Annotated in this window: 58 protein-coding genes; 23 read left to right on the top strand and 35 right to left on the bottom strand. The window is 72.6% G+C overall.

Annotated features, from left to right (window positions below; translation table 11 throughout):
* Positions 1–24 precede the first annotated feature (24 nt).
* Genes JWR81_RS11295 through JWR81_RS11280 form a run of 4 tightly spaced genes read right to left on the bottom strand, consistent with a single transcriptional unit; the run spans position 25 to position 3269 of the window.
* Positions 25–375, bottom strand: coding sequence for a DUF1636 family protein (locus tag JWR81_RS11295; protein WP_297650284.1), 351 nt, complete (start codon positions 373–375; stop codon positions 25–27).
* Positions 372–1607, bottom strand: a complete 1236-nt coding sequence (locus JWR81_RS11290) for an amidohydrolase family protein (protein WP_297650282.1) — start codon at positions 1605–1607, stop codon at positions 372–374. The genes JWR81_RS11295 and JWR81_RS11290 overlap by 4 nt, the downstream gene beginning before the upstream one ends.
* Before the next feature lie 25 nt (positions 1608–1632).
* Positions 1633–2394, bottom strand: coding sequence for an alpha/beta hydrolase (locus JWR81_RS11285; RefSeq protein WP_297650280.1), 762 nt, complete (start codon positions 2392–2394; stop codon positions 1633–1635).
* Entirely contained in the window at positions 2394–3269 is an 876-nt protein-coding gene (locus JWR81_RS11280; RefSeq protein WP_297650278.1) for a fumarylacetoacetate hydrolase family protein, read from the bottom strand. Before JWR81_RS11280 ends, JWR81_RS11285 begins: the two co-directional genes overlap by 1 nt.
* Positions 3270–3391: 122 nt before the next feature.
* On the opposite strand from JWR81_RS11280, the gene JWR81_RS11275 reads away from it, so the two are divergent.
* A complete protein-coding gene (locus JWR81_RS11275) occupies positions 3392–4039 on the top strand; it encodes a FadR/GntR family transcriptional regulator (protein ID WP_297650276.1) in 648 nt (215 codons plus the stop codon).
* Here the strand turns inward: JWR81_RS11275 and JWR81_RS11270 are convergent.
* The 3 genes from JWR81_RS11270 to JWR81_RS11260 all read right to left on the bottom strand — a co-directional run bounded on the left by JWR81_RS11270 (position 4033) and on the right by JWR81_RS11260 (position 6395).
* The gene (locus JWR81_RS11270) at positions 4033–4320 is read right to left on the bottom strand and encodes a hypothetical protein (RefSeq protein ID WP_297650274.1); all 288 of its coding nucleotides are present in this window, start codon (positions 4318–4320) and stop codon (positions 4033–4035) included. The two genes, JWR81_RS11275 and JWR81_RS11270, sit on opposite strands and share 7 nt — an antisense overlap.
* Positions 4321–4485: 165 nt before the next feature.
* Positions 4486–5244 (bottom strand): SDR family NAD(P)-dependent oxidoreductase, encoded by a 759-nt coding sequence (locus JWR81_RS11265; RefSeq protein WP_297650273.1) that lies wholly within the window; start codon positions 5242–5244, stop codon positions 4486–4488.
* An 11-nt stretch (positions 5245–5255) separates the two neighbouring features.
* On the bottom strand, positions 5256–6395 hold the full coding sequence (locus tag JWR81_RS11260; RefSeq protein WP_297650271.1) for an acyl-CoA dehydrogenase family protein: 1140 nt from the start codon (positions 6393–6395) through the stop codon (positions 5256–5258).
* 58 nt (positions 6396–6453) lie between these two features.
* On the opposite strand from JWR81_RS11260, the gene JWR81_RS11255 reads away from it, so the two are divergent.
* The gene (locus tag JWR81_RS11255; RefSeq protein WP_297650269.1) at positions 6454–7011 is read left to right on the top strand and encodes a TetR/AcrR family transcriptional regulator; all 558 of its coding nucleotides are present in this window, start codon (positions 6454–6456) and stop codon (positions 7009–7011) included.
* On the opposite strand, the gene JWR81_RS11250 is transcribed toward JWR81_RS11255, so the two are convergent.
* The 3 genes from JWR81_RS11250 to JWR81_RS11240 are packed head-to-tail and all read right to left on the bottom strand — an operon-like array spanning position 7001 to position 8498.
* Positions 7001–7501, bottom strand: coding sequence for an OsmC family protein (locus JWR81_RS11250; protein WP_297650267.1), 501 nt, complete (start codon positions 7499–7501; stop codon positions 7001–7003). The genes JWR81_RS11255 and JWR81_RS11250 overlap by 11 nt on opposite strands.
* A gap of 56 nt (positions 7502–7557) precedes the next feature.
* Complete coding sequence (locus JWR81_RS11245; protein WP_297650265.1) at positions 7558–8256, bottom strand: alpha/beta fold hydrolase; 699 nt, start codon at positions 8254–8256, stop codon at positions 7558–7560.
* Entirely contained in the window at positions 8256–8498 is a 243-nt protein-coding gene (locus JWR81_RS11240) for a hypothetical protein (RefSeq protein WP_297650263.1), read from the bottom strand. Before JWR81_RS11240 ends, JWR81_RS11245 begins: the two co-directional genes overlap by 1 nt.
* Positions 8499–8676: 178 nt before the next feature.
* On the opposite strand from JWR81_RS11240, the gene JWR81_RS11235 reads away from it, so the two are divergent.
* From JWR81_RS11235 to JWR81_RS11215, 5 genes are all read left to right on the top strand, one after another.
* Positions 8677–9615 carry a glutamate ABC transporter substrate-binding protein gene (locus JWR81_RS11235; protein WP_297650256.1) on the top strand — a complete coding sequence of 313 codons (939 nt, stop codon included), beginning with the start codon at positions 8677–8679 and terminating at the stop codon, positions 9613–9615.
* 10 nt (positions 9616–9625) lie between these two features.
* The gene (locus JWR81_RS11230) at positions 9626–10273 is read left to right on the top strand and encodes an amino acid ABC transporter permease (RefSeq protein WP_297650254.1); all 648 of its coding nucleotides are present in this window, start codon (positions 9626–9628) and stop codon (positions 10271–10273) included.
* A 64-nt stretch (positions 10274–10337) separates the two neighbouring features.
* Positions 10338–11222 (top strand): amino acid ABC transporter permease, encoded by an 885-nt coding sequence (locus JWR81_RS11225; protein WP_297650252.1) that lies wholly within the window; start codon positions 10338–10340, stop codon positions 11220–11222.
* A 50-nt stretch (positions 11223–11272) separates the two neighbouring features.
* Positions 11273–11692, top strand: a complete 420-nt coding sequence (locus JWR81_RS11220) for a hypothetical protein (protein ID WP_297650250.1) — start codon at positions 11273–11275, stop codon at positions 11690–11692.
* Between the two features lie 120 nt (positions 11693–11812).
* Positions 11813–12625, top strand: coding sequence for a Bax inhibitor-1/YccA family protein (locus tag JWR81_RS11215; RefSeq protein ID WP_297650248.1), 813 nt, complete (start codon positions 11813–11815; stop codon positions 12623–12625).
* 71 nt (positions 12626–12696) lie between these two features.
* Here the strand turns inward: JWR81_RS11215 and JWR81_RS11210 are convergent, their stop codons facing one another.
* Entirely contained in the window at positions 12697–13917 is a 1221-nt protein-coding gene (locus JWR81_RS11210; protein ID WP_297650246.1) for an acetyl-CoA C-acetyltransferase, read from the bottom strand.
* A gap of 211 nt (positions 13918–14128) precedes the next feature.
* Here JWR81_RS11210 and JWR81_RS11205 point away from each other — a divergent pair, with 211 nt between their 5' ends.
* Positions 14129–14584, top strand: a complete 456-nt coding sequence (locus JWR81_RS11205) for a pyridoxamine 5'-phosphate oxidase family protein (protein ID WP_297650244.1) — start codon at positions 14129–14131, stop codon at positions 14582–14584.
* Between the two features lie 6 nt (positions 14585–14590).
* Here the strand turns inward: JWR81_RS11205 and shbA are convergent, their stop codons facing one another.
* Entirely contained in the window at positions 14591–15325 is a 735-nt protein-coding gene (gene shbA / locus JWR81_RS11200; protein ID WP_297650242.1) for an RNA polymerase sigma factor ShbA, read from the bottom strand.
* Between the two features lie 258 nt (positions 15326–15583).
* Positions 15584–15982, bottom strand: coding sequence for a PGPGW domain-containing protein (locus tag JWR81_RS11195; protein ID WP_297650240.1), 399 nt, complete (start codon positions 15980–15982; stop codon positions 15584–15586).
* A 132-nt stretch (positions 15983–16114) separates the two neighbouring features.
* Here JWR81_RS11195 and JWR81_RS11190 point away from each other — a divergent pair, with 132 nt between their 5' ends.
* Together JWR81_RS11190 and JWR81_RS11185 are read left to right on the top strand one after the other, a co-directional pair.
* On the top strand, positions 16115–17479 hold the full coding sequence (locus tag JWR81_RS11190) for a cystathionine beta-synthase (RefSeq protein WP_297650238.1): 1365 nt from the start codon (positions 16115–16117) through the stop codon (positions 17477–17479).
* Between the two features lie 48 nt (positions 17480–17527).
* A complete protein-coding gene (locus tag JWR81_RS11185; RefSeq protein ID WP_297650236.1) occupies positions 17528–18679 on the top strand; it encodes a cystathionine gamma-synthase in 1152 nt (383 codons plus the stop codon).
* A gap of 33 nt (positions 18680–18712) precedes the next feature.
* Here JWR81_RS11185 and JWR81_RS11180 read toward each other — a convergent pair whose 3' ends face one another.
* Positions 18713–18937, bottom strand: a complete 225-nt coding sequence (locus JWR81_RS11180) for a hypothetical protein (RefSeq protein WP_297650234.1) — start codon at positions 18935–18937, stop codon at positions 18713–18715.
* Between the two features lie 124 nt (positions 18938–19061).
* On the opposite strand from JWR81_RS11180, the gene ilvA reads away from it, so the two are divergent.
* The gene (gene ilvA / locus JWR81_RS11175) at positions 19062–20300 is read left to right on the top strand and encodes a threonine ammonia-lyase (RefSeq protein WP_297650228.1); all 1239 of its coding nucleotides are present in this window, start codon (positions 19062–19064) and stop codon (positions 20298–20300) included.
* 5 nt (positions 20301–20305) lie between these two features.
* On the opposite strand, the gene greA is transcribed toward ilvA, so the two are convergent.
* The gene (greA, locus tag JWR81_RS11170; protein WP_297650226.1) at positions 20306–20800 is read right to left on the bottom strand and encodes a transcription elongation factor GreA; all 495 of its coding nucleotides are present in this window, start codon (positions 20798–20800) and stop codon (positions 20306–20308) included.
* A 507-nt stretch (positions 20801–21307) separates the two neighbouring features.
* On the opposite strand from greA, the gene mca reads away from it, so the two are divergent.
* From mca to JWR81_RS11150, 4 genes are all read left to right on the top strand, one after another.
* A complete protein-coding gene (gene mca, locus JWR81_RS11165) occupies positions 21308–22216 on the top strand; it encodes a mycothiol conjugate amidase Mca (RefSeq protein ID WP_297650224.1) in 909 nt (302 codons plus the stop codon).
* A 19-nt stretch (positions 22217–22235) separates the two neighbouring features.
* Positions 22236–22499, top strand: a complete 264-nt coding sequence (locus JWR81_RS11160) for a hypothetical protein (protein WP_297650222.1) — start codon at positions 22236–22238, stop codon at positions 22497–22499.
* A gap of 13 nt (positions 22500–22512) precedes the next feature.
* On the top strand, positions 22513–24561 hold the full coding sequence (locus JWR81_RS11155; RefSeq protein ID WP_297650220.1) for a thioredoxin domain-containing protein: 2049 nt from the start codon (positions 22513–22515) through the stop codon (positions 24559–24561).
* Positions 24562–24729: 168 nt separating this feature from the next.
* The gene (locus tag JWR81_RS11150) at positions 24730–25335 is read left to right on the top strand and encodes a hypothetical protein (protein WP_297650323.1); all 606 of its coding nucleotides are present in this window, start codon (positions 24730–24732) and stop codon (positions 25333–25335) included.
* A gap of 31 nt (positions 25336–25366) precedes the next feature.
* Here JWR81_RS11150 and JWR81_RS11145 read toward each other — a convergent pair whose 3' ends face one another.
* On the bottom strand, positions 25367–25990 hold the full coding sequence (locus JWR81_RS11145; RefSeq protein ID WP_297650322.1) for a hemolysin III family protein: 624 nt from the start codon (positions 25988–25990) through the stop codon (positions 25367–25369).
* A 179-nt stretch (positions 25991–26169) separates the two neighbouring features.
* Between JWR81_RS11145 and JWR81_RS11140 the strand changes: the two genes are divergently transcribed.
* Positions 26170–26934, top strand: a complete 765-nt coding sequence (locus tag JWR81_RS11140) for an isoprenyl transferase (RefSeq protein ID WP_297650320.1) — start codon at positions 26170–26172, stop codon at positions 26932–26934.
* A gap of 89 nt (positions 26935–27023) precedes the next feature.
* Here the strand turns inward: JWR81_RS11140 and JWR81_RS11135 are convergent, their stop codons facing one another.
* Positions 27024–27398: a hypothetical protein gene (locus tag JWR81_RS11135; protein ID WP_297650218.1), complete on the bottom strand. Its 375-nt coding sequence runs from the start codon at positions 27396–27398 to the stop codon at positions 27024–27026.
* 390 nt (positions 27399–27788) lie between these two features.
* Positions 27789–28163, bottom strand: a complete 375-nt coding sequence (locus tag JWR81_RS11130) for a hypothetical protein (protein WP_297650216.1) — start codon at positions 28161–28163, stop codon at positions 27789–27791.
* 321 nt (positions 28164–28484) lie between these two features.
* On the opposite strand from JWR81_RS11130, the gene JWR81_RS11125 reads away from it, so the two are divergent.
* Positions 28485–29663: a DUF885 domain-containing protein gene (locus tag JWR81_RS11125; protein ID WP_297650214.1), complete on the top strand. Its 1179-nt coding sequence runs from the start codon at positions 28485–28487 to the stop codon at positions 29661–29663.
* A 348-nt stretch (positions 29664–30011) separates the two neighbouring features.
* Positions 30012–31355: a PhoH family protein gene (locus JWR81_RS11120; RefSeq protein WP_297650212.1), complete on the top strand. Its 1344-nt coding sequence runs from the start codon at positions 30012–30014 to the stop codon at positions 31353–31355.
* Positions 31356–31419: 64 nt separating this feature from the next.
* Here JWR81_RS11120 and JWR81_RS11115 read toward each other — a convergent pair whose 3' ends face one another.
* Positions 31420–32859: a GuaB1 family IMP dehydrogenase-related protein gene (locus JWR81_RS11115; protein WP_297650210.1), complete on the bottom strand. Its 1440-nt coding sequence runs from the start codon at positions 32857–32859 to the stop codon at positions 31420–31422.
* A 394-nt stretch (positions 32860–33253) separates the two neighbouring features.
* On the opposite strand from JWR81_RS11115, the gene JWR81_RS11110 reads away from it, so the two are divergent.
* Together JWR81_RS11110 and JWR81_RS11105 are read left to right on the top strand one after the other, a co-directional pair.
* Complete coding sequence (locus tag JWR81_RS11110) at positions 33254–33847, top strand: hypothetical protein (RefSeq protein ID WP_297650208.1); 594 nt, start codon at positions 33254–33256, stop codon at positions 33845–33847.
* Complete coding sequence (locus JWR81_RS11105) at positions 33844–36957, top strand: DUF87 domain-containing protein (protein WP_297650206.1); 3114 nt, start codon at positions 33844–33846, stop codon at positions 36955–36957. The genes JWR81_RS11110 and JWR81_RS11105 overlap by 4 nt, the downstream gene beginning before the upstream one ends.
* A 44-nt stretch (positions 36958–37001) precedes the next feature.
* Here JWR81_RS11105 and JWR81_RS11100 read toward each other — a convergent pair whose 3' ends face one another.
* Both JWR81_RS11100 and JWR81_RS11095 read right to left on the bottom strand, forming a co-directional pair.
* Complete coding sequence (locus tag JWR81_RS11100) at positions 37002–38540, bottom strand: ATP-dependent DNA ligase (RefSeq protein ID WP_297650204.1); 1539 nt, start codon at positions 38538–38540, stop codon at positions 37002–37004.
* A 76-nt stretch (positions 38541–38616) separates the two neighbouring features.
* Positions 38617–39117, bottom strand: a complete 501-nt coding sequence (locus tag JWR81_RS11095) for a DinB family protein (RefSeq protein ID WP_297650202.1) — start codon at positions 39115–39117, stop codon at positions 38617–38619.
* Between the two features lie 61 nt (positions 39118–39178).
* Between JWR81_RS11095 and JWR81_RS11090 the strand changes: the two genes are divergently transcribed.
* Complete coding sequence (locus JWR81_RS11090) at positions 39179–40150, top strand: YafY family protein (protein WP_297650200.1); 972 nt, start codon at positions 39179–39181, stop codon at positions 40148–40150.
* A 20-nt stretch (positions 40151–40170) separates the two neighbouring features.
* Here the strand turns inward: JWR81_RS11090 and JWR81_RS11085 are convergent, their stop codons facing one another.
* The 7 genes from JWR81_RS11085 to glpX form a co-directional block, all read right to left on the bottom strand.
* Positions 40171–41181 carry an ABC transporter ATP-binding protein gene (locus JWR81_RS11085; RefSeq protein WP_297650198.1) on the bottom strand — a complete coding sequence of 337 codons (1011 nt, stop codon included), beginning with the start codon at positions 41179–41181 and terminating at the stop codon, positions 40171–40173.
* A 72-nt stretch (positions 41182–41253) separates the two neighbouring features.
* Positions 41254–42039 (bottom strand): ABC transporter permease, encoded by a 786-nt coding sequence (locus JWR81_RS11080; RefSeq protein WP_297650196.1) that lies wholly within the window; start codon positions 42037–42039, stop codon positions 41254–41256.
* Positions 42036–42944 (bottom strand): ABC transporter permease, encoded by a 909-nt coding sequence (locus JWR81_RS11075; protein ID WP_297650194.1) that lies wholly within the window; start codon positions 42942–42944, stop codon positions 42036–42038. The genes JWR81_RS11080 and JWR81_RS11075 overlap by 4 nt, the downstream gene beginning before the upstream one ends.
* Before the next feature lie 7 nt (positions 42945–42951).
* Positions 42952–44091, bottom strand: a complete 1140-nt coding sequence (locus tag JWR81_RS11070) for an ABC transporter substrate-binding protein (RefSeq protein WP_297650192.1) — start codon at positions 44089–44091, stop codon at positions 42952–42954.
* Between the two features lie 167 nt (positions 44092–44258).
* Positions 44259–45449, bottom strand: a complete 1191-nt coding sequence (locus tag JWR81_RS11065) for an EAL domain-containing protein (protein ID WP_297650190.1) — start codon at positions 45447–45449, stop codon at positions 44259–44261.
* An 85-nt stretch (positions 45450–45534) separates the two neighbouring features.
* On the bottom strand, positions 45535–46950 hold the full coding sequence (locus JWR81_RS11060) for a class II fumarate hydratase (RefSeq protein WP_297650188.1): 1416 nt from the start codon (positions 46948–46950) through the stop codon (positions 45535–45537).
* A 327-nt stretch (positions 46951–47277) separates the two neighbouring features.
* A complete protein-coding gene (gene glpX / locus JWR81_RS11055; protein ID WP_297650186.1) occupies positions 47278–48354 on the bottom strand; it encodes a class II fructose-bisphosphatase in 1077 nt (358 codons plus the stop codon).
* A 209-nt stretch (positions 48355–48563) separates the two neighbouring features.
* On the opposite strand from glpX, the gene JWR81_RS11050 reads away from it, so the two are divergent.
* Positions 48564–49148, top strand: coding sequence for a DUF4245 domain-containing protein (locus JWR81_RS11050; RefSeq protein ID WP_297650184.1), 585 nt, complete (start codon positions 48564–48566; stop codon positions 49146–49148).
* Here the strand turns inward: JWR81_RS11050 and JWR81_RS11045 are convergent.
* From JWR81_RS11045 to JWR81_RS11035, 3 genes are read right to left on the bottom strand one after another with little or no spacing between them, the layout of a single operon-like run.
* A complete protein-coding gene (locus JWR81_RS11045; protein ID WP_297650182.1) occupies positions 49141–49383 on the bottom strand; it encodes an exodeoxyribonuclease VII small subunit in 243 nt (80 codons plus the stop codon). The genes JWR81_RS11050 and JWR81_RS11045 overlap by 8 nt on opposite strands.
* Positions 49380–50672: an exodeoxyribonuclease VII large subunit gene (gene xseA / locus JWR81_RS11040; protein WP_297650180.1), complete on the bottom strand. Its 1293-nt coding sequence runs from the start codon at positions 50670–50672 to the stop codon at positions 49380–49382. The genes JWR81_RS11045 and xseA overlap by 4 nt, the downstream gene beginning before the upstream one ends.
* On the bottom strand, positions 50669–51457 hold the full coding sequence (locus JWR81_RS11035) for a lipid droplet-associated protein (protein ID WP_297650178.1): 789 nt from the start codon (positions 51455–51457) through the stop codon (positions 50669–50671). The genes xseA and JWR81_RS11035 overlap by 4 nt, the downstream gene beginning before the upstream one ends.
* 117 nt (positions 51458–51574) lie before the next feature.
* On the opposite strand from JWR81_RS11035, the gene JWR81_RS11030 reads away from it, so the two are divergent.
* Positions 51575–52558 (top strand): 4-hydroxy-3-methylbut-2-enyl diphosphate reductase, encoded by a 984-nt coding sequence (locus JWR81_RS11030; RefSeq protein ID WP_297650176.1) that lies wholly within the window; start codon positions 51575–51577, stop codon positions 52556–52558.
* On the opposite strand, the gene JWR81_RS11025 is transcribed toward JWR81_RS11030, so the two are convergent.
* From JWR81_RS11025 to JWR81_RS11010, 4 genes are all read right to left on the bottom strand, one after another.
* Positions 52464–53135 carry a DUF6542 domain-containing protein gene (locus JWR81_RS11025; protein ID WP_297650174.1) on the bottom strand — a complete coding sequence of 224 codons (672 nt, stop codon included), beginning with the start codon at positions 53133–53135 and terminating at the stop codon, positions 52464–52466. The genes JWR81_RS11030 and JWR81_RS11025 overlap by 95 nt on opposite strands.
* Positions 53132–54655: a DNA recombination protein RmuC gene (gene rmuC, locus JWR81_RS11020; protein ID WP_297650172.1), complete on the bottom strand. Its 1524-nt coding sequence runs from the start codon at positions 54653–54655 to the stop codon at positions 53132–53134. The genes JWR81_RS11025 and rmuC overlap by 4 nt, the downstream gene beginning before the upstream one ends.
* A 107-nt stretch (positions 54656–54762) precedes the next feature.
* Positions 54763–55257, bottom strand: coding sequence for a methylated-DNA--[protein]-cysteine S-methyltransferase (locus tag JWR81_RS11015; RefSeq protein WP_297650170.1), 495 nt, complete (start codon positions 55255–55257; stop codon positions 54763–54765).
* On the bottom strand, positions 55254–55812 hold a 559-nt coding region (locus tag JWR81_RS11010; protein ID WP_367278773.1), incomplete at its 5' end, for a DNA-3-methyladenine glycosylase. The genes JWR81_RS11015 and JWR81_RS11010, both read right to left, overlap by 4 nt.

Here is a 55812-nt window from a genome sequence, read left to right as displayed (position 1 = left end):
CGGTGGTGGGGTCCGTGGCGGTGGTCAGGCGACCGGGCCGCGCGCGGCGGTGACGGTGCCGATCCGCCCTGCGAGCTCCGAGGGGACCGCCCACTCGGCAGGGACGCCGGTGGCGCTGGCCCCGTGCGCGATCGCCGCCCGGACAACCGCCTCGGCGTCGGCCTCGGTGACGCGGGTGAAGCGGACGCGGGCCTTGCCCGGGCCGTCGACCGCCACGACCCCGTCCTCGGGGCAGCCCCCGAGACAGGCGACACCGCGCACCTGTACGTCCGTCGCTCCTGGCTCCCGCTCCAGCGCGGCTCGCAGCGCTCGGCCGAACTCGCCGGTGACTCTGCGGTCGTAGCGCGGGCAGGTCCGGCAGACCAGCAGCGTCACGCGGCGGGCTCCTGGTGACCCGGATCCTTGTGGAAGTGACCGTCCTTCATGATCGCGTTCAGCTTGTCCTGGTCCTGCAGGACGGTGATGTCCGCGATCGGGTCGCCGTCCACGAGGATGAGGTCGGCCAGGTAGCCGGGCTGGACCTTGCCCAGGTCGTCGGGGCGCAGCATGATCTCGCCGCCCAGCGCCGTGGCCGAGAGGATCGCCTCCATCGGCGTGAACCCGAGCAGCTCGACGAAGTGCTCGAGGTCGCGCGCGTAGGTGCCGTGAGGCGTCCAGGCGAAGCCGTAGTCGCCGCCGGGCAGGATCTTGACGCCGCGCGCGTGCATCTCGCGCAGCCCCTTGATCGCCTGCTCCAGCTCCTTCTTGTAGCCGACGGCCTCGGCGGCCGCCTGCGGGAAGCCGAACGACTCCGCCTCGTAGAGGGTGGCGACGAGCCAGTTGATGCCGGGTGCGACGAACACCCAGTCCTTCGCCTCCTCGAGCATGTCCAGGCCCTCGGCGTCGGTGAAGCTCGCGTGGTAGATGATGTCGAGCCCGTTGCGCAGGCACATCTTCACGCTCTCGGCGCTGCGCGCGTGGGCGCAGACGCGCTTGCCGCGGCGGTGCGCCTCGTTCACCGCGGCGGCCACCTCCTCGTCGGAGAAGTAGGTGTCCTCCGCGCGCTGGGTACCGGTGATCTCCTCGCCCGTCATCGACAGCTTCACCTGGTCGACGCCCAGCGCGATCAGCTCGCGCACGGCCTTGCGCATGCCCTCGGGACCGTCGGCGAACTTCGTGATCGACGAGATCAGCGCGCCGCCGGTGACCGCGATCTCCGGCCCGTTGGCCAGGTAACGGGGGCCGGGGATCCGGCCGGCGTTGATGGCTTCGCGACAGACGACGTCGAGGCGGTCCTTCGCGGACGCGGCGCCGACGCACATGGTGTAGCCGGAGTCGATGTAGGTCTTCGCCGACTCCACGCACGCCAGGATGTGCTCCTCGACGGGCATGGTGCCCAGGCCGTCCAGGTCGGCGCTGTTGATCCAGGAGAAGTGCGTGTGGGCGTCGCACAGGCCGGACATCAGGGTGCGGCCGCGCCCCTCGACCACGCGGGCGCCCTCGGCGCGGGCGGCGTCGACGGTGCCGACGGCGGCGATGCGGTCGTCCTCGACGAGGACGTCGCCGGGATAGGGGTCGGCTCCGGTGGAGTCGAGGATGCTGACGTTGCGGAACAGGACGGTGCTCATCCGGGGGTCTCCTCGGCGGTGAGGGTTACAGGAATTTGAGCAGGAGTTCGGTGACGGGACGGGCCGCCTCGAGCGCGGTCCAGTGCCCGATGCCTTGCACGATCTCGACGCTCGCGTCCCCGTGGGCGGCGGCGAGCTCGTGGCTGGCCTCGGGCGGTCCGACCTTGTCGTCGGTGCCGGTGACCAGCAGCAACGGCAGCGTGGGGGCGATCGGGCCGGGGTCGGTGGCGGTCGCGAGTGCCTCGCAGTTGCGCGCGTAGCCCTCGGCGTCCTGACGCATGACGAGCTCGCGCACGAACGCGGCGACCTCCGGCTTGTCCCGCCGCGTGGTCTCCGACAACGCGTTGGCCACGACGCCTGGTGCGACCGCGGCGGTGCCCTTCTCGCGGAGCACGGCGGCACGGTCGCGTTGCGCCTGGCGTCCGGCCTCGGCGGGCTCACGGACCGCCCCGAGCAGGGCCATCGCGGAGACCTTGCCCGGGTAGCGGGTGGCCAGGTCACGGACGACGAGCGTGCCCATCGAGTGCCCGACCACCGCGGCCGACTCCACGCCGAGCGCGTCCAGCACGGCGGCGAGGTCGTCGGCGTGGCTCGTGATCGAGATGCCGTCGGCGACGGGGGAGCGGCCCGCTCCCGCGGAGTCGACGCGGATCACCCGGAACCGCTCGGCCAGCGCGTCGGCCTGGACCTGGTAGAAGTTCGACGTCCCGCCGAGCCCGTGCACGAGCAGGACCGCGGGGCCCTCCCCGTCCACCTCGACGGCCAGTTCCTTCCCGTTGACGTCCATCAGGCCACCTGGTTCCGCTGCGCGCCGAGCCCGGTGATCGACACCTCGACGACGTCGCCGCTGGCCATGAACCTCGGCGGGTCGAACCCGATGCCGACGCCCGCCGGCGTGCCCGTGGCGATGATGTCGCCGGGCAGCAGCGTGATGCCCGCGGACAGCCTGGCGATCAGCTCGGGGATGTCGAAGATCAGGTCCTTCACCGGCGCCGACTGACGGGGCTCCCCGTTGACGCGGCTCTCCACCATCAACGCCGTGACGTCGTCGATCTCGTCGGCGGTGACGGCGTAGGGGCCCATCGGGCAGTGCGTGTCGAGAGACTTCCCGATCAGCCACTGCTTGTGGGTGCGCTGCAGGTCGCGCGCGGTGAAATCGTTGATGATCGTGTAGCCCCACACGTGGGCGTGGGCGTCGTCGCGGGTGATGCCGCGCCCGCCCGTGCCGATGATGACGCCCAGCTCGGCCTCGTAGTCCAGCTCGCTCGTGACGTCGTGGTGGGGGTCGATGTCGTCGAACGGCCCGTTGACCGACGTGGTGGCCTTGGAGAACACCACCGGGTGCTCGGGCATGGCCTCGGAGCGGTCGGGGCTGTCGTAGCCGCTGCGGCCGAACTCGACGACGTGGTCACGGTAGTTCTTGCCGACGCAGAAGATGTTGCGCCGCGGCCGCGGGATCGGGGCGAGCAGTCGCACGTCGGCGAGGGCGAGCTCGGGCGCATCCCCGTTCAGCGCCGGGGCGAGCTCGGCCCACTCCTCGACGAGGCCGAGCAGCCCGGCGCCGGCCGGGAGCAGCCCGGTCACGTCGCGCACCACCTCCCGCTCGACGTCGACGACGCCCACGCGTTCGTCGGATCCGGTGGAGAACGAGACAAGCTTCATTGCTGCACCAATCTGAACCAATTGTTACCAATGTTGGCCAGCGCGGAACCGTACCTCCCGATTCCACAGGTGTCGAGGGGTCAGATATTGGTATCGATTGGTTCAGCGGCTACGCTGCAGCGGTGTCGACCGTGGAACAGTCCCTGCGCGCGCTGCTCGACGACGGCTCGTTCACGCCCGGCGCCAAGCTGCCCACCGAGCGCGCGCTGGTCGAGCGCCTCGCCGCCCCGCGCAGCGCGATCCGCCGGGCCCTGGACGTGCTGGAGGAGGACGGGCTCGTCGTCCGGCACGTGGGGCGCGGCACGTTCCTCACCGACGCCTCACAGCGCAGCGGTACCGCGCCCGCCGACACCAGTCCGGCCGAGATCATGCAGGTCCGGCTCGTGATGGAGCCGCCGGTGGCCGCGCTCGCCGCCCGCGTCGCCACCCAGGCCGACCTCGACCGCATCACCCGCTGCCTGCAGCGCGGAGGGGACGCCGACGGGTTCGAGGGCTTCGAGTCCTGGGACGCCAGGCTGCACCAGGCCATCGCCCAGGCGGCCCACAACGGGCTGCTCATGAGCATGTTCGACGTCATGAACGCCGCCCGCGCGCTACCGGTGTGGGGCAGCCTCAAGCGACGCACGTCCACGCCGGAGCGGCGGGCCTGCTACCGCGCCGAGCACAACGCGGTGGTCGACGCGCTGCGCGACCGCGACTCCTCCGGCGCCCACGACGCCATGCGCGCCCACCTGGAGAACGTGGCCGACAACCTGCTCGGCCGTCACTGACGCCGGCTGAGGGCCACGAGCCGCAGCTCGCCGGTCCCGGGGTTGTTCAGCGCCACCAGGCCCAGCCCGTCGAGGAAGAGCACCGCTCCCGTGGTGAACCGGCGCCGGGCGCCCCGGGAGCAGCAGAGGTCGACCGCCCCCTGCTCGACGACGACGAGCGCGCCGCGCCACTCCTCGTCGACGAAGGGCAGGGTCGCCCCGGCGGACAGGGTCACCGCGTGCCGGCGGAACCGCTGCCCGGGCCGCAGGGGAATGGGCAGCGCGTCGTCCGGGTCGTCCACGCCGCAACCTCCCCGGCCGCCGGCGGCGGCTCGTGAAGGGCAGACCTGCGGCCTGCTCGTAACTCATCGCCCGGAGCCCGGGGGAGGGTGGGCTCCGGGACGGGGTGACGGGCGGTTCGCGTCGCTCCACGACCCCCGCGGCCCGTGGGGGTTACCGCGTCGAGGTCATCGGGGCGCCATCCGCAGCGCGCCGTCCATGCGGATGGTCTCGCCGTTGAGGTAGTCGTGCTCCGCGATCATCGTGACGAGCTTCGCGAACTCCTCCGGCTGCGCCAGCCGCTGCGGGAACGGCACGCCCGCGCTGAGGGTGGCGCGGAACTCCTCGCTGACGGTGGCGAGCATCGGGGTATCGACGATGCCGGGGGCGATGGTCATGACCCGGATGCCGAACTGGGCGAGGTCGCGGGCCGCGGTGATCGTCATGCCGGCGACACCGGACTTCGACGCCGCGTAGGCGATCTGGCCGATCTGGCCCTCGAACGCCGCCACCGACGCGGTGTTGACCACGACGCCGCGCTGGCCGTTCTCGTCGGCCTCGAGGGTGGACATGGCCTCGGCGCCCAGCCGCATGACGTTGAACGTGCCGAGCAGGTTGACCTTGAGCACGGTGTGGAACAGCTCGAGGTCGTGCGGGCCCTTGCGGCTCAGGACCCGGGCCGAGGGGCCGATGCCCGCGCAGTTGACGACGGTGCGCAGCTCGGCGCCGTCGTCGGCGATGCGGGCCAGCGCCTCGCGGACCGGCGCCTCCTCGGTGACGTCGGCGGCGAGCAGCGTGACGCCGTCCGGGGGCGTGCCGTTGGCGACGGCCTTCTCCAGGTCCAGGCCGTACACGGTGGCACCCTGAGCGGCGAGGGCGGCGGCGGTGGCCGCGCCCAGGCCGGACGCGGCGCCCGTCACGAGTGCGGCGGTTCCGGTGATCTGCATGGCGTTGTCTCCTACTTCGCGAGCTGGCGGCTGATCACCAGGCGCTGGATCTGGTTGGTCCCCTCGAAGATCTGGGTGATCTTCGCTTCGCGCATGTAGCGCTCGACGGGGAAGTCGCGGGTGTAGCCGTAGCCGCCGAACACCTGCACGGCGTCGGTGGTGACCTTCATGGCCGCGTCGGTGGCGATCAGCTTCGCGACGCTGGCCTGGCGGGAGTAGTCGCGTCCGGCGTCGCGGCGGCGGGCGGCGTCGAGGTAGGTGGCGCGCGACGAGTCGACGGCGGCGGCCATGTCGGCGAGCAGGAAACCCAGGCCCTGGTGGTCGATGATCTTCTTGCCGAACGCGCTGCGCTCGTGGGCGTAGTCGACGGCGGCGTCGAGCGCGGCCTGCGCGAGCCCGGTGGCGACGGCGGCGATGCCCAGGCGACCCGAGTCCAGGGCGCTGAGCGCGATGGGCAGCCCCTGGCCCTCGGCGCCGATGAGCCGGTCGGCGTCGATCACGGCGCCGTCCCAGTGGGCGGTGACCGTCGGGATGGCGTGCAGGCCCATCTTCTCCTCGGGCCTGCCGAACGACAGGCCGTCGGCGGAACCGGGAGCGAGGAAGCAGGAGACACCGCGCGAGCCCTCGCCGGTGCGGGCGAACAGCGAGTAGAAGTCGACGATGCCGCCGTGGGTGATCCACGCCTTGGTGCCGGTGATCTTGTACCCGGCGTCGACCTTCTCCGCCTTGCAGGTGAGCGCCGCGGCATCGGACCCGGCCTGCGGCTCCGACAGCGAGTAGCCGCCGATCATCTCGCCGGCGAGCATCTTCGGCAGCCACTTCTCCTGCTGCGCAGGCGTGCCGAACGCCGCGAGCGGGTGGCACGACAGCCCGTGCACGCTGACGGCCACGGCCACCGCGGCCCAGCGCATCGCGAACTCCTCGAGCACCTGCAGGTAGACCTCGTAGGGCTGCCCGCCGCCGCCGTGCTCCTCGGGGTAGGGCAGGCCCAGCAGGCCGGCCTCGCCCAGCGTCGCGAAGAGTCCCCCGGGGTAGGTCTCGGCCTTCTCGTGCTCGTCGACACGGGTGGCGAGCTCCTTGTCGGAGATGTCGCGGACGAGATCGAGCAGGTCCTCGGCCTCCTGGGTGGGCAGCATCCGGTCGACGGGCACGACGGTCTCCAAACAGTACGATTGAGGGTACGATCGTACTGTGCAGAGTACAGCTCGGGTGACTCGGCGTCAGGCGGAACTCTTCGACCAGCTCGTCACACTCTTCCTCGCCGAGGGCTTCCGCGACTTCACCATCGACGCCCTCGCCGCCCGCCTGCGCTGCTCCAAGACCACGCTCTACGCGCTGGCCGGCACCCGTGAGGCCCTGGTGCGGGCCGTGGTCGTGCACTTCTTCCGCGGCGCCACCGAGCGGGTCGAGGCCGGGCTCGCCGCGGCGGCGGACCCGCGCGACCGGATCGTCGCCTACCTGCACGGGGTGGCCGCCCAGCTGGAGCCCGCGTCGCCCGCGTTCTTCGACGACGTCGCGGCCGCTCCGGTGGTACGTGAGGTCTACGAGCAGAACACCCGTGCCGCCGCCCGCCGCGTCGAGCAGCTCGTGGCCGAGGGCGTGGCGAGCGGCGCGTTCCGGCCGGTGCACGTGCGGTTCGTGGCCGACGTCCTGAGCGCCACGATGGTGCGCATCCAGCAGCGCGAGGTGGCCGAGGCCACCGGACTGGGCGACGCCGACGCCTACACCGAGCTCGCGGCGCTGGTGGTGCGCGGCCTCACGCCGTGAACGTCGCCTGATCCACGAACGTCACGGTGGGCTCGATCCGCACGGGCGTCGCGAGGCTGTTGGCGATGAAGCACTCCCTGTGCGCCACCTCGACGAGGTGTCGCACGCGGTCCTCGGACGGCGCTCCGGTCCTCGGATCCGGGGCCAGCACGATGCGCGGGCGCAGCACGATCTCGTCGAGCCGCATCGGCTGCGCGGCCCCGGACTCCGCCATGGTCGCCGTGGCGTCGTCGCGGTAGTCGCGGACGTCGAGCCGCGCCCGCGCCGCGACGGCGAGGAACGACAGCAGCTGGCACGACGACGCGGCCATCACCACGAGCTGCTCCGGGTTGAGCCGCGCAGGGTCGCCGAGGAACGCCGGATCGGACGACAGCGTGAGCGACTCCGGGCCGGCCGCCATCCTGTGCGACCGGTCGTAGTCGCGGTAGCCCACCGCTGTGGAGCCCGACCATGAGCAGGTCGCGGAGTACCGGTGCACGGTCGACGACACGACCGGAGCTTAGTGCGGTGGCCACGAGCGACCCGGCGACGTCCGTGGCCACCGCACTAGGTCGCGAGGGCCAGCAGGAGTGAGGCCAGTTCGGCGGGGCGGTTCTCCGGCACCATGTGCGTGGTCGCGATCTCGTGGTAGCGCCAGGCGTCCGATGCCCGGGCCCGCGCGGCCGAGGCCTCGAACGTCGCACCGTTCGGGTCCTGCGTCGCACGGATGTAGGTGCGGCCGAACGGCCGCTCCTCCAACGGAGTGCGCAGCCGCACCGGCTCGGTGAGCGTGCGCACCGGCTGGCCTGTACGGCGCGGGTTCGACCAGGCACCGACGTCCGGGTCGTCGTACTCGCGGGGACTCGCCGGCACCAGCCACGGCGCGCCGATGCCGTCGGTCGTCCCGCCGAGCGCGCCGCCCGTCATCGACGCGACGCTGTCGCCGTCGTCGGGGAGGAACGCGTCGAGCAGGACGAGCTCGCGCACGCGGTCGCCGATCTGCTCCAGCGCCCCGCTCACGACCATGCCGCCGTAGGAGAAGCCGAGCAGCACGATGTCGCGCAGATCCTCGTAGCGGACCGCGTTGACGACGTCGAGCACGTGCGTGGAGAGGTCTACCAGCGGCCCGGTCAGGTGCGAGCGCTCGCCGATGCCCGTCAGGCTCGGCGTGAGCACCTCGTGGCCCTCGGCGTGCAGCGCGCGGCGCACGTGCCGGAAACCGTACGAGCCGCCCCACGCCCCGTGGACCAGCACGTAACGGGCCATCAGCGGGTGGGTACGCCCGCGTCGCGCGAACCGGCGGGGTCGGCGGCCGTACGGCCCGCGAGCGGGCCCTTCGTGCGGCGCCGCAGGAAGCCGCTGCCCTTCTTGAGCACCTTGCTGGCGGTGTTCGGGCCCTTGCGCGACTCGATGAGGTCACCGACCTTGCCCAGCAGCCACGCCAGGATGGGAGCGCCGACCGCCAGGATCAGCCACATCCGCAGCCGCCGCGAGAAGAAAGCCCACATGTCGGTCCAACCGCCCCTTCGTGGCCGGGCGTCCGCCCGTGTGCCGAGTCTAGAACGCGACCCCCGTCGGCCGCCCGACGGAGCGTTCCCGGGCAGATCTCGAAACGGTCTCCCCCGAGTTGCCGCCACCCGATCGTGGGTGCAGGGTTCGCCCCCACACGACACCGGGGGGTCCACCGTGATCAGGTCAGCCAGGCGTCTGCATCTCCTCGCCGTCGCGGCCGCCGCCGCACTCGCGCTCGCGGCCTGCGCCGACGACGGCTCCGCACCCGCACTGCCGGGGCAGGCCGACACCAGCACCTATGACGCGGTCATCGCCGGCTCGCCGGTGGCCGACCCGTCGGCCATCGCGGCGGGATCATGGGCCGACAAGATCAAGCAGCGCGGCACGCTCAACGTCGGCGGCACCGACGCCGGACCGCTGTTCTCCCTGAAGGACCCCGCCACGGGCAAGGTCACCGGCTTCGACGCCGGCCTGTCGCAGATGCTCGCGCACTACATCACCGGCAAGACCGGGAACGCGACGCAGCTGACGATCACCACCGTCGACACGCGCGAGACGCTGCTGCAGAACAACACCGTCGACGCCGTGTTCGCCACGTACACGATCACGCCGCAGCGGGCGCAGAAGGTGGCGTTCGCGGGGCCGTACTACGAGTCCGGTGACGCGATCATGGTCAAGGCAGACAACACCTCGATCAGAGGAGTCGGGGACCTGGCCGGCAAGACCGTCGCCACCGAGGCCAACTCCACCGCCGTGCTCGCGCTGCAGAAGGCCGTGCCCACCGCGAAGACCCTGCTCTTCCAGGAGGACGCCCAGTGCGTCGCCGCGGTGCAGCAGGGCCGGGCCGACGCCTACGTTCTCGACCAGGGCATCCTCATCTCCGACGCGAGCACCAACCCGGCGGTCAAGGTCGTCGGCACGCCGTTCACGCAGGAGCCCTACGGCGTCGGGCTGCCGCTGAACGACCCGACGGCCAAGGCGTTCGTGAACGACTGGCTGCAGAAGATCTACGCCGACGGCAGCTGGGCGAAGCTCTGGAAGGCCACGATCGGCACAGTCGTCAAGGGTGACGCCCCCGCGCCGCCGGCGATCGGCTCCGCCGACGGGGCCTGACCACACCGCCATGGGTGTCGTCACCGAGAACCTGGGGCTCCTGCTCGGCGGGCTGCTCGTCACGCTCGAGCTGACGGCGCTGGCCTTCGTCGGCGCGCTGCTGCTGGGCACGGTGCTCGCGGTGTTCCGCGTGAGCCCGATCCCGCCGCTGCGCGCCGCCGGCGCCGTCTACGTCGAGGTGCTGCGGAACATGCCGCTGCTCTCGCTGCTCGTGTTGTTCGTGTTCGGGCTGCCCGACATCGGGCTGACGTTCCCGCTCTTCGCCTCCGCGGCGATCTGCCTCGGGGCGTTCGGTGCGGCGTTCGTCTGCGAGGCGATGCGCGGCGGCATCAACGCCGTGCCCGTGGGGCAGGCCGAGGCGGCGCGGGCGCTGGGGTTCACGTTCACCCAGTCGCTGCGTCACGTGATCCTGCCGCCCGCGTTCCGGACGATGGTGCAGCCGCTGGTGAACATCTTCATCGGCATCGCGCTCGGGTCGTCGCTGGCGGCGGCGGTCGGGGTCGACGAGCTGACGAACGTCACGCAGGTGCTCAACCTGCAGTCGGCGGAGGCCGTGGTGCTGTTCCTGGTCAGCGGCGCGATGTACCTCGCGATCGCGCTGCTCGGCGGTGCGGCCGGCGGGTTCCTGGAGCGCAGGCTCTCGTGGCGGGCGCGATGACGGCCGTGCGCGGGGAACGGCGCCAGGGTGACGCTGTCCGCGCACGAGCCCTTGCGGTGGAGTCGTGACGGCCTCGCGCGTGCTGTTCGACGAGCCCGGCCCGCGTGGGCGAGCCCGGATCCGGCTGTTCACCTTTCTGGGCCTGGTCCTGCTGGCCGCGCTGGTGGCGCTCGCGGTGTGGCAGTTCGCGAGGAGCGGGCAGCTCGGGCGCAGCCGGTGGGCTCCGTTCCTGCAGATCCCCTACATCCGCTTCCTCGGGCAGGGCCTGGTCGGCACGCTCGTCGCGACCGCGCTCGCCGCCGTCCTGTCGTTCCCGCTCGGGGTCGTGCTGGCCCTGGGACGGCTGTCGCGGACGCGGCCGGTGTGCTGGGTGTCCACGGCGTACGTCGAGTTGTTCCGTGGCGTGCCGCTGCTCCTGCTCATCTACGCGTTCCTGCTCGCGCTGCCCCGGTTCGGGATCAATCTCCCGCTGCTGTGGAAGCTCGTCGTCCCGATCGTGCTGGTCAACACGGCGGTGCTGGCCGAGATCTTCCGCGCGGGCGTCAACGCCGTCGACCGCGGGCAGTTCGAGGCGGGTGTCGCGGTGGGGATGCGCGAGGGGACGGTGATGCGGGTGGTTGTGCTGCCGCAGGCCGTCCGGCTGGTGGTACCCACGCTGGTGACGCAGCTCGTGGCGCTGCTCAAGGACTCCACGCTCGGGTACGTCGTCAGCTACCCGGAGCTGATGAAGCAGGGCAACAACCTCACCGTCTACACCCACCTGCTGGTGCAGACCTATCTGATCGTCGCCCTCATCTACGTGGTGGTGAACTTCGCGCTGTCGCGGCTGGCGTCACGGCTGGAGAGCCGGACGGGGCAGCGGACGCGACGCGCCAGAGCGGGATCCGGCGGCGCAGGCACTCCGGTGCCGGGGCGGCCGGTGGCCGCGGCGCCGGCGACCCTGGCCTGACGTCGAGAAACCCGGGGCCGCGCGGGCCGTGGCGGCGTATCGTCACGGTGGTGACGGGTGACCGTCCGGTCCTGATGGGCCTGCTGCTCTACCTCCTGGTCGCGGCCGCGCCGACGCTCCTGTTCTGGCTGGCCCTGCGGCTGCTTCCGGCTGCCGTCGAACGGATCGACGACTGGTGGGCGCGGCGGCACGCCCCGCCCCCGCCGCGCCTCGAGTCGGCGGTGGCCAACCTGCGCCGGCTGCGTCGCGAGGTGCGCGGCGGTGCGGCGCCCACTCAGGTTCGCAGGCTCGCGCTCTACTCCGCCTACGACGCCACGCTGATCCAGGTGTGCGGGATCGTGGGCGTGGACGCCCCGCTCGGCTCGGCCAGCGAGTCCGACCGTGCGTTCGCCCGCCTGCTGACCGAGGCCGAGCTCGAGGAGGCGGGGATCGCGCTCGACCCGCCTTCCGGTGGGACGGCTGCGGCATGATGCGCACGGGGGCTGCCGTCTCCGCCGGCAGTAAAATCTTCTTTACCGTGCCGGGAACGCCCGGTGCGGTTCGCGCGTTGAAGTGGTCGAACAGCGCGATCGCATTCCGAGGAGGAACAGGTGCGCAGCAGTAGCAACCCGGCTTTCCGTAACCTGCCCAAGGGGCAGGCCGGCGGATACGCCACTTTCGACCGCCAGGGCGGCGGCGCGATGGGTGGCGCCGCCGCTTACGCCGACGCCCGGGCCTCGCAGGTCGGGTACGGGCGCGCCGAGGTCGGCGAGCGTCCGATCACCGTCGACGACATCGTCATGAAGACAGCCCTGTCGGCCGGTACCGCGCTGGTCACGGGCATCCTCACGGCCGTCACGGGCGCGTACGTCCTCGCGCTCCCGGCGTTCATCGTCGGGTTCATCGTGTCGCTGGTGCTGATCTTCAAGCCGAACCTCGCGAAGGCACCGCTGGTGCTGGTCTACTCCGCCGCGATGGGCATCGCGCTCGGGGCGATCACCGGCCTCTTCAACAACATCTACCCCGGCATCGCGCTGCAGGCCGTCGTCGGCACCGCCGGAGTGTTCATCGGCATGCTGGTGGTCTACAAGACCGGCGCCGTGCGGGTCACGCCGCGGTTCACCAAGTGGTTGATGGGCGCACTGGTCGGCGTCGTCGTGCTGATGCTGTTCAACCTGGTGATGAGCCTGTTCGGCATCAACACCGGCCTGCGTGACGGCGGCCCGCTGGCCATCGTCTTCAGCCTCGTCGTGATCGGGGTGGCGGCGTTCAGCCTGCTGCTCGACTTCGACCAGGCCGACCGGGCCATCCGCGGTGGTGCCCCGGCGAAGTTCGCGTGGTACATCGCCTTCGGCCTCATGACCACGCTGGTGTGGCTCTACCTGGAGATCCTGCGCCTGTTGAGCTACCTGCGTCAGAGCTAGCTCCTGCCGCAGACGCGAAACGACCCGGCACCCCTGTCCGACGGGGGTACCGGGTCGTTGCGTTCTACGGGTCAGCTCAGGCGCTCGAGCACCATCGCCATGCCCTGGCCGCCGCCGACGCACATCGTCTCGAGCCCGATGGTCTTGTCGTGGGTGCGCAGGCCGTTCAGCAGCGTGGTGGTGATGCGGGCGCCGGTCATGCCGAACGGGTGGCCGAGCGCGATCGCGCCGCCGTTGACGTTCAGCTTGTCCTCGTCGATGCCCAGGTCGCGGGCCGATGGGAGGACCTGCGCGGCGAACGCCTCGTTGATCTCGACGAGGTCGATGTCGTCGATCGTCATGCCGGCGAGCGCCAGCGCCTTCTTCGAGGCCTCCACGGGGCCGAGGCCCATGATCTCGGGCGAGAGGCCCGAGACGCCGGTGGAGATGACGCGCGCGAGCGGGGTGAGCCCCAGCTCGGCGGCCTTGGTGTCGGACATGATGACCAGAGCCGCGGCGCCGTCGTTGAGGGGGCACGCATTGCCCGCGGTGATCAGGCCGTCGGGCCTGAACACCGGCTTGAGCTGCGAGACACCCTCGTAGGTGGTGCCGGCGCGGGGGCCGTCGTCGGTGGAGACGACGGTGCCGTCGGGCAGCGTGACCGGGGTGATCTCATGGGCGAAGAAGCCGTCGGCGATGGCCTTCTCGGCGAGGTTCTGCGAGCGGACGCCGAAGCGGTCCATGTCCTCGCGGGTGACGCCCTTGGCGCGCGCCAGGTTCTCCGCGGTCTGCCCCATCGCGATGTAGACGTCGGGGACGTTGCCCTCGGTGCGCGGGTCGGTCCAGGTGTCGGCGCCCGACTCGGCGCTGGCCTTCGTCCGCTCGCCGGCCTCGGCGAACAGCGGGTTCTGCGTGTCGGGCAGCGAGTCCGAGTTGCCCTTGGCGAACCGCGACACGGTCTCGACACCGGCGGAGATGAACACGTCACCCTCGCCGGCCTTGATCGCGTGCAGCGCCATGCGCGTGGTCTGCAGCGACGACGAGCAGTAGCGGGTGATGGTGGTGCCGGGCACCGAGTCGTAGCCCAGCGCCACGGCCACGACGCGGGCCATGTTGTAGCCCTGCTCGCCGCCGGGGAGGCCGCAGCCGAGCATGAGGTCGTCGATGGTGGTGGGGTCGAGCTCGGGTACCTGCGCCAGCGCGGCCTGCACCATCTGCACGGTCAGGTCGTCGGGGCGGATGCTCGCCAGCGAGCCCTTGAACGCACGGCCGATCGGGGATCGGGCCGCCGCGACGATCACGGCTTCGGGCATCGTCGTTCTCCTTGGTGAGGGGGCATGCTCTCGTCGGCGAGCGTACTCATGGGTAACCGCAGGTGGCTCGCCCTGCGCGCGTGACGTGGCCCGCTCACCTCGCAGACCTTCTCCCACTTCGCAGGGCTGCAGACCCTGCGAGGATGCAGGAACGTCGGCGACGACCGCAAACCTGACAGACCTCGTCATGTTTGGCTGTCATGCTCGTCGCATGGCCACCTGGAAGGACGTCGAGGACGCCGCCCCCGAGCTCGCCGCGCGGGCCCGCCGGATCCTCGACGCGCACAAGCACAAGACCGTCGCCACGCTCCGGGCCGACGGGGCGCCCCGGATCTCCGGCATCGAGTGCACCTTCATCGACGGCGAGCTGACCTTCGGGTCGATGCCCGGTGCGCGCAAGGGCGCCGACCTGCACCGCGACGCACGGTTCGCGCTGCACAGCGCCTCGGTGGACCCGCCCGAGGGCGACGAGGCCGTGTGGCCCGGCGACGCGAAGGTGGCCGGGCGCGCCGTGTACGTGGGGCAGCTCGCCGGCCCACCCGACGGCGACCTGTTCCGTGCCGACGTCGGCGAGGTGGTGGTCACCCGGCTCACCGAGGACGCGACGGCCCTGCTGATCGAGACGTGGACGCCCGGGCGCGGGCTCCGCCGCATCGAACGCGCGTGAGCGGGGTCAGAGCCCGTCCCGGTCCGGGTTCTCCCGAATGCGCTCGGCCAGCAGCCCGCGCAGCTTCGTCAGTGCGCGGTGCTGCGTCACGCGCACCGCGCCCGGCGTGGATCCCACGATGCGGGCGGTCTCGTCGGCGCTGTACTGCAGCGCCACCCGCAGCACCAGGACCTCGCGGTGGGCCGGGGTGAGCGCCTCCAGCAGCTCGCGGAGCAGTCCGACATCGGAGCTGAAGACGGCGACGTCCTCGGGGCTCAGCGCGTCCTCCTTGGAGTCGGGCACAGCCTCGGTGGGGTCGGAGCGGTCACGTCCCGACGCTCTGAAGGCGTCCACCACCTTGTTGCGGGCGATGCCGTAGACGAACGCCATGGAGGCCGTCTCGCCCGGCCGGAAGCGTCCCAGGGCCCCGCAGACGGCCAGCAGGACGTCCTGCGCCACGTCCTCGGCGGTGAGCAGCCCGATGCCCTCGCCCATTCGCGCGCGGCAGTAACGCACCACGGGCGTCCTGATCAGCTCGAGGAACCGGTTCAGCGCCTCCGCGTCCCCCGCCGTGGCCCGCCCCGCCAGCGCGTCGAGCTCCACCTCATTCTTGTTCTTGTGCCCGGCGCTCTCGTGCCCACTGTTCTCGTGCCCTGTGTTCTCGTGGTTCTCGTGCGCAGCGTTCTTCTCCACGACGCGGTTCACCCCCTCCCGGCCCCCCTCCGGGTCGTGCCCCGCGCCGTCCTCTCCGTGCCCGGCCACTACAGGCGTGCCCCTCCTGCTGGGTGCTGCATGGTTCCGCGCCGCCGGGCGGCACACCGAAGTGCATGTGCCGTCCGAACGACATCGGGGAGCTGACGCAGAGGGCTCCGTTCACCCGGCCGATGTGCCCGTCGGCACCGGTAGAGCGCTCTGAGGTTGCGAAGAGTAGTAGGTCGGCGGTGTGGTCTGCGCCACGGAGGGGGTGGAGCGCGAGATCCGTACGAGTCCGTACAGCCGCCGACGACGCTGGTGAAGGCGCTACGCGGGCTCCGACGAGCGGGAACCCGCCCGGCGGGACCGCGCCCGCCGGTAGCTGTGGACGAGCAGCGCGAGCAGGACCACGCCGGAGAGCACGAGGCTCGATCCGGTGGCCAAGCCACCGAGCGGGAGCGCCGGGACGAGCCCCCGGATGACCCCGGCCGCGATCAGCGCCAGGCCGGCGGGCGCCGAGCCGGTGATCCGCGGCGGAGACGACACGCTCTCCTCGGCGGCCCTCATCGCGCGGTCCCGCACGGGGCCGACGTACATCTCGACGGCCGGGAACTCGGTGGCCAGGATGATCAGCCCGGCCGGCACGAGCAGCAGGCCCGGCCCGGGGAGCACGAGGAGCACCACACCGACGACCGGCACCGCCCCGCCCGCGACGGGCACGGCCATCCGTTTGGCGGCGTTGGACCTGTTCTCGTGCCCCGTGCGCAGATCCTCCCCCTCGTGCCGGTGATCAACGTACGGGCTCCGTGGCCCGTTCCCCCGGTCCAGGACCCGTGCCCCGGGTGCGACGATGGACGCATGCACTACGTCGAGCACGTCGCCGACCTGGTCGGGAACACTCCACTCGTCCGGCTCGGGGCGGTCGCCGAGGGAATCGGGGCCACGGTCCTGGCCAAGGTCGAGTACTTCAACCCCGGTGGCAGCGTGAAGGACCGCATCGCGCTCCGCATGATCGAGGCCGCCGAGGCCTCCGGTGAGCTCCGTCCCGGCGGCACGATCGTGGAGCCCACGTCGGGCAACACCGGCGTCGGGCTGGCCATGGTGGCGCAGCGCAAGGGCTACAAGTGCGTGTTCGTCTGCCCGGACAAGGTCAGCGAGGACAAGCGCAACGTCCTGCGCGCGTACGGGGCCGAGGTCGTGGTCTGCCCGACCGCCGTGGACCCGGACCACCCGGACTCCTACTACAAGACGTCGGACCGCCTCGTCGACGAGATCGACGGCGCCTGGAAGCCCAACCAGTACGCGAACGTCAACAACCCCGAGTCGCACTACCTCAGCACCGGCCCGGAGATCTGGGAGCAGACCGGCGGGCAGATCACGCACTTCGTCGCGGGCATCGGCACCGGCGGCACCATCAGCGGCACCGGGCGATACCTCAAGGAGGTGTCCGGAGGCCGCGTCCAGGTGATCGGCGCCGACCCGGAGGGCTCCGTCTACTCCGGCGGCTCGGGCCGGCCGTACCTCGTGGAGGGTGTCGGCGAGGACTTCTGGCCCACCACCTACGACAAGGACATCTGCGACCGGATCATCGCGGTCTCCGACGGCGACTCCTTCGACATGACGCGCAGGCTGGCCCGCGAGGAGGCGCTGCTCGTCGGCGGCTCGTGCGGGATGGCCACGGTCGCGGCGCTGCGGCTGGCCGCCGACCTCCCGGACGACGCGGTGGTGGTCGTCCTGCTGCCCGACGGCGGCCGCGGCTACCTGGGCAAGGTCTTCAACGACGCGTGGATGTCGGGCTACGGCTTCCTTCCGCCGTCGCAGGGCTCCACCGTGGGTGACGTGCTGCGCCGCAAGGACGGCTCGATGCCCGATCTCGTGCACGCCCACCCGAACGAGACCGTCGCCGACGCCGTGCACTACCTGCGCGAGTTCCACGTCTCGCAGATGCCCGTGGTGCGGGCCGAGCCGCCCGTGATGGCGGCCGAGGTCGCGGGCGCGGTCGTCGAGCGCGACCTGCTCGACGCGCTGTTCACCGGCCGCGCGCAGCTGTCGGACCGGCTGGAGAAGCACATGTCCGGCCCGCTGCCGACGATCGGCGCGGGGGAGGCGCTGGAGACGGCGATGGGCGCGTTCGCGAAGGCCGACGCCGCCCTGGTGCTGGTGGACGGCAAGCCCGCAGGCGTCGTCACCCGCTCGGACGTGCTGGCGTTCCTCGGCTCGTGAGGGCCACCCGGCGGTGGCGTGCCGGCGCGGCTGCGTAGCGTTCACGGCATGCACGGCTTCTCGACCAAGGCCATCCACGCCGGTCAGGCTCCCGACCCCACCACCGGCGCGGTGATCACGCCGATCCACCCGTCGTCCACCTTCGCCCAGGACGGCGTCGGCGGGCTGCGCGAGGGAGGGTACGAGTACTCCCGCAGCGCGAACCCCACGCGGACGGCTCTCCAGGAGTGCCTCGCCGCGCTCGAGGACGGCCGGCACGGCGTGGCGTTCGGCTCCGGCATGGGCGCGTCCGACGTGCTCATGCGCGTGCTGCTCAAGCCCGGGGACCACGTCGTCATCCCGCACGACGCGTACGGCGGCACGTTCCGCCTCGTCGACAAGATCCTGGTGCCGTGGGGCGTCGAGTACACGCCCGTGGACCTCGGTGACGTCGACGCGCTGCGCGCCGCACTGCGTCCCGCCACGAAGCTCGTCTGGTGCGAGACGCCCACCAACCCGCTGCTGGGCATCGCCGACATCGCCGCGCTGGCCGAGGTGGCCCACTCCGGGGGCGCGCGGCTCGTCGTCGACAACACGTTCGCCTCGCCGTACCTGCAGAATCCCCTCGCGCTGGGCGCCGACGTCGTCCTGCACTCCACGACGAAGTACGTCGGCGGCCACTCCGACGTCGTCGGCGGCGCGCTCGTCACCAGCGACGACGAGCTGGCCGAGAGGATCTTGTTCACCCAGAACTCGGTGGGTTCGGTCCCCGGCCCGTTCGACGCCTGGCTGACGCTGCGCGGGGCCAAGACCCTCGCCGTGCGCATGGAGCGCCACTGCGACAACGCCGAGCGCGTCGTCGAGCTGCTCACCGGTCACGAGGCGGTGGAGAAGGTGCTCTACCCGGGCCTGCCCGGGCATCCCGGCCACGAGATCGCTGCGAAGCAGATGCGCCGCTTCGGCGGCATGGTGTCGTTCCTCGTCGCGGGCGGGCGGGAGGCGGCGCTGAAGGTGTGCGCGGCCACGGAGCTGTTCACCCTCGCCGAGTCCCTCGGCGGCGTCGAGTCGCTCATCGAGCACCCGGCGGCCATGACCCACGCGTCGGTGGCCGGGTCGGCGCTGGAGGTCCCCGACAACCTCGTGCGGCTCTCCGTGGGCATCGAGGACGTCGAGGACCTGCTCGAGGACCTCCGCACGGCCCTCGGCGCGGCGCGCGGCTGAGGTCCGCGGTCGGGACGGCCGTACCGGGGCCGCTCAGCTCTTGGCGGGAGCGTCCGCATCGGCGACGGTGGGCGGGGCCACCGGTGCCTTCACGACGATGTCACCGGGCGCGATGCATCCTCCGACGAGGACGTAGCCATCTGCAGAGGGCACGTAGCGCCCGGGGTCGTCGCACCCGGCCCGCTGGACCATGAACACGGCGAGGCCCGCCAGCACCGCCGCCACCAGCAGTGGCGCGACGGCCCGCAGCCGTGTCATGCGTTCTCCTCACCGACGGTGGCTGTGCGTGCCCACCCCGTCCCCGTCGAGGCTACCGGTGTGGCGTGCGGGCCGCCGTCCGTGTGGCCGTCCCGCCCGATCGGGTGGGTGCGAGGATGCGGCCATGGTGCCCGTCGTTCCCCCTGTCACGCTCCGCGACGTCCTCGCCGCGCGTGACCTGCTGGCAGGCGTCGTGGCACCCACCCCGATCGCCGGGGCGCGCGCGCTGAGCGAGCTGTGCGGTGGGCCGGTGTGGCTGAAGTGCGAGAACCTGCAGCGCACCGGGTCGTTCAAGATCCGCGGGGCGTACACGCGCATCGCCGGCCTGGACGCCGCCGAGCGCGCTCGCGGGGTGGTGGCCGCGAGCGCGGGCAACCACGCGCAGGGCGTGGCGCTGGCCGCGCAGATGCTCGGCATCGAGGCCACGGTGTTCATGCCCGATGGGGCCGCGCTGCCCAAGGTCGGGGCCACCCGCGGCTACGGCGCGCAGGTGCACCTCGTCGGGGAGACCATCGAGGGCAGCATCGCCGCCGCCGTCGAGTTCTCCGAGCGCACCGGCGCGGTGTTCGTCCACCCGTTCGACCACGTGGACGTCATCGCAGGCCAGGGCACGGTGGGGCTGGAGATCCTCGAGCAGGTGCCCGACGTGCGCACGGTGCTGGTGTGCACCGGCGGGGGCGGCCTGCTCGGGGGCATCGCGGCCGCTGTCAAGGCCCTACGACCCGATGTGGCCGTGGTGGGCGTCCAGGCCGAAGGCGCGGCCACCTGGCCACCCTCGCTGGCCGCGGGAGCGCCCGCCACGCTGCCGTCGATGCGCACCATCGCCGACGGGATCGCCGTCGGCCGGCCCGGCGACGTCACGTTCCCGCAGGTGGCCACGCTCGTGGACGAGATCCTCACCGTGGACGACGACGCGCTGTCCCGCGCCCTGCTGCACTGCCTGGAACGCGCCAAGCTGCTCGTCGAACCGGCGGGCGCGGCCGCCGTGGCCGCGCTGCTGGAGCACCCCCACCGCTTCGCGACCCCCGCGGTGGCGGTGCTCTCGGGCGGCAACGTCGACCCGCTCGTGCTGGGCCACGTGCTCCGCCACGGCCTCGCCGCCGCCGAGCGGTACCTGTCGTTGCGCGTGCGCGTGGACGACCGGCCCGGGGCGCTGGCGAACCTGCTGACCCTGATCGGGAGCCACGGCGCCAACGTCATGGACGTGGCGCACACCCGGCTGTCGGGCGCGCTCCCGCTCGGCGACGTGGACGTGGACGTCACGCTCGAGACTCACGGTCCCGAGCACTGCGCGGAGCTGGTGGACGCGCTCCGCGCCGCCGGTCACGCCGTGCTGGACCGGACCGACAGGCGGAACGCGTAGGACGATCAGGCGCGGAAGGGCTCCGCGGCCACCAGCGAGACCTTCATGCTGCCGCCGTCGGGCAGCGTGTACTCGCGGGTGTCGCCGATGTGGGCGCCCAGCAGCGCCGCACCGAGCGGTGAGTTCGGCGAGATGACCTCCAGGTCCCCGCGGCTGCCCTCCTCGCGCGAGCCCAGCAGCACCGTCTCGGTGTCGTCGTCGCCGTCGTAGCGCAGCTTGAGCACCATGCCGGGAGCTGCCGTATCGGAGTTGGCGGGAGCGGTGCCGACCTTGGCCGTGCGCAGCAGCTCCTGGAGCTGGCGGATACGGGCCTCCTGCTGGCCCTGCTCCTCGCGGGCGGCGTGGTAACCGCCGTTCTCCTTGAGATCGCCCTCCTCGCGGCGGGCGTTGATCTCGGCGGCGATGACGGGGCGGTTGGCGATCAGGCTGTCCAGCTCACCCTTGAGCCGGTCGTAGGCCTCCTGGGTCAGCCAGCTCTCCTGCGTGTCCGTCACGGTCATCTCTCCTCCAGCCTGTCCCGGTCCATGTGCCCACGGACCGTCCGGCCCGCGGCACGGTGACCCGCCCGGGGCCACCCGATCCCGTGGGCGGCATAGCCCCGAGTAAGGAAAAACACGACCCGCCTGCGGGCCGTGTACAGCTCACGGTAACACGATGGCAGCCGCTCGTCGCAGCTTTTCGACGAACGGTTGGTGTGCCCGCGGAGTTCCCGATCCTGGCAAACGCGCTGGTCACAGCGCTGCCAGTGAGTGGGAACGGCGGCCTGGCGGCCGAACTGGATCCGCGTGGCGGCTCACCGTAGCGGCCTGGGGCCGCTTCCGCGAGTGCTGCCGTCGCCCGCGTCATGGAGCGCTGTCGCGGGTGCAGACGCCGCAGCATCGGCGTCACCGAGCGTGACCGGGAAGCAGGGGCGCGGCTGTGGCGTTATCCGGTCGACGCGCTCTTGTCGGTGCGCTCTGCAACGATTCGAGCAACACGCTCCCCAAGGAAGGATCGCGGTCGACCTCATGTCCTCTTCCGACACCACGGGCCCACTGCGGCTGATGACGGTGCACGCGCACCCCGACGACGAGTCCAGCAAGGGGGCCGCCACCACCGCCCGGTACGTCGCCGAGGGCCACGAGGTGATGGTCGTGACCTGCACCGGTGGCGAGGCGGGCAGCATCCTCAACCCCGCCATGAACCGCCCCGAGGTCCTCGCCGACATCCCCGCGATCCGCAGGGCCGAGATGGCGAAGGCCGCGGAGATCCTCGGTGTGCAGCACCGCTGGCTGGGCTTCGTCGACTCCGGGCTCCCCGAGGGCGACCCCAAGCCACCGCTGCCCGAGGGGTGCTTCGCGCTCGTCGACGTCGAGGAGGCCACGGAGCCCCTCGTCAAGCTCATCCGTGAGTTCCGTCCGCACGTCCTCGTCACCTACGACGAGAACGGCGGCTACCCGCACCCCGATCACATCAAGACCCACGTGATCTCGATGGCCGCGTTCGACGCCGCCGCCGACCCCGACCGCTTCCCGGGCGCCGGTGACCCGTGGCAGCCGCTGAAGCTCTACTACTCCCACGGCTTCTCGAAGTCGCGCATCATCGCGTTCGACAAGGCGCTCAAGGAGCGCGGCCTCGAGTCGCCCTACGACGAGTGGCTGGCCAACTGGCCCGACGACCGTCCGGACCCGGGCGAGCGCGTCACCACCCGCGTCGAGTGCTCGGAGTGGTTCGACGTCCGCGACAGGGCCCTGCTCGCGCACGAGACCCAGATCGACCCCACGAGCCGGTGGTTCCTGGTGCCGCTCGACATCCAGCGCGACATCTGGCCCACCGAGGACTACGAGCTCGTGCGCTCGCTCGTCGACGTCCCCGACCGGGAGGACGACCTCTTGGCGGGCGTGGACGAGCGGGTGGCCGTCCGGCGGGCCGGGTGACCTCGCGTAGCCTGGTCTGATGCTGGTCGACCTCGGGTTCCTGCCGCAGAGCACGATCACGATGGGCACGATCACGGTCGTGGCCCAGGACCCGGCGCCGCCACCCGGCGAGGGCGAGGAGTTCGGCAAGGCGTCGCCGATCGCGCTGGTCGTCGTCATCCTGATGGGGCTGGCGCTGGTGGCCCTCATCGTCTCGATGTCGAAGCGCATCCGGCGGCTGCCGGAGAGCTTCGACAAGGCCGAGGCCACCGACGCCGGGGATGCCGCGGACAAGCAGTCCTGAGAGGCTGGGCGGCATGCCGAACCGGCTCGCCGCCGCCACCAGCCCGTACCTGCTGCAGCACGCCGACAACCCCATCGACTGGTGGGAGTGGTCCGACGAGGCCTTCGCCGAGGCCGCCCGCCGTGACGTGCCCATCCTGCTGTCCGTGGGGTATGCCGCGTGCCACTGGTGCCACGTCATGGCGCACGAGTCGTTCGAGGACACAGACACCGCTGCGCAGGTCAACGCGGGCTTCGTCGCGATCAAGGTCGACCGCGAGGAACGTCCGGACATCGACGCCGTCTACATGGCGGCCACCCAGGCCATGACGGGTCAGGGCGGCTGGCCGATGACGTGCTTCCTCACGCCGATCGGCGAGCCGTTCCACTGCGGCACCTACTACCCGCCCACGTCGCGGCAGGGCATGCCCGGCTTCCGCCAGCTGCTCGATGCCGTCACCAAGGCCTGGAGGGAGGACGGCGACCGCGTCCGCGGCGCCGCGGGGGAGATCGCCGCCCGGCTGTCCGACAACGCCGCCGCGTCGCTGCCTCCCGCCCCCGTCGACACCGACGCGCTGGACCGCGCGGCCACGGCGCTCGGCGCCGGGTTCGACTCCCGCTACGGCGGCTTCGGCGGGGCACCGAAGTTCCCGCCGTCGATGGCGCTGGAGTTCCTGTTGCGCCACCACGAGCGCACCGGCTCCGACGAGTCGCTCGGGCATGCGTACGTCACCTGCGAGCGGATGGCCCGCGGCGGCCTCTACGACCAGCTCGCCGGCGGGTTCTCCCGCTACAGCGTCGACGGCCAGTGGATCGTGCCGCACTTCGAGAAGATGCTCTACGACAATGCGCTGCTCCTGCGGGTGTACGCGCACCTGGCGCGCATCGCGGCGGCCGGGAGCGCAGGCGGACCGCCCATCGACACAGCGGCGCTGCCGCGGCGCGTCGCGGAGGAGACCGCCGGGTTCCTGCTGCGGGACCTGCGCACGCCCGAGGGCGGTTTCGCCTCCGCCCTGGACGCCGACACCGACGGTGTCGAGGGCCTCACCTACGCCTGGACGCCGTCGCAGCTGCGCGAGGTGCTCGGCGACGAGGACGGCGCGTGGGCGGCCGACCTGCTCGCCGTCACGCCCCAGGGCACGTTCGAGCACGGCTCGTCCACGCTGCAGCTGCTCGCCGACCCCGACGACGCCGAGCGCTGGGAGCGGGTCCGCAGCGCCCTGCTGGGCGCGCGCGACCTCCGTCCGCAGCCCGGACGCGACGACAAGGTCGTCACGGCCTGGAACGGCATGGCGGTCCAGGCCCTGGCCGAGGCGGGCGCCACGCTCGGACATCCCGAGTGGGTGGCCGCGGCCGCGGAGACGGCCGACCTGCTGCTCACGCGGCACCTCGTCGCCGGGCGGCTGCGGCGCTCGTCGCGCGACGGGAAGGTGGGCGTCGCCGTCGGCGTCCTGGACGACCACGGCTGCCTCGCCGACGGGCTCCTCGCCCTGCACCAGGCCACGGGCGAGCCGCGCTGGCTCCAGGCCGCCACCGACCTGCTCGACGTCGCGCTCGAGCACTTCGCCGTGCCGGACGAGCCGGGCGCGTTCTTCGACACCGCCGACGACGCCGAGGCGCTGCTGCACCGGCCCCGCGAGCTCACCGACAACGCCACGCCCTGCGGCAGCTCGGCGCTGGCGTCCGCGCTGCTGACGGCGTCGGTGCTGGCCGCCGACGGGGGCCGGTACCGCGATGCGGCGGAGGCCGCCCTGCGCGGCGCCGGCACCCTCGCCGAGAAGCACCCGCGCTTCGCCGGTCACTGGCTGACCGCGGCGGAGGCGATGGTGCGGGGGCCCCTGCAGGTGGCGCTGGTCGGGGCCGGCGAGCCCGCCGGTGCGGCCCTGCTCGCCCACGCCCGCCACATCGCACCCGGTGGCACGGTCGTCGTCCCAGGGGAGCCGGACGCCCCCGGCGTCCCGCTGCTGGCCGACCGCCCCCTGGTCGGCGGCCTGCCCGCGGCCTACGTCTGCCGCGGCTTCGTGTGCGACCGCCCGGTGACCACGCCCGAGGAGCTGACGGCGAACCTGGTCCTCCGCCCGTGACCCGGGCACAACCCCGCGGGTCGACACGGGGAACCCCGCGCGCCGTTCAGTGGCGCCTCGCGTCCGCCGTGAGTGGAAACTTCTGCCAGCGCCTCTGTTGCTGTGTAATCTCGTAATCACGGGCTCGATGGCAGGGGCCGAGCAACGGAGGTCGAGATGTCGGGACGCATGCATCGGGGATGGCACGGAGCGGGTGGACGCGGAGGGCGCGGGCCCGGGCGCGGCGGGTGGCAGCAGGCCGACCTGCCCGGTGCCGAGGACGCGGCCGCCTGGCTGCAGGGGCGGTTGCCCGACGGCTGGTTCGTCGGCGCCCCGGAGGTCACGGTGGACCGTGAGGAGGTCCTCATCGTCGGCGAGCTGCCGGCTGTCGAGGGCGAGTTCGAGGACACCGAGGCCGGACGCGCGGACCGCGCGGCGGCCGAGGCGGGGCGGATCTCCCGGTTCCGGGAGAGCACCCGCGAGGAGCGCATCGAGATCGCGCGTCAGGCGGAGCACCGCTACCAGCGGAAGGTGGCGTGGGGTGCGCGGGTCGGCGATTCCGTGGAGCTGTTCACGGTGGCGTCGGTGCCGGTGATGACGCGGCTGCGTCAGCCGGAGCGCATCGTGCTGGACACGCTGGTGGACTCCGGGGTGGCACGGTCGCGATCCGACGCGCTCGCGTGGGCGGTGCGGCTCGTGGGCGAGCACGCCGACGAGTGGCTGGGCGAGCTGCGCGACGCCATGGCGAAGGTCGACGAGCTGCGGGCGAAGGGCCCCACCGGCGACGGGTCCTGAGTCCGGGCCGGGCGGCAGCCCGGCACAGGGCTCAGAACAGGATGAGCCAGATCGCGACGAGGTGGCAGATGGCCGCGAGCACCGTGGCCGCGTGGAAGAACTCGTGGTACCCGAACGTCCGCGGCCACGGGTTCGGCCACTTCGTGGCGTAGAAGACCGCGCCGACGGTGTAGAGCAGGCCGCCGGTGAGGATCAGCACCAGCGCGGCCACGCCGCCGCCGGCGAGCATGGCCGGGATGGCGAACACGGCCACCCAGCCCAGCGCGATGTAGATCGGAACACCGACCCAGGCGGGCGCGTGCGGCCATGCGGTCTTGAGCACGACCCCGGCCAGGGCGCCGGCCCAGACGGTGATGAGCACCCAGCGGGCCGTGCCGGCGTCCATCGCCAGCGCGGCGACGGGCGTGTACGTGCCCGCGATGAACAGGAAGATCATGGAGTGGTCGAGCCGCTTCATGATCGCCCGCGACCGGGCTGTGCGCCACGTGCGGCGGTGGTAGAGCGCGCTCGTGCCGAACAGCGCGAGGATCGTGGCGCTGTAGACCGACACGGCCAGCGCCGCACCACCGCCCACGAGGACGGCGGACACCGCGATCAGCGTGGCGCACGCGGCGATCGAGACAGTGAACGACCAGAAGTGCAGCCAGCCCCGCATCCGCGGCTTGACCAGCGGCGGACCGGCTGGAGACGTGTCGACGGTCGCTGCGCTCACCCCGTGGAGATTACGGCACCACGACGCACCCAGGGTGTCGCGCGCGTGAACCCCGCCACCGGAGGGCGTGACGGTCGAGGGCGACACGCAGTCGCGGCGGCGTAGGGTGACCCGCCGTGGGCGTGCGTGACCTGCTGTACTCGCTGTACGAGCGCAGGATCAGCCGACGGCTCAGCGCCGTCGAGGAGCGGCCTGCGCACGTGGCCCTGATGCTCGACGGCAACCGGCGCTGGGCGCGTGACGTCGGGTTCGCCGACGTCAACGACGGCCACCGCGTGGGCGCGGCCAAGATCGCCGATCTGCTGGGGTGGTGCGAGGAGGCGGGCGTCGAGGTCGTCACGCTCTTCCTGCTCTCCACCGACAACCTCAACCGGCCCGCCGACGAGCTCGAGCCGTTGCTGCAGATCATCGCTGATGTCGTGGACGAGCTGAGCGGCCCGACCGCACGCTGGCGACTGCGGGTCGTGGGGGCGCTGGACCTGCTCCCGGAGGATCTCGCCCACCGGCTGTCCGCCGCCGCGGAACGCACCGTCGGGCGCCCCGGCCTTGAGCTGAACGTGGCCGTCGGGTACGGCGGCCGCCAGGAGATCGCGGACGCCGTGCGCAAGCTGCTGCTGCAGCACGCCGAGTCGGGGACGTCGATCGAGGAGCTCGCCGAGGTCCTCGACGTGGACCACATCGCGGCCCACCTCTACACGTCCGGACAGCCCGATCCGGACCTCGTGATCCGGACGTCGGGGGAGCAGCGGCTGTCGGGCTTCCTGCTGTGGCAGTCGGCGCACTCGGAGTTCTGGTTCTGCGAGGCCTACTGGCCGGAGTTCCGCAAGGTCGACTTCCTGCGGGCCCTGCGGGACTACGCCGCGCGCCACCGCCGCTTCGGTTCCTGACCACCCGCGAGGGGATGTGAGCATACGAAGAGGGCGCCGGACCGGGTGGTCCGACGCCCTCTTCGTCAGTTCAGTGGATCAGGAACGACTCACTGCTTGTGCAGGTCGCCGGCCGAGCCGCTGTTGTCGCCACAGGAGCGCGAGTTGTCGGTGGCCTGGTCGACCGAGGAGTTCGCCGTGCCGAGCAGTGCCAGCGCACCGCTCGCAGCAGCGGTGATGTCCTTGACCGGGACCTGGCCCTGGGCGAAACCGCCCTGGATCGGGACGTCGTTGTTGCACGCCTGGATCGGCACGTTGATGTTGTTGTCGGCAACGTTGACGAAGCCCTGGGACTTGTCGCCGTTGACGTTCGACCACACGGTCTTGTCAGCGCCGCCGTGGGCCTCACCGGCGAAGGCGAGCGGGCTGACCGCGAGCAGGGTGGCGGCGGCCGCAGCCACGACGATTCCAGCCTTCTTGAGCACAGTTGTCTCCATGTTGAGTCGTGCGGACCGACCGAAGTCGATTCCATCCAGTGTTCACACCAGACCGGGGAGCCGTGTGAACCGCGATCAGGATATCGCTGGAGCGCCGCCGGAAGTAGCCGAGTAATTCGATCGTGTAGCCCGATTACCGTGGGCTTGGGTACGCCTTCTTTCGAGTGTTGCCAGATGGCTGAAAATCTGCTGTACGGAGCCGGCGGAGCACCCTGCGTTGCGGCGTTCATTCGGAAGCGTGGTGCGCTCGCAGCGTGGTGGTCACGATGCGTACGGCCGCCTGTCGTGAGTACGGTCGTGAGGCGAGCATACGAAAAGGGCGTCGGACCAAGTGGTCCGACGCCCTTCGCGTCAGTTCAGCTGTGAATCAGGAACGACTCACTGCTGGTGGGCGTCGCCCGCCGAGCCGCTGTTGTCGCCGCAGGAGCGCGAGTTGTCGGTGTACTGGTCGACCGAGGAGGACGCCGTGCCGAACAGGCCCAGCGCGCCACTCAGGGCGGCAGTGATGTCCTTGACCGGGACCTGACCCTGGGCGACGCCGCCCTGGATCGGGACGTCGTTGTTGCACGCCTGGAGCGGCGCGTTGACGTTGTTGTCGACAACGTTGACGAGGCCCTGCGACTTGTCGCCGTTGACGTTCGACCACGCGGTCTTGTCGGCCTCGTGGTGGCTCTCGCCGGCGAAGGCGAGGGGGCTGACCGCGAGCAGGGTGGCGGCGGCCGCAGCCACGACGATTCCAGCCTTCTTGAGCACAGTTATCTCCTGTTGAGTCATGCGGATCCGGTCGAAGCCGATTCCATTCTTGCCAGCGTATGACCGGGGAGCCCTCGCTGACCACGAAAAAGGTAGCGCCCGGCCGACGGGCCTCGCAAATCCCTTACCACCATCGAATGATCGACACACTGTGCGTGTGGATACGCCCACCATCGGATGTCCTCGGTGGAGGAGGAATCGGGCGCTGTGTGCAGAAAATGGACGCGCTGTGATCGTGGACCACCCGTCCGGAACCGTACCTTTTCGCCCGCGGACCCTGTGTGATCGCGCTCTGCGTCCGCCGCCCGGTACCGTGCGCCGGTGCGGGTGGACGAGGTGGTGCGTGAGTACCTCCGGATCGCCCGGGGCCTGGAGCGGTTGCTGCCCGGATCCCTCGACCTCTACGGCCCCGCCGCCGCGGACCCGGACGGGCCACCGATGTCCGCCCCGGACCTCGTGCGGGCCGCCGGTCGGCTGGCCCGGGCCGTGCCCGACGCCCTCGAGCCCGCCCGCGCGGACTTCCTCCGGGGCCAGCTCGTGGCGTGCGAGTGGACGGCCCGCCGCCTCGCCGGCCAGTTCGTGCCGTTCGTCCAGGAGGTCCGGGCGGCGTTCGGCGTCCGGATCGCGATGGGGTCCGAGGACGGCTACCGCGCCGCGCACCGCGAGCTCGACGACCTGCTGCCCGGCCCGGGGTCACTGGCGGACCGGGTGGCCGCGTACCGCGCCCGTGACGAGGTTCCGCGCGAGCGGCTCGGTGTCGCGGTGCGGGCGCTGTCGGAGGCCCTCCGCGAGCGCACGACGACCCGGGTGGAGCTGCCGCCGGGAGAGTCGGTGGCCTACCGCGTGGTCGACGACGCGCCGTGGAGCGCACTGCACCGGTACCACGGTGGCTTCTCCTCGACGGTCACGCTCAACGCCGGCGCCCACCTGCGGCATGCGCAGCTGGCGCAGCTCGTCGCGCACGAGGTGTACCCCGGCCATCACGCAGAGCGCTGCCGCAAGGAGGTGGTGCTCGTTGCCCGCGGGTGGGACGAGCACCGCGTGGTCCTGGCCAACACGCCGCAGAGCCTGGTGGCGGAGGGCGCCGCGGACCTGGGGCTGCACGCCGTCGTCGGGTCCGGCTGGGGGCGGTGGGCGGCCGGGGTGCTCGACGGCGTCGGGCTGCGGTTCGACGGCGACCTGGCCGAGCGGGTCGACGCCGCCACCGCCGTGCTCGCCCGCACGCGGCAGGACGCCGCGCTGCTGCTGCACGACCGGCACGCGCCGGAGCAGGACGTACTAGCCCATCTGCGGCGATGGTTGCTGGTGGGAGAGGCGCCCGCAGCCGCGGTGCTGCGGTTCCTGGGCCACCCCGTCTGGCGGGCCTACACGACCACCTACATCGAGGGCCCGCCGCTGCTGCGTCGCTGGTGGGAGGCGGGCGACCCGGACGAGCGGCTGCGCCGCATGCTGGACGAGCCGTTCACGCCGTGGGCGCTGGAGGCCGTGGAGGCACCGTGACGCTGCGCCGGATGGCCGCGAGCCGTACGGGATGAGCGTGTCCCCCACGACGACGGGCGGTGTTCGGCCGGCGATGAGTGGTAGGCCGTTCTGTTAAATCTCGGGACGTGAACACGAGATGACGCGACGTTGCTGTTGACCGCACCCGGGTGACCGCCGGTAGCGTTCAACTCGGCGAGTTCGTACCCGATGCGAACCGCTCGGGGAGGCCCTGGTCGTGGTGTTGACACCCGAGGGGGCCGGCACCCGGCCCTCACGGGCATGTGCGGCTCCGCCGCGGATGCCCGAGCCAGGGCCGGCCGGCCCACCAGAGTGTGGGCGCGGTGCCGCGCCCACGAGGGAGCACCCGTGACCGACGATCGTCGTACCGCCCCCGTCTCGGATCGCACCACCCGCTGCTACGTGCTCGACACCTCCGTCCTGCTGTCGGACCCCTGGTCGCTGACCAGGTTCGACGAGCACGAGGTCGTCCTGCCGTTGGTGGTGATCTCTGAACTCGAGGGCAAGCGGCACCACCCGGAACTGGGGTGGTTCGCCCGCACGGCGCTGCGCACGCTCGACGAGCTGCGCATCGAGCACGGCCGCCTGGACGCACCGGTGCCCATCGGCACCGCCGGCGGAACGCTGCACGTCGAGCTGAACCACACCGACCCGGAGGTGCTCCCCGCGGGCTTCCGCACGGACTCGAACGACAGCCGCATCCTCGCCTGCGCGCTGAACCTGGCGGCCGAGCGCAAGCTCGACGGCCGTGGCGAGGTCGTCCTCGTCACCAAGGACATGCCGCTGCGCGTCAAGGCGGCCGCGGTCGGGTTGCAGGCCGACGAGTACCACGCCCTCGACGTGGTGCCGTCCGGCTGGACGGGCATGACGGACCTGGAGGTCACGGCCGAGGACGTCGACACGCTGTTCCGTGACGGCGTCATCGACCACGAGGAGGCCCGGGAGCTCCCCTGCAACACGGGACTGCGCCTGACCGGCGGCGGCTCGGCGGCGCTGGGCCGGGTCACGGCCGACAAGCAGGTGCGACTCATCCGCGGCGACCGCGAGGCGTTCGGGCTCCACGGCCGCTCGGCGGAGCAGCGAGTGGCCCTCGACCTGCTGCTCGACCCCGACATCGGGATCGTCTCCCTCGGTGGCCGGGCCGGCACCGGGAAGTCGGCGCTCGCGCTGTGCGCCGGGCTCGAGGCGGTGCTGGAGCGCCAGCAGCACCGCAAGGTCGTGGTGTTCCGGCCGCTGTACGCCGTGGGCGGTCAGGAGCTCGGCTACCTGCCCGGCAGCGAGGCCGAGAAGATGGGGCCCTGGGCCCAGGCCGTCTTCGACACCCTCGGTGCGCTGGTCAGCGAGGACGTCATGACGGAGGTGATCGCGCGCGGCATGCTCGAGGTGCTCCCCCTGACGCACATCCGCGGGCGGTCGCTGCACGACAGCTTCGTGATCGTCGACGAGGCGCAGTCGCTGGAACGCAACGTGCTGCTGACCGTGCTCTCGCGGCTGGGCACGGCGAGCCGGGTCGTCCTCACGCACGACGTCGCGCAGCGCGACAACCTGCGCGTGGGCCGGCACGACGGCGTCGCCGCGGTGATCGAGAAGCTGAAGGGCCACCCGCTCTTCGCTCATGTCACCCTGACGAGAAGTGAGCGCAGCCCGATCGCCGCGCTGGTGACGGAGATGCTGGAGGGTCCGGCGGCCTAGCAACCCCCCAACGAGCGGCACTCTCGTCGGACAGGTTCCGACGAGAGTGCCGCTCGTCGGTTCGTCAGAGGCCGTGGGGCGTGCCCTCGGTGAAGCCCGCCGTCGTCTGGACGCCGACGGTCGCCCGCTCCGCGAGCTCGTCGAGGGTGCGGGCCCCGACATACGTCGCTGCACTCCTCACGCCCGAGCAGATGCCGTCCAGGAGGTCCTCGACGCCGGGACGCTGGGGGTCGAGCAGCTGCTTCGAGCTGGAGATGCCCTCCTCGAACAGCGCCTTGCGCGCGCGGTCGAAGCCGCCGTCGCCGCGGGTGCGGGCGCTCACCGCGCGCTTCGACGCCATGCCGAACGACTCCTTGTACGGCCGCCCCGCCTCGTCGCGCAGCAGGTCGCCGGGCGACTCGTAGGTGCCGGCCAGCCAGGACCCGATCATCACCGCCGACGCGCCCGCGGCCAGCGCCAGCGCGACGTCGCGCGGGTGGCGGACCCCGCCGTCGGCCCAGACGCGGACGCCCAGCTCGCGGCCCGCGGCGGCGCACTCCAGCACGGCGGAGAACTGCGGGCGCCCGACCCCGGTCATCATCCGCGTGGTGCACATGGCGCCCGGACCGACGCCGACCTTGACGATGTCGGCGCCCGCGGCGGCGAGGTCGCGCACGCCCTCGGCCGTGACGACGTTGCCCGCGGCGATCGGCACCGTCGACCCCGCGTCGGTGACGACGGCGCGGACCGCCGCCAGCGCGTCGAGCATCTTCTGCTGGTGGCCGTGCGCCGTGTCGACGACGAGCACGTCCACCCCCGCGTCGAGCAGGGCCTTCGCCTTGACGGCGACGTCGCCGTTGATGCCCACCGCGGCGGCGGTGCGCAGCCGGCCCCCGGCGTCGAGCGTGGGGGAGTAGATCTCCGCTCGCAGTGCCCCGAGCGCGGTGAGCAGCCCGGCGAGGCGGCCGTCGGCGTCCAGGCCGAGCGCCACGCCGCGCCCGCCGAGGGCCTCGAAGACCTCCTGGGGAGGGGTGCCGAGCGGGAGCGTGACCGGCGACGGGTCGAGCACGTCGGCGAGGCGGGTGAAGCGGTCCACTCCCGTGCACGCGGCCTCGTCGACGGTCCCGACCGGGCGGCCCCCGTCGTCCACCACGACGACGGTGCCGTGCGCGCGCTTGGGCAGCAGGCTCAGCGCCTCGGCCACGGCGTCGCCGGCGTGCAGCACGAGCGGGGTGTCCCAGACGGGGTGCCGCGACTTGATCCAGCTCACGATCTCCGTCACCGCCTCCGGGGCGACGTCCTGCGGCAGCACCGTCAGGGCGCCACGGCGGGCCAGCGTCTCGGCCATCCGGCGCCCGGCCACGGCCGTCATGTTGGCGGCGACGATGGGGACCGTGGCACCCGACCCGTCGGCGGTGGAGAGGTCGACGTCGAAGCGGGAGGCCACAGCGGACCGGGCCGGGACGAGGAAGACGTCGTCGTAGGTGAGGTCGTGCTGGGGGGACTGACCGTCGAGGAAGCGCACGGTAACGGGAGTGTACGCCGCAGCGAAAACACTGTGGCGAACCCGCGACGGGGGCGCCTGGAAAGGCGTGAATGCTCGACGCGATCAACCACCAGGGCAGGTTCGATAAGGCCTACGTCCGCGTGCTCGCCCCGCCGCGGGACTGGTGGTCTACAAGGACGACATCGACCACGACGGCATCGACCTCTGCATCACGCTCCCCCATCCCGTCTGCAGCTGGTCGCGCTCGATCGAGGTGAGGGCGAAGACCACGTCGTCGAGGCCCATCGCGAGGGCCGTGAGACCCGCGCAGAGGGCGCACTCACCAGCAGGAACGGCCGGGTGGAGCTGATCACCCGGCCGGGAGCGACCGAGATTCTCGACCAGGGAACACCGTGAACCCGGAGGACGAACCGTGCCCGCTGACGACCTGACGAACCGCGAGCGAGCGATCCTGCTCGCGCTGATGGCCGAGGCGCGTGAGGTGACCAACGCCGAGCTGCGTGCCGTGGCCGGTCTCGCGCTGGACGGCGCGCCGCGCCGCCGGCTGAACGACCGGAAGCTGGTCACGTCGCGGAAGGTGGGGCGCGTCTTCGCGCACGAGCTGACCGACGACGGCGCGGCGTGGTGCACGGCGGAGATGTCCGAGCCGGTTCCGCCGCGGGCCGGGTATCTGGGCGGAGCGCTCTACGCGCTGCTCGCCGGGCTGGGACGGAGCGGGCGACCGCTCCACGAGATCTTCCGGCCGGACGTCGAGAAGCAGATCCGCGGTGCCTACGCCCGGCTCGCGACGGCCGCCGGCGACTGGGTGGGCCTGGCGGCCTTGAGGGAGGAGCTGTTCGGCGTCCCCCGTACGGAGGTCGACGGGGAGCTGGAGCGGATGGCGAGCACGCCGGGCGTGCACGTCCAGGCCGAGTCCAACCAGAAGGCGCTCACCGACGCCGACCGTGCTGCCGCCATGCACTTCGGTGGCGACGACCGGCACCTGCTGATGATCGAGGCCGGATGACCGACGAGGAGCGGGCGGCGCTGGAAGCCGTCCAGTTCAACTGGGCCGTCACCCCGGACGACGTGTGGACCCCGGTCACGCACCACGTCGAGGGGCTGCACGAGAAGGTAGGGCGAGCCGTTCTGAGCTCCGTTCAGGAGGCGCGGACGAGCTCCGGCGCGAGCCCGCTCGGCATCGTGCTCCAGGGCGAGCGAGGTGTGGGCAAGACCCACATGCTGCGCTGGGTGCGCCAGCACGTGCAGCAGGAGGACGGCTACTTCTTCCTGGTCAAGCTGCTCGAGGGCGACGAGTTCTGGCGCAGCGCGGTGCACGGGGTCGTCGACGGCTTCGACGCCGGCCAGGTCGACCAGCTGACCCCGCTGCTGCGCAGGCTCGCCCAGCTCGCCGGCATGCCGGCGCTGGCGCAGCTGCGCATCGGGGGGACCATCCCGGTCTCCCGGCGTGACCTTGACGAGCTGGTCACCGGCCTGCGCAAGGTCGACCGGCAGGTCGGGATGGACTGCCAGAACACCCTGCGTGCCCTGGTGCTGTTCCGCGCGGACGACCCGGACACCCAGGAGATCGGGTACGCCTACCTCACCCTCGACGGTGATGTCGAGGAACCGGCTCGCGAGGAGTGGGGCTTCCGGCGGGGGGCCAGGTCCCGGCAGCTGGTGCTGCGGGACCTGTCGCGGCTGCTGGCGCTCACCGGTCCCACCGTGATCGCCGTCGACCAGATCGACCCGCTCATCACACAGTCGACCGTGGGCACGAGCACCGCCGTGCAGGAAAAGCAGACCGCGGTGGTCGGTGGGATCGCCGACGGGATGATGGAGCTCCGTGAGGCGACCCGTCGGACGCTGTCGATCGTGGCGTGCCTCCCGGCGTCGTGGGAGATCATCAAGAAGAACGCCGTGACCGCGGCGACCGACCGCTTCCGGACCGAGACCCTCCAGGGCGCCATGCCCGACTCCGCCATCGCCGCCGCGATCGTCGGTCAGCACCTCGGCGGCTGGTACGCCGACATCGGGTTCCGGCCGCGATACGCGACCTGGCCGGTCAGGCCGTCGGCCTTCGAGGGGGCCACGACCCTCACGCCGCGCAAGCTGCTCCAGCGCGTCGACACCCACATCCGGGGATGCCTCGACGCCGGCGAGGTGCGCGAGCTGACGGACCTTGCCGACACGTCCGACCCGGTCACGCCGCCCAACCTGCCTCCCGTCACCGTGCTGGAGGCGATGGACACCTGGTTCGCGCGGCTGCGCGAGGAAGCGGACGTCGTCACGCCCATGGACCAGGACACCGAGGACGTGCGGATGCCGGCTCTGCTCACCGCGGGCCTCAGCGCCTACATCGCCGAGCTGGGCGAGGACGGGCAGCAGCTCGCCGTCGACGCGATGCGCGGGAAGAAGCCCGCGCTGCACGCCCGACTGCGGCGGACCCTGCAGGAGAACACGGAGGACGAGACCCACTACGCGTTCCGGGCGATCGCGCACCAGCACCACCGGGCGGTCCAGAGCCGGATCAGCTCGGCGCGCACCGAGTCGGGCCTGCGGTCGGGAGCGGACAAGCGGAGGCTGGTGCTGATCCGCAACCGGGAGTGGCCGAACGGTCCCGTGACGGCCCGGGCCGTCGCCGAGCTGGAGGAGCTGGGCGGTATGGCCATCCCGATCAGCGAGGCCGACCTGCGGACGTTCGCGGCGCTGGAGGTCATGCAGCGGCCACCGCGCCCGGGTTTCCTGGAGTGGCTCGCCGTGCGCAGGCCGGCCGGCTCCACCGAGCTCTTCCGGCGGACGCTGGGCGCCCCCTCGCCCGCCGTGATCCCGCCGACGCCCGTCGTGACGCCTGTCCCGGTGCCGCCGCGGCCCAGCCCGACCCCGCGGCCCCGGCCCCAGGGGCGGCCGAGCTTGCCGGTCGGCCGCTCCGAACAAGACCAGCGCGACGTGCTCGTCGAGCTCGCATCGCTGCGCAAGCACACGGCGGTGTTCGCCGGTTCCGGATCGGGCAAGACGGTGCTGCTCCGGCGGCTCGTCGAGGAGTGCGCGCTGCAAGGTGTGTCGGCGATCGTGCTCGATCCCAACAACGACCTCGCGCGCATGGGCGACCGGTGGCCCGAGCCGCCGAGCAGCTGGAACGAGGGCGACGCGGCCAAGGCCGACGACTATCTCGCGCACACCGAGGTGGTGGTCTGGACGCCGGGCGTGTCGAAGGGGCGGCCGCTGTCGTTCCAGCCGCTACCGGAGTTCGGGCCCGTTCTCGACGACGACTACGAGTTCGGTCTCGCGATCGGATCCGCCGTCGCCAGCCTGGCTCCGCGGGCACAGCTCACCGGGAAGAAGATCGAGCAGGGCAAGGCCGTGCTGCGGGAGGCGCTGGAGTACTACGCCCGCAACGGCGGGCAGTCCCTCGGCGGGTTCGTCGAGCTGCTCGGTGAGCTGCCCGACGGGATCAGCGGCCTGCGCGGCGGTCGGAAGCTCGCCGGTGAGATGGAGGAGGCACTGCGGGCCGCGATGATCAACGATCCGCTCTTCGGTGGGTCCGGTCAGGCCGTCGACCCGTCGGCCCTGCTCACCCCGAGCTCGGGGAAGCGCGCTCGCATCTCCGTGATCAGCTTCATCGGGCTGCCGGCCGACGAGCAGCGCCAGGGATTCGTCAACCAGCTCCAGATGGCGCTGTTCTCCTGGGTCAAGGCGAACCCGGCGGGCGATTGGCCGCTCGGGGGGCTCTTCGTGATGGACGAGGCCCAGACGTTCGCGCCGTCCGGCGCGCTCACCGCGTGCACCGAGAGCACGATCTCGCTGGCGTCGCAGGCCCGGAAGTACGGACTCGGGCTGGTGTTCGCCACCCAGGCGCCGAAGGGACTGCACAATCGGATCACCGGGAATGCGGCGACGCAGTTCTTCGGCTTCCTCAACTCGGGCGCCCAGATCGCCGCGGCCACCGAGCTGGCCCGGAACAAGGGCGGCCGGGTCGACGACATCTCCCGGCTCACCTCGGGCCAGTTCTACGTCGCGGCCGGCGACGGTGTGTCGTTCGTGAAGGTGCGCGAGCCGATGTGCCTGAGCCACCACCCGGCGAGCCCGCCCACGGCGGAGGAGGTGCTGGCGCGCGCTGCGGCGCAGGACGGCTGAGGCCGGGCGGCGGCGGATCGGGCCGGGCGAGCTGAGCGGGCGGTTCACCCGTTCAGCAGGGCCCGCACCGCCTCGATCGTGTCGGCCTCGGCCGGGGTCTTGTCGGGGCGGTAGCGCAGCACGCGCGCGAACCGCAGGGCCACGCCGCCGGGGTAGCGGACGCTGCGCTGCGCGCCGTCGAGAGCGATCTCGACCACCAGCTCGGGGCGCAGCAGCACCGCGTGGCTCGCCTCCTGGATGTCACGAGCCTCGCGGGCGTAGGACGGGAACGTGGCCGTCTGCCACGCCAGCAGCTCGTCGGTCATGCCCTTGAACGTCTTGCCCACCATGATCGGCTCGCCGCCGTCGGGATCGCGGGCGCCGAGGTGGATGTTCGAGAGCGAGCCCGCGCGGCGGCCGTATCCCCACTCCGCGCCGAGGACGACGAGGTCGAGGGTGTGCACGGGCTTGACCTTCTGCCAGGCCTTGCCGCGCCGGCCCGCCGCGTAGGGGGCGTCGAGCGCCTTGACGACGACGCCCTCGTGGCCGGCCGACAGCGCGTCGTCGAGCACCTGGGCGGCCTGCTCGGGCGTGGGCGTGCGGACGCCGGGCATCCGCAGTGGCGGGTGCTCGGCGAGCAGGCCGGCCAGCGCGTCGAGGCGGACGTGCAGCGGCTCGTCGATCAGGTCGGTGCCGCCCAGGTGGAGGAGGTCGAAGAAGAACGGGCTGAGCAGTGCCTGCTCCTCCGCGACGTCGCTGCCGAAGCGGCTCATCGTGTCCTGGAACGGGCGCGGGCGGCCGTCGTCGTCGAGCGCGAGGGTCTCCCCGTCGAGCACGGCCGTGCGGCAGGGGAGGGCGCGGACCAGCTCCACCAGCTCCGGCACGCCGTCGGTGATCTCGCGCAGCGTGCGGGTCCAGACCCGCACCTCGGCACCGTCGCGGTGGACCTGGATGCGCGCGCCGTCGAGCTTGAACTCGACCGTGACGTCCTCGCCCAGCACGGCCAGCGCGGCGTCGAGCGAGTCGCCGGGGCTCGCGAGCATCGGGCGCAGCGGCGTGCCCACGTGCAGGCGCACGGCGTCGAGCGCGTCGACTCCGCCGGAAAGGGCCGTGGCCGCGGTGGCGGGCAGCCGGCCCGAGAGCATGAACGCGCGGCGGACGCTCGTGGCGGGCACGTCAGCGGCGCCCGCGATCGCGTCGAGCATGACGCCCTCGAGCGCGCCCTGTCGCAGATCACCGGTGAGCAGCCGGACGAGGAACGCCTGCTCGTCGGCGGTGGCGGCGCCGAACAGCGACTCGAGGAGCTCCCTGCGCCGCCGCGTGGAGCCCGCACCCGACGTGGCGGCCAGATCGGTGAGCGTGGCGTCGACACCGGACACGGTCAGCGAGGGCTCGGCCGCGGGATCGCCGGCCAGGCCGGACAGCGTGCGCCAGCCGGTGCCGATGCGGCCCTGCCGCGGCTCGCCCGCCAGCCACGACGTGGCGGCCTCCACCTCGTCGGGGGCCGCGGCCCGCAGCAGCGAGGCCAGGGCCGCCGACTTCTCCTTGCGCGAGCGGGTGGCGCCGACCGCGGCGGACGTTGAGACGACCTCGGTGAGCAGCACCGATCCATCCTGACAGCGACCACCGACAGTCCGCGCGCTACAGCGTCGCCAGGATCTCGTTCTTCTCGCTCACGGTTCAGCCCATCGTCTTCTGGCCGTCGATGGCCTCGCGGAGGATATCGGCGTGGCCGGCGTGCTGGGCCGTCTCGGCCACGATGTGCACGAACACGCGGCGGGCCGAACGGGTCGCGCCCGGTGTGAACCAGGGCGCCTCGGGCAGCGGCTGGGCCGCGCCGAGGTCGGGCAGGGTGCGCACGAGCTCGTCGGTGCGCTGCGCGATCTTCTCGTACTCCGCCAGCACGCCGGCCAGGGTCTCGTCGTCGCGGAGGACGAAGCCGTCGGCGTGCTCGGCGTAGCTGTCCTCGGTCATCTCCATGGACGAGGGCCCGTCGAGGATGAAGTCGGCCCACCCCTTCTCGGTCCTCGCCACGTGCTTGACCAGCCCGCCGAGGGTCAGCTCGCTGACCGTGGTGCGCTGCCGCGCCTGGTCGTCGGTCAGGCCCTGCACCGTGTGGAGGAGGAACCCCCGGTGGGCGGTGAGGCTCTCCAGCAGGTCGCCGCGTTCGTTCGTCGTCATGAGCAGGACTCTAGGGACCCCAGCGGTCACTTCCCGACCTGAATTGCCGGAGACTGGGCACGTGGCCAACACGAGCTCCCGGACGCTGCGCCTGCTGTCGCTGCTGCAGACCCACCGCCACTGGCCCGGCGAGGAGCTGGCGGGTCGGCTGGAGGTCTCGGTGCGCACGCTGCGCCGCGACATCGACCGCCTGCGCGAGCTCGGCTATCCGGTGGAGGCCAGCCGCGGCGTCGACGGCGGCTACCAGCTCGCGGCCGGGGCGGTGCTGCCCCCGCTGGTCGTCGACGACGACGAGGCCGTCGCGATCGCCGTCGGCATGCAGGCGGCGGCGCAGGGCGCGATGGCAGGCATCGGGGAGCCGGCGGTCCGCGCGCTGACCAAGGTGGTGCAGGTGATGCCGCCGCGGCTGCGCCGCCGGGTCGACGCGCTGCGCGCGGTCACCGAACCCGTCAGCTGGGGCACCTCGGCAGCGCCCGCCCTGGACCCGGCGGCGCTGATCGCCGTGGCGCAGGCCTGCCGTGACACCGAGCGGCTCGAGTTCGCCTACACCGCCCGCGGCGGCGACCGGACCGAGCGCCACGTCGAGCCGCACCGGCTCGTGCCGGTCGGACGCCGGTGGTACCTCGTGGCCTACGACCTGGGCCGCCACGACTGGCGGAGCTTCCGCGTCGACCGGCTCACCGGGCCACGCATCACCGGTGTCCGCTTCCGCCCCCGGACCCTGCCCGCCGCCGACGCGGCCGAGTTCGTCCGCGCGGGGCTCCAGTCGTCGCCCGCGTCGTCCTACACGGTTGAGGTGCGGGTGCAGGCGCCCGTCGCGGTCGTGCAGGGACGGATCGGCCGGTGGGCCACCGCCGAACCCCTCGACGCCGAGCACTGCCTGCTGCGGATGACGGCAGACTCGCTCGACTGGCCCGCGATGGCGCTCGGCTCGATCGGCGCGGAGTTCGAGGTGCTCGCCCCGCCGGAGCTGGTGGAGTACGTGCGGGAGTGGGGTGCGCGGTTCGGGCGGGCGACGGCCACCACCGCCTGAGCAGCGACCGCGGCCTGCCCTCAGCGCTCCGCGGCCACCGGCCCGACCGTGGTGGCCTCGCCGATGCGGGGCAGGTTCGGGCCGCTCACCATGTCGACGGTCAGCTCCCCGACCTCGCTGGTGAGCACGAAGCGGGTGACGGCCCCGAGGAACGTGCTGGTCAGAACCGTGGCCGTGAGGCCGTCCGCCACGCCGAGCGCCAGGCCCTCGGGCCGCACCTGCACGCTGTGGGAGCCGCCGGGCACGATGCGCCCGCCCTGGAGCGGCACCTCGTTCATCACCCCCACGAACTCGGCGACGAACGCGGTGGCGGGCCGGGTGTAGACCTCCTGCGGCACGTCGACCTGCTCGAGACGGCCCGCGTTGAGCACCGCCACCCGGTCGGCGACGCCCAGCGCCTCGGACTGGTCGTGCGTGACGAACAGCGTGGTGATGCCCTCCGCGAGCTGCAGCCTCCGGATCTCGTCGCGCAGCTGCACACGGACCCGGGCGTCGAGGGCGGAGAGCGGCTCGTCGAGCAGCAGCACCGACGGCGAGACGGCGAGCGCGCGGGCGAGCGCCACACGCTGCTGCTGGCCGCCGGACATCTCGTGCGGGTAGGAGCCACCGCGCTCGCCGAGCCCGACGAGCTCCAGCAGTTCGCCGGCGCGGCGCCTGCGCTCGGCCGCCCCGACCCGCCGCATGCGCAGCCCGAAGGCCACGTTCTCCGCGGCCGTCATCGTGGGGAACAGCGAGTAGGCCTGGAACACCATGCCGGTGTCGCGCTTGGCGGCCGGCACGCCCGTGACGTCCTTGCCGCCGATGAGGATCTGACCCTCGGTGGGCTTGTCGAAGCCCGCCAGCAGGCGCAGCGCGGTGGTCTTGCCGCAGCCCGAAGGCCCGAGCAGGGCCAGCAGCTCGCCCGGTTGCAGCGTGAGGTCGAGCCCGTCGAGCGCGAACGTGGACCCGTAGGCCCGCTGCACCCCGCGGAACTCCACGGTGGTGCCGCGCGCCGTCTCCGTGCCGGAGCCGGTGGCGATGACGTCGGTCATGATTCCGCCTCCGCAGGGACAAGTACGTCGGCGGTCATGATTCCGCTTCCGCGGGGACAAGTACGTCGGCGGTCATGAGGAACTCCTCGTACGGCGCCCACCGGCGAACGACACGATCAGCAGCAGCACCCAGGTGAGCACCAGGCTGGCCAGCGTCAGGGCCACCGAGACGCCGGCGGCGCTGCGGCCGACGTCGATGACGACAACCGGGAAGGTGTCGGTGTAGAGCAGGATCCGGGCGATCACGACCTCGCCGAGCACGAGCGCGAGCGTCAGGAAGGCCGAGCCGAGCACCGCGCTTCGGATGGCGGGCAGCACCACGCGCAGCAGCGCCGACGGCAGGCCGGCACCGAGGTTGCGGGCCGCCTCGACCAGCGTGCGCAGCGGGATGGCCGCGAGCCCGTTGTCGACGGCGCGGTAGGCGAAAGGCAGCGCGAGCACCACGTAGAACGGCGTCAGCGCGGTGGTGGACGAGGCGAACAGCGTGCGGAACACCGGCGCCTCCAGGTTGGCCTGCACGAACGCGATGCCCGCCGCCATGACGACGGGAGGCACGACGATGGGCAGGATCGTGGCCGTCTCCAGCAGCCCCGTCACCGACGGGAAGCGCAGCCGGACCCACACGGCCGTGGGGATCACCAGCACGAGCACGAGCACCGCCGTGAACACCGCGATCTGCAACGACACGAGCAGCGCCGAGAGCAGGACGGGGTCGGTGGCGATGGCCAGGTAGTTGGCGAAGCCGTAGCCGCCCTCGGGCCTGCGCAGGCTGAACTCGCCCGCGGCGATCAGCGGCACGAGGAAGTAGACGGCCGCGAGGGTGAAGACGACGACGCGCCAGCGCCTGCCGCGCGTCACTTCGGACGCCAGCGGGACGCGCGCCGTTGCAGCAGCAGGTACCCGACCATCACGACGCCGATCACGACGACCATGTCGAAGCCCAGCGCCAGGCCGACGTTCTGCTGGTTGGCCAGCACGTTGCCCGACAGGGCCGACGCGATGGAGTTGGTGACCAGGGGGATCTGCCCGCTGGTGAGGGCGAGCGCGGTGGCGTACGCGGCGAAGGAGTTGCCGAACAGCACGAGCACCGCCCCGCCGAGCGCCGGCGCGAGCACCGGGAACGCCACGAACCGCCAGTACGACCACGCCGACGCCCCGAGGTTCTCCGCGGCCTCCCGCCACTGCGGCAGCAGGCCCTCCAGCGTCGGGGTGATGAGGATGACCATCAACGGGATCTGGAAGTAGACGTACGTGAGCCCCAGGCCGGTGAGCGAGTCGATCCGGAAGCCGAGCCCGTAGAGGTCGATGCCGATGCCCTTGAGGAACAGCGTGGCCAGCCCGGTCTGGCCCAGCGCCCCGATGAAGGCGAACGCCAGCGGCACCCCGCCGAAGTAGGCGAGCACGCCGGACGCCGTGGACACGATCCGCCGCAGAGGGCTGTCGGGGCGGCTGGTGATCACCGCCTGCGCGAGGAACACCCCGGACACCGCACCGATCAGGGCGGTGACGGCCGAGATCAGCAGGCTGGAGACGAACGCCAGCCGGTACTGGGGCTGGGTGACCGACGCGATGATGTTGTCGAACGTCGGCAGCCCGTCGGGGGTGGAGAACGCGCCGCTGACGACGAAGTACAGCGGGCCGCCGAGGAAGACCAGCAGGTAGAGGGTGAACGGCAGTAGCCCCAGCGCGGCGCGCCAGGGCCGGGCCGGCCGCGCCCCGGCGGGTTCCGGGGGCGCGGCCGGTGCCTCGAGCAGTGCCGTCACGGGTGGATCACGAGGTGGCGGCGGCCCACCCCTGGGCCACCACCTTCTGCGCGGTGTCGGTCTGGGCCTGGGTGGGGTACCTCGGCGAGCCCGCCACCGGCGGCAGCACCGCGACCAGCGTCTTGTCGGCGGTGCCCGCGGTGGTCATGGCGGTGAGGCGCACCGGCCGGGCCTTGCCCGCGAGCCACAGGTTCTGGCCCTGGTCGGAGTAGAGGAACTCCTGCCACAGCCGCGCGGCCGCGGGGTGCGGGGCGTTCTTGTTGATCGCCTGTGCGTAGTACTGGGCGAACAGCCCGTCGGACGGGACGGCGACCTTCCAGTCGAACGCGGCCTTGTTCTTCTCGGCCTGGGTGACGTTGAGGTAGTCCCAGTCCAGGACGATCGGAGTCTGGCCGCTCTGGATGGTGGCGTCGTTCGGGTCGATCTTGAGCAGGTTGCCGCTCTTGGCGAGGTTGCCCCAGAACGTCAGGCCCGGGTTGATGTTGTCGAGCGTGCCGCCGTTGGCCAGCGCGCCCGCCCACACCGACGCGAACGCGGACGCGGCCTGCGTCGGGTCGCCGTTGATGGCGACCTTGCCCTTGTACTCGGGCTTGGCCAGGTCGGCGAAGGTGGTGGGGCAGGTGGGCACGAGCTTGGCGTTGCAGCCGATGGAGATGAAGCCGCCGTAGTCGTTGACCCAGGCGCCGCCGGCGTCCTTGTTGGCGTCGGGGATCGAGTCCCACGTGGCGACCTTGTACGGGGCGTACAGGTCGATGTTGCTGGTGGCGAAGGACTGGCCGACATCGAGCACGTCGGGCGCGCGGTCCTGGGTGCCGAGCTGCTTGACGGCGTTGATCTCGTCCTGGCTGGACCCGTCGGGGTTGGCCGAGTCGATCTTGATGCCGTACTTGGCCGTGAAGGCCGAGAGCATGTTGCCGTAGTTGGTCCAGTCCGGCGGTAGCGCGATGACGTTGAGCGTGCCCTCGGCCTTGGCCGCGGCGACGAGTGCGTCCGTGCCGCCACCGGCCTGTGCCGACGTGGCCGTGGCCCAGGCGTTGCCGCCCGACGCGCTGGAGCCGGAGCTGCCGGAGCTCACACACCCCGTCGTGGTCAGGGCGATGGCGGTGCCGATCGCGGCCACCACCATCCGACGTCGTGATGTGATCATCTACAGCTCCTCGGGGCGCTCAGGGCCGGGTGGGCGAGCACTGTGGACTACTTCCGCAGCGCGACGATCACTCGTCCGTGGAATGTAGCGGTGTGATCCGACGGATGGCGAGACTCGAAACGGTCACGGTGTCCGGCCCGATCGTGGAGATCGTCGCGGCGGTGACGTCATGCCGCGGAGGTCACACCGGTGGCCTCCTGGAGCAGGTCGGCCACGTGGACGACGCCCGTGCAGGCCCCGGTGGCGTCGATCAGGACGAGGTCGTCGTAGCTGCGGGTGCGGTCGCCGGACAGGCACCGGGCGAGCGCGGACCGGACGTCGGTGTCCGGCGTGGTGGTGCGCGGCGGCTCGGCGAGGGCGTGCGCGGGCCGGTTCGCGTAGAGGGCCCGGCCGAAGGGACCGGAGATGGTGAGCATGAAGCGGTTGCGGTCGAGGAACCCCTCCGGGCGGCCCGCCGCCCCGAGCAGGATCACGCTGCCGGCCTGCGGGTGGTCGGCGAGCGCCTGGCGCACGTGCTCGGCGGTGGCGTCCTCGGGCAGGCTGACGGCGTTGCGCGCCAGCTCGCCCAGTACAGGCAGCGGCGGCGCCGCGGCGGGCGCGTTGCGGGGCACCGGCGACGGCAGGGTCGCGTGGATCCGCGGCATCAGGTCCACCGGCAGCAGGATGCCGTCGGTGGCCGGCCGTCTGCGCGGGGCGGCGAGCAGCGGCCCCTGGGCCCACGGGATCCCGTGGTCGCGCACGGCGGCGAGCGCGTCGAGGTCCGCGACGCCGACGGCCGCCACCCGCACGCCCACCGCCCGGCATACGTCGCACAGCGCGCGCACGACCGTGCGCGCCCGGGGGTCGCGGGGCAGCCGGGAGACGAGCTGTGCGTCGATCTTGACGAGGTCGGGTTCGAGCTCGGCGATCATGTCCAGCCCGAAGCCGCGGCCCACGGCGTCGAAGCCGATGCCGAAGCCTCCGGCACGCAGCTCGGCGAGGCCGTCCGCGAGCGCGTCCGGTGGGGCGGCCGACAGTGCCGGGTTGATCTCGAGCAGCACCGGCGGCACGGACCCGCCGCCCTCCCTGTTGCTCAACGCCGTCCGCAGCTGGGTGACGCGGCGGCGCGCGGCCACCACCGTGTCGGCGAGGACGTCGACGTGCAGCGGCACCGTGGCGTCGTAGCCGGTTCCGTGCAGCACCGACGCGATCGCGATGCCGGAGTCGAACTCCGCGAGCTGCCGGGTGCCCCAGACGGCGTTGCGCGCGACTGTCGCGGTCTGGTCGCGGGCCTGGCAACGCTGCACCTCCACGCCGACGGGCCTGCCGTTGACGAGGTTGAGCAGCGGCTCGAACGCGAACCGCCCGTGGTCACTCATGGTCGCTCCTCCACCCTGGCATTCGAGTGAAGGAAACCATCCGGATGTGAACGCAGGGTGTCGAACGGCTACCCCGTTCGGGGTATCAGCGCTTGCCACCTCGGGCCATCGCGAGCACGTCGAGAGCGGCGTCGAGCTGTTCCTCGGTGAGCGTGCCCTTCTCGAGGTGACCGCGCTCCACCACGACGTCCCGGATCGTCCTGCGCTCCTTGAGCGCCTGCTTCGCGATCGAGGCCGCCTCCTCGTAGCCGAGGTAGCGGTTGAGCGGCGTGACGATCGAGGGCGAGGACTCGGCGTACTCGCGCGTGCGCTCGACGTCGGCCTCGGCCCCGTCCACGACCTTGTCGGCCAGCAGCCGGGACACGTTCGCGAGCAGCCGCGCCGACTCCAGCACGTTGCGCGCCATCACCGGCATCATCACGTTGAGCTGCAGGTTGCCCTGCGTCCCGGAGAACGCGACGGTGGCGTCGTTGCCGATCACCTGCGCGGCCACCATCATCGTGGCCTCGCAGATCACCGGGTTGACCTTGCCCGGCATGATCGAGCTGCCCGGCTGCAGGTCGGGCAGGTGCAGCTCGGCCAGGCCGGTGCGCGGGCCGGAGCTCAGCCAGCGGATGTCGTTGGCGATCTTGTAGAGCGACACGGCAACGGTGCGCAGCGCCGCGGAGGCCTCCACCAGCCCGTCGCGGGCGCCCTGGGCCTCGATGTGGTCGGCGGCCTCGGTGAGGGCGTCCAGCCCGGTGGCCGTCCGCAGCTCCTCGACGACGCCCGCGCCGAAGCCCTCCGGCGCGTTGAGGCCGGTGCCCACCGCGGTGCCCCCGATCGGCAGCTGGCCGAGCCGGGGGAGCGCGTCGCGCAGGCGGGCGGCGCCGTACTCGGTCTGCGTGGCCCAGGCGCCCGCCTCCTGGCCGAGCGTGATCGGCACGGCGTCCATGAGGTGGGTGCGCCCGGCCGTGACGACGTCGGCCCAGTCGGCCTCGCGTCGGCGCAGCGCGGCGGCCAGGTGCTCCAGCGCCGGGACGACGTCGGTGGCGAGCGCCTCCGTGGCGGCCAGGTGGATCGTGGTCGGGAAGACGTCGTTCGACGACTGCGACGCGTTGACGTGGTCGTTCGGGTGCACCTCCACGCCGGCCTTCGCGGCCAGCGTGGCGATCACCTCGTTGGCGTTCATGTTCGAGCTGGTGCCCGAGCCGGTCTGGAAGACGTCCACGGGGAAGTTGTCGTCGTGCAGCCCCGCGGCCACCTCGTCGGCCGCGGCGGCGATGGCCTCGGCCAGCTCCGGCTTCAGCACGCCGATGCGCGCGTTGACGCGGGCGGCCGCGCCCTTGACCAGCCCGAGCGCCCGGATCTGCGCGCGCTCCAGGCCGCGCCCGGAGATGGGGAAGTTCTCCACCGCGCGCTGCGTCTGCGCTCGCCACAGGGCGTCGACGGGCACCCGTACCTCGCCCATCGTGTCGTGCTCGATCCGGAACCCGCCGTCTGTGACGTCGCTCTCGACCATGGTCCCAGTGTGCTCGCCGCAAGGGTTCGCCGCAGGTGGGACCACTGCGTCCCCGCTCACGTCCCCGGCGGTCCGGTCCGCGGGCCTCGGGTCCGTGGCGGCGGCCGGGAGCGCGGCCGCCACGACCGCGTGTTGCCTGGGCACCAGGCCCGCCGCCGGATCCGTCGCGGCGGCGGCCGCCACCAGGAGCAGTACCAGAGCCACGGTGCCCGCATGCGCCCCCGCCGTGGCCCACCGGCTGCTCGGGGGCGCGGATCGGTCCAGCGTCCGGGATCCGGGACGAGGGGCGAGCACGATCGGCGCGTCGCGCTCACGATCCGGCCACACTCAGGGCAGGGGCGGTGCCGAGTGCAGGTCGGCGGCGAGCTCCTCGTCGGAGAGGTCGAAGTCCACCGAGGAGTACTCGCGCAGCTTCGTCAGCCGGTGGTAGCCCTCGATCATCCGCACGGTGCCCGACTTCGAGCGCATCACGATCGACTGGGTGGTGCAGCCGCCCGGGCTGTAGTGGACGCCGCGCAGCAGGTCGCCGTCGGTGATGCCGGTGGCGCAGAAGAACACGTTGTCGCTGCGGACGAGCTCGTCGGCGGTGAGGACGCGGTCGAGGTCGTGGCCTGCGGCGACGGCGCGGGCGCGCTCGGCGTCGTTGGTGGGCCACAGCCGGCCCTGCATCGCGCCGCCCATGCACTTCATGGCGGCGGCGGTGATGATCCCCTCGGGAGTGCCGCCGATGCCGTAGAGCATGTCGACACCGGTGTTCGGCCGGGCCGCGGAGATGGCCCCCGCGACGTCGCCGTCGGAGAGGAAGTGGATGCGCGCGCCGGTGCGGCGGATCTCCTTGACCATGTCGGCGTGGCGCGGACGGTCGAGCACGCACACGGTGACGTCCGTGACGTGCAGATGCTTGGCCTGCGCGACCCGGCGGATGTTCTCCGCGACGGGGGCGGTCAGGTCGATGACGTCGGCCGCCTCGGGCCCGACGGCCAGCTTCTCCATGTAGAACACGGCCGAGGGGTCGAACATCGCCCCGCGCTCGGCCACCGCGAGCACCGCCACGGAGTTGGGCATGCCCTTCGCCATCAGCGTGGTGCCGTCGATCGGGTCGACCGCCACGTCGCACCACGGGCCGTCGCCGTTGCCCACCTCCTCGCCGTTGTAGAGCATGGGCGCCTCGTCCTTCTCGCCCTCGCCGATCACCACGACGCCGCGCATCGAGACGCTGCCGATGAGCTGGCGCATCGCGTCGACGGCGGCACCGTCACCGCCGTTCTTGTCGCCGCGGCCCACCCACCGCCCGGCGGCCATCGCGGCGGCCTCGGTGACGCGGACGAGCTCCATGGCGAGGTTGCGGTCGGGCGCCTCGCGGCGCCGGGCCCCGCTCCCGCTCCCGTTCGTGGGCGTGGTCATCTCGGCCTCCTTTGCTAGAGAACATGTCGACGAGCGCGGCGCGCGGCCGGCGGAGAATGAGGTGATCCTCGCAGATCACCCCGGCTCGCGGTGCGGACCGAGCCTGAGACGATGGCCATGTGAGTCCCGATACGCCCGACAACGAGCCCCGGCCCGACGCCGGCGGCGCCGCGCCCGAGCCCGTGCGTCCCCCGGCAGGTCCCCCGCCGATGACGAAGCCGGCGCGCGGGGCGTTGACGGTGCGGGACATGGCCGTCGCGATCGGCGTGCTGGTCGCGGTGGTGCTGGTGATCGGGGGCCTGTCGCGCGGGTTCAGCTTCACCCCCACCGGTCCGACGGTCGACCAGAACGCGGTGCCCGTCGTCGATGCGCCGGCCGCTCTGCGGTCGCTGGCGTCGTCGGTGCCGTTCGCGCTGCGGGTCCCGGCGGTGCCTGCGGGATGGCGGTCCAACTCCGTGGCGGAGGACCCGGTCGCGGGCACCACGACCACGGACGTGCGCGTCGGCTACATCACGGGCGAGAGCAACTACCTGCAGCTCCTGCAGAGCGGCGCCACCGAGGAGGCCCTGCTCGCGGCCCAGCTGGGCACACGGCACCTGGCCGCCCAGGGTCCGCAGGAGGTCGGCGGGCAGGAGTGGGTGGTGTACGGCATCCGGCCCGACGAGCCGATCTGGATCGCCGACGTCGCCGCGCCCGGCGGGGGATCGGTGCGGCTGGTGATCAGCGGCAGCGGCACCGACGACGAGTACCGCGCGCTGGCCGGTGCTGCCGTGGCGGGCGAGCTGCTCAGGTAGCCGCTCCGCGGCCCTGTTCCGCGGTGTCGAGCACCTCCTGGACGCGCTCGCGGGCCCCGGCCAGCTGCTCCTCGCAGCGGCGGGCCAGCGCCTCGCCGCGCTCCCACAGCGCCACCGACTCGTCGAGGCTCAGACCGCCGCTCTCCAGCGTGCGCACCACCTCGGCGAGCTCGTCGCGGGCCTGCTCGTAGCCCAGGTCCGTCACCGGGCGCTGCTGTGCGGGCTGCTCGGTCATGGGGTGCTCGCCTTCTTCCTGCGGGCCGCGGGCTTGCGCGGCTTCTCGTCCTCGCCGACGGTCGCGGTGACAGCTCCGTCCGACAGGCGGATCCGCAGGTGCGTGCCGGGCCCGGCGTCGGCGGCCGAGCGGAGCACCGGCGGCACCGCGTCCGGGGCGGCGTCGGGCACCACCCGCTGCACGACCGCGTAGCCGCGGGCCAGGGTCGCGGCGGGGCCGAGCGTGGTCAGCCGGGCGCGGACGTGCTCGAGGTCGGTGGCGCGCCGGTCCAGGCCCCGCAGCACCGACGTCCGCGCCGTCTCCCGCAACCGCTCCACCTGGTCGGCGTGCCCGTCGAGCGTCCGCAACGGGTCGGCCAGCACCGGACGGCCGCGCAGGGACTCCAGCAGCCGCTGCTCGCGGTCCACCCAGCCCGACAGCGCCCGCCGAGCCCGGTCGCGCAGGCCGGAGATGCGGGCGGTCTCCTCGGCGAGGTCGGGCACCAGGCGGCGGCCGGCCTCCGTCGGCGTGGAGCAGCGGACGTCGGCGACGTGGTCGACGAGCGGGGTGTCGGGCTCGTGCCCGATCGCCGACACCACCGGCGTGCGGCATGCCGCCACCGCGCGGCACAGCGTCTCGTCGGAGAAGGGGAGCAGATCCTCGACGCTGCCGCCGCCGCGGGCGAGCACGATCACGTCGACCTCGCGGTCGCGCTCGAGCACGCGCAGCGCGTCGACGATCTGGGGGACGGCCAGCGCGCCCTGCGTGGCGACGTGCTCGATGCGGAACCGCACGGACGGCCAGCGCGCCGTCGCGTTGGACACGACGTCGTGCTCCGCCGCCGACGCGCGCCCGGTGATCAGCCCGATGCGGCCGGGCAGGAACGGCGGCCGCCGCTTGAGCGCGGGGTCGAACAACCCCTCGGCGGCGAGCAGCTTGCGCAGCCGCTCGATGCGGGCGAGGAGCTCGCCGATGCCCACGGCGCGGATCTCGTCGACGCGCAGGCTCAGCGTGCCCCGGCCGAGGAAGAACGACGGCTTGCCGTGCACCACCACGCGGTTGCCCTCGACGACGGCGGGCCCGCCGTCACGGACGAGCCCGACGGGCGCGGTGAGCTGCAGCGACACGTCGGCGGCGGGGTCACGCAGCACCAGGAATGCCGTGCCTGTGCCCGGGCGGGCCGTGACCTGGGCGAGCTGGCCCTCCACCCACACCGCGCCGAGCCGGTCGACCCACTCGGCGATCTTCCGCGCGACGGTGCGGACCGGCCACGGCTGCTCGGGCGTGGTGCTCGGGGCGGGCCTGGTCAATTCTCCGTGACCGTGGAGATCCGGTTCGTCAGCATCGTGACGTAGGGGGCGCGGTCACCGTGGTCGCTCTCCCAGGCCAGCAGCGCCTCGAGGTCGGCGAGGCTGAGGAAGCGCAGCTTGCCGCGCAGCTGGGGGATGGTCATGTTCTGGTAGCCGGTCAGGGCGCTCGGGCCGTCGTTCCCGGCCGCGGCGGCCGGGGTGTCCGTCGCCGGCGCCTCGGTGGAGGGGACGTCGGTGGAGGGGGCCTTCGGCGTGGAGGTCGTGGCGGTGGTGGGCGACGTGGGCGGCTCGGGGGCCGGCTTCGACGGCGGGGCCTCCGACGTGGCGGGCTTCGCGGGCGTCGACGTGGTCGTCTTCGACGTGGCGGGCTTCGACGGTGACGGTGACGGTGCGGTCGTGGCCGGGGAGGAGGTGGCCGGCCTCGGCGGCGCGGCCGGGGGCCGGGCGACCTGGGTCCGGGACGCGGGCGGCTGGGCCACCGGCGTCCGGGCGCTCGACGGGCGCAGCGCGGTGATGGTGCTCGCCCCGTTGCGCCGCGGCGGCTCCTCGTCGTCGAACGTGGCCCAGCTCGGCTTCTCCTCCACGGGGCGCAGCACACCCAGCGCACGGTCGCCCTTGATGGCGAGCTCGGTGACCTTCTGCTGCACCCGCATCGAGGCCTGCAGCGCCTGGCTCACGGCGGTGACGGGGAACTCGACGACGAGACGGGGCAGATCCCGGGCCTGATCGACGGCGGTGGCGACGAGGCCGGCGGCAATCCGTACCGGCAGCGGCAGCGGCTTCATGCATCCATCCTGCCCTGCCTGCGGATTCGCGGCAGGTCGGGGGCGTGAGCAACCGGACGGAGGGGGTGCGTCACGTCGCCCGGGCCCCCTCGGCCGCCCGGCCGTACATTGGGGGGCATGTCCGGATCGAGCAGCAAGCGTGTCCTGCTGGCCAAGCCCCGCGGCTACTGCGCCGGTGTCGACCGGGCCGTGGAGGCCGTCGAGCAGGCGCTGGAGCAGCACGGGGCACCGGTCTACGTGCGCAAGCAGATCGTCCACAACATCCACGTGGTGGAGACGCTCACCGAGCGCGGCGCGGTCTTCGTCGACGAGACCGACGAGGTGCCCCAGGGCGCGCTCGTCGTGTTCTCCGCCCACGGCGTCTCGCCCGCGGTGCGTGAGCAGGCCAAGGAGCGCGAGCTCCGCACGATCGACGCCACCTGCCCGCTGGTCACGAAGGTGCACCAGGAGGCGAAGCGGTTCGCCCGCGAGGACTACGACATCCTGCTCGTCGGCCACCACGGCCACGAGGAGGTCGAGGGCACGGCCGGTGAGGCGCCCTCGCACATCCAGCTCGTCGAGAACGCCGAGGACGTCGCCGGTGTGACCGTGCGCGATCCCGAGAAGGTCGTCTGGCTCTCGCAGACCACCCTGAGCGTCGACGAGACGATGCAGACCGTCCGCGCGCTGCGCGAGCGGTTCCCCTCGCTGCAGAACCCGCCGAGCGACGACATCTGCTACGCCACCCAGAACCGCCAGGTCGCGGTCAAGGCGATGGCCCCGCAGTGCGACCTCGTGCTGGTCGTGGGCTCGAAGAACTCGTCCAACTCGGTGCGGCTGGTCGAGGTGGCCCTGCAGTCCGGCGCGGGCGCGTCGCACCTGATCGACTATGCCAAGCAGATCGACGACACGTGGCTCGACGGCGTCGGGACCGTCGGTGTCACGAGCGGTGCCTCGGTGCCCGAGGTGCTGGTGCGCGGCGTGGTGGACCACCTCGCCGAGCGCGGGTGGGACACGCTGCAGGAGGTCACGACCGCCGAGGAGACCTTGACGTTCGCGCTGCCCCGCGAGCTGCGTCCCGCTCGCTCGGGCGGGGGCCGCGAGCAGGCGCCGGTCGGCTGACCGCCGCCCGCTCGGCGGCGCGCGCACGGGCGGCATCGGCCTTCGACACCCGCGGTGCGGGCTCGCCGTCGAGCGGGCGCTGGACCACGAGCCGGAACGCCCCGATCGCCACGACGATGCCGGTGACCCACGCCATCGTCGGGAAGCTGTTGACCAGCGGGGCACCGATCACGAGCAGTCGCTCGGCCACGCCCGCGCCGGGCTTCTGCGAGCCGGCCACCAGCACCACCACGGGCACCGCGACCGCCAGCAGCAGCGGCGGCTGCACCATCGGCCCGAACAGCCCCGAGCGGCGTACCCAGACCACCGCGAGCACGCAGCCCACGACGTAGCAGATGGTGAAGACGACGCCGAGCGTGCCGGCACGGGCTAGGTCGAACAGCACCCCGGCCGCGGTGAGCACGGCCGCGATGCCAATGGCGGCGAGCGGCGGAACGCCGAGCACGGTGGCGATGAGCGAGCGGTCGGGCATCGGCCAGCGGCCGCCGGTGCCGCTGCGCACGCGGTCGCCGCCCCGGCTCCGCTCGCGCGCAGGAGTCCTGTTCGGGGACGGCGTCCGGCTCGCAGGCTGGGTCATCCGTTCACGGTAGCCCGCGAGTCCGGCGGGCCGGGCTCGGAGCCCTCGTCGCGCTCGGGCCGGCCCACCTCGTGCAGGGCGACGAGCGAGTCGGCGGCCGACGCCAGCAGCTCGGGGGCGGAGATCGTGCGGGGGGCGCGCTCGACCTGACCCGGCGTGGGCAGCTCCGCGTCGGAGACGTGCAGCTCTGTGAGCTTGCGGGCGGTGACCAGCACGCGGGCCTCCAGCGAGGAGACCGTGCGGTTGTAGCTGTCGACGGCGCCGTCGAGGCTGCGGCCGAGCTTCGCCACGTGCGTGCCCATCGTGGCCAGCCGCCCGTGCAGCTCCTTGCCGAGCTTGTGCACCTCGGCCGCGTTGCGGGCAAGTGCCTCCTGCCGCCAGCTGTAGGCGACCGTGCGCAGCAGCGCGATGAGCGTGGTGGGCGTGGCGATGACGACGTTGGTGGCGAACGCGTGCTCCATCAGCGAGGGGTCGGCCTGCAACGCGGCCTCGAGGAACGGGTCGCCCGGCACGAACAGCACCACGAACTCCGGCGAGGGCTCGAACACGGCCCAGTAGCTCTTGGCCGAGAGCTGGTCGACGTGCTGGCGCAGCTGGCGGGCGTGGGCGGCGAGGCGCTCGCGGTGCACGTCGGGGTCGTTGCTCTCGACGGCCTCCAGGTACGCCGCGAACGGCACCTTCGCGTCCACGACGACCTGCTTGCCGCCGGCGAGGTGCACGACCATGTCGGGCCGGACACCGCCGTCCTCGCCCTGGCCGACGACCTGCGTGGAGAAGTCGCAGTGCTCGACCATGCCCGCGAGCTGCACGATGCGCTCCAGCTGCAGCTCACCCCAGCGGCCGCGGACCTGCGGCGCGCGCAGCGCGTTGACGAGCGACTTCGTCTCGCCGCGCAGCGCGTCGGAGCTGGTGCGCATCGCGTTGACCTGCTCGCGGAGCCCCGCGTAGGCCGACTCGCGCTCCATCTCGACCGTGCGCAGCTGCCCCTCCACGCGCTGCAGCGTGGAGGCCATCGGGTCGAGCAGCTTGCCGATGGCGGTGGCGCGCGCGGCGGCGTCGCCATCGGCCTTGGCGTGTAGTGCCGCGGTGGCCTCCTTCAGGCGGCCCTCGGCGAGCGCGACGAACTGGGCGTTGTTCTGCGCGAGCGCATCGGCCGACAGGGCCTGGAACGCCTGCTTGAGCTCGGCGTCGCGGCGGGTGAGCAGCTCCTCGCGCTGGGCCCCGGCCTCGCGTTCGCCGCGCAGCGCGGCTCCGGCCGCGGCGGCCTCGGACTCCGCCCGCCGCAGCCGCTCGACGGCGCGGTCGTGCGCCTTGCCGAGGTCTTCGAGCCGCTCCAGCAGACCGGCGCGCTCGGCGCGCATGCCCGCGGCGTCGGCCCGGAGCATGGCCGACGCGTCGGACGCGGCGCGGGCGGCGTCGGCGACGGTGGCCCGGGCCCGCGCCGTGACGAGCGCCCAGGCGACGCCCGCCCCGATCGCCAGACCGACGACCAGGCCGATGAGCAGCGCGGTGGTGTCCACGGATCAAGGGTGCACACCATCACCGACAGTTCCGGGCGAGGCGCGCCGGGGGATGCGGCGAACGGTCGAACGCATGGTCGAGCGGGCCGGCCGGGGTCGTGCGTGGGTCAGTGGGCGGCCTCGTGGGCGATGAGCTTCTCCTTGACCTCCACGCCCCAGCGGAAGCCGCCCATCGTGCCGTCGGTACGCAGGACGCGGTGGCACGGCACGAACAGCGCCGCCGCGTTGCGGGCGCAGGCCGAGGCCGCTGCCCGCACCGCCGCCGGACGCCCCGACTTGGCGGCGTACTCCGTGTACGTCACGGGCGCGCCCGCCGGAACCGTGCGCAGGACGTCCCAGGCGTGCTCGAGGAACTCCCCCGAGCGCTGCCTCACGGGCACGTCGTCGATCGCCGACAGCTCGCCCGCGTGGTAGCGGGTGATGGCCTCGCCGACGGCGCCGAGGCCACCCTCGTGCACCTCGGACGGCCGCAGCGACGGGTGGACCAGCGGCAGCAGGTCGTCCAGCGCTGCCGTCCAGCCCGAGGCCAGCACGGCCCCGCCGGCGTCGACGACGGCCGTGAACGGCCCGATCGGGGTGTCCAGAGTCGACCAGGTGCTCATGATGTCCCCCACAGATGGGTGGCGGCGTAGGACCGCCAGGGTTTCCAGGTCTCGGCCCGCGCGGTCAGCCCGTCCACGTCGGAGGGCAGGCCGAGAGCGTCGGCGCCGCGGCGGACCGCGAGGTCGGTGGCGAGCAGCTCGTCGGGGTCGCCGAGCAGGCGCATGGCGAGGTAGCCGGCCGTCCACGGCCCGATGCCGGGCAGCGCGACGAGATCGGCGCGCAGGTCGGCGGGATCGCGGCCGGCGTCGAGCACGAGGCTGCCGTCGGCGATCGCCGCGCACAGCCCCAGCACCGAGAAGACCCGTCGGGCGGGCCCGGTCAGCACCTCGGCACCCCGCTCCGCGATCGCCGCCGGGGTGGGGAAGAGCAGGTCGGGGCCCTCCTGTGCCAGCGCGGGCGGCAGCCGTTCGCCCAGCGCGGCGGCCAGTCGCGACCCCGCCGTGCGCGCCGCGGCAACGGACACCTGCTGCCCGAGCACCGCGCGGAGCGCCGTCTCGGCGCCGTCGACCGTGCCGGGCAGCCGGATCCCCGGCACCGCCGCGATGCGCGGGGCG

This window comes from Pseudonocardia sp. (genome assembly GCF_025965585.1).
GTDB lineage: Bacteria > Actinomycetota > Actinomycetes > Mycobacteriales > Pseudonocardiaceae > Pseudonocardia.
Note: the sequence above shows the minus strand (reverse complement) of the source record. Positions and strands in the feature narration are given on the sequence as shown.

Bases quoted from the DNA above. Each gene is read 5' to 3' on its own strand.
- JWR81_RS11245 (WP_297650265.1), bottom strand. From the start codon at position 8,256: ATGGCCCGTTACGTGCTGGTCCACGGGGCGTGGGGCGGCTCGTACGGT.
- ilvA (WP_297650228.1), top strand. From the start codon at position 19,062: ATGGTGCCCGTCGTTCCCCCTGTCACGCTCCGCGACGTCCTCGCCGCG.
- JWR81_RS11065 (WP_297650190.1), bottom strand. From the start codon at position 45,449: ATGAGTGACCACGGGCGGTTCGCGTTCGAGCCGCTGCTCAACCTCGTC.
- greA (WP_297650226.1), bottom strand. From the start codon at position 20,800: ATGACCGTGACGGACACGCAGGAGAGCTGGCTGACCCAGGAGGCCTAC.
- JWR81_RS11050 (WP_297650184.1), top strand. From the start codon at position 48,564: ATGACGAAGCCGGCGCGCGGGGCGTTGACGGTGCGGGACATGGCCGTC.
- JWR81_RS11280 (WP_297650278.1), bottom strand. From the start codon at position 3,269: ATGAAGCTTGTCTCGTTCTCCACCGGATCCGACGAACGCGTGGGCGTC.
- JWR81_RS11025 (WP_297650174.1), bottom strand. From the start codon at position 53,135: ATGACCCAGCCTGCGAGCCGGACGCCGTCCCCGAACAGGACTCCTGCG.
- mca (WP_297650224.1), top strand. From the start codon at position 21,308: ATGTCCTCTTCCGACACCACGGGCCCACTGCGGCTGATGACGGTGCAC.
- JWR81_RS11185 (WP_297650236.1), top strand. From the start codon at position 17,528: ATGCACGGCTTCTCGACCAAGGCCATCCACGCCGGTCAGGCTCCCGAC.
- JWR81_RS11230 (WP_297650254.1), top strand. From the start codon at position 9,626: ATGGGTGTCGTCACCGAGAACCTGGGGCTCCTGCTCGGCGGGCTGCTC.
- JWR81_RS11265 (WP_297650273.1), bottom strand. From the start codon at position 5,244: ATGCAGATCACCGGAACCGCCGCACTCGTGACGGGCGCCGCGTCCGGC.
- JWR81_RS11095 (WP_297650202.1), bottom strand. From the start codon at position 39,117: ATGACGACGAACGAACGCGGCGACCTGCTGGAGAGCCTCACCGCCCAC.
- JWR81_RS11085 (WP_297650198.1), bottom strand. From the start codon at position 41,181: ATGACCGACGTCATCGCCACCGGCTCCGGCACGGAGACGGCGCGCGGC.
- JWR81_RS11060 (WP_297650188.1), bottom strand. From the start codon at position 46,950: ATGGTCGAGAGCGACGTCACAGACGGCGGGTTCCGGATCGAGCACGAC.
- JWR81_RS11070 (WP_297650192.1), bottom strand. From the start codon at position 44,091: ATGATCACATCACGACGTCGGATGGTGGTGGCCGCGATCGGCACCGCC.
- JWR81_RS11105 (WP_297650206.1), top strand. From the start codon at position 33,844: ATGACCGACGAGGAGCGGGCGGCGCTGGAAGCCGTCCAGTTCAACTGG.
- JWR81_RS11285 (WP_297650280.1), bottom strand. From the start codon at position 2,394: ATGGACGTCAACGGGAAGGAACTGGCCGTCGAGGTGGACGGGGAGGGC.
- JWR81_RS11205 (WP_297650244.1), top strand. From the start codon at position 14,129: ATGGCCACCTGGAAGGACGTCGAGGACGCCGCCCCCGAGCTCGCCGCG.
- JWR81_RS11015 (WP_297650170.1), bottom strand. From the start codon at position 55,257: ATGAGCACCTGGTCGACTCTGGACACCCCGATCGGGCCGTTCACGGCC.
- JWR81_RS11150 (WP_297650323.1), top strand. From the start codon at position 24,730: ATGCATCGGGGATGGCACGGAGCGGGTGGACGCGGAGGGCGCGGGCCC.
- JWR81_RS11180 (WP_297650234.1), bottom strand. From the start codon at position 18,937: ATGACACGGCTGCGGGCCGTCGCGCCACTGCTGGTGGCGGCGGTGCTG.
- JWR81_RS11145 (WP_297650322.1), bottom strand. From the start codon at position 25,990: ATGCGGGGCTGGCTGCACTTCTGGTCGTTCACTGTCTCGATCGCCGCG.
- JWR81_RS11155 (WP_297650220.1), top strand. From the start codon at position 22,513: ATGCCGAACCGGCTCGCCGCCGCCACCAGCCCGTACCTGCTGCAGCAC.
- JWR81_RS11190 (WP_297650238.1), top strand. From the start codon at position 16,115: ATGCACTACGTCGAGCACGTCGCCGACCTGGTCGGGAACACTCCACTC.
- JWR81_RS11290 (WP_297650282.1), bottom strand. From the start codon at position 1,607: ATGAGCACCGTCCTGTTCCGCAACGTCAGCATCCTCGACTCCACCGGA.
- glpX (WP_297650186.1), bottom strand. From the start codon at position 48,354: ATGACCACGCCCACGAACGGGAGCGGGAGCGGGGCCCGGCGCCGCGAG.
- JWR81_RS11240 (WP_297650263.1), bottom strand. From the start codon at position 8,498: ATGTGGGCTTTCTTCTCGCGGCGGCTGCGGATGTGGCTGATCCTGGCG.
- JWR81_RS11160 (WP_297650222.1), top strand. From the start codon at position 22,236: ATGCTGGTCGACCTCGGGTTCCTGCCGCAGAGCACGATCACGATGGGC.
- JWR81_RS11045 (WP_297650182.1), bottom strand. From the start codon at position 49,383: ATGACCGAGCAGCCCGCACAGCAGCGCCCGGTGACGGACCTGGGCTAC.
- JWR81_RS11195 (WP_297650240.1), bottom strand. From the start codon at position 15,982: ATGGCCGTGCCCGTCGCGGGCGGGGCGGTGCCGGTCGTCGGTGTGGTG.
- JWR81_RS11035 (WP_297650178.1), bottom strand. From the start codon at position 51,457: ATGAAGCCGCTGCCGCTGCCGGTACGGATTGCCGCCGGCCTCGTCGCC.
- JWR81_RS11210 (WP_297650246.1), bottom strand. From the start codon at position 13,917: ATGCCCGAAGCCGTGATCGTCGCGGCGGCCCGATCCCCGATCGGCCGT.
- JWR81_RS11030 (WP_297650176.1), top strand. From the start codon at position 51,575: ATGTCCGGATCGAGCAGCAAGCGTGTCCTGCTGGCCAAGCCCCGCGGC.